This is a genomic window from Pseudomonas sp., assembly GCF_028293835.1.
Classification (GTDB): Bacteria; Pseudomonadota; Gammaproteobacteria; order Pseudomonadales; family Pseudomonadaceae; genus Aquipseudomonas.
The window spans coordinates 1-47,533 of sequence record NZ_JAQGNX010000153.1; the positions used below are offsets into that span (position 1 = coordinate 1).

At 57.5% G+C, this 47,533-nt stretch carries 42 protein-coding genes and 1 pseudogene; 19 read left to right on the plus strand and 24 right to left on the minus strand.

Annotation, left to right across the window (positions count from 1 at the left end):
- The 6 genes and pseudogenes from JWR17_RS20625 to JWR17_RS20650 all read right to left on the minus strand — a co-directional run.
- Positions 1-107: pseudogene (locus JWR17_RS20625) on the minus strand (BolA family transcriptional regulator); the annotation flags it as partial.
- 143 nt (positions 108-250) lie between these two features.
- Positions 251-559 carry an STAS domain-containing protein gene (locus tag JWR17_RS20630; RefSeq protein WP_299834297.1) on the minus strand — a complete coding sequence of 103 codons (309 nt, stop codon included), beginning with the start codon at positions 557-559 and terminating at the stop codon, positions 251-253.
- The gene (locus JWR17_RS20635) at positions 556-1,209 is read right to left on the minus strand and encodes a phospholipid-binding protein MlaC (RefSeq protein ID WP_299834299.1); all 654 of its coding nucleotides are present in this window, start codon (positions 1,207-1,209) and stop codon (positions 556-558) included. Before JWR17_RS20635 ends, JWR17_RS20630 begins: the two co-directional genes overlap by 4 nt.
- Positions 1,210-1,220: 11 nt before the next feature.
- Complete coding sequence (gene mlaD / locus JWR17_RS20640; protein ID WP_299834301.1) at positions 1,221-1,688, minus strand: outer membrane lipid asymmetry maintenance protein MlaD; 468 nt, start codon at positions 1,686-1,688, stop codon at positions 1,221-1,223.
- A complete protein-coding gene (gene mlaE, locus JWR17_RS20645) occupies positions 1,688-2,485 on the minus strand; it encodes a lipid asymmetry maintenance ABC transporter permease subunit MlaE (RefSeq protein ID WP_299834303.1) in 798 nt (265 codons plus the stop codon). Before mlaE ends, mlaD begins: the two co-directional genes overlap by 1 nt.
- Positions 2,485-3,294, minus strand: a complete 810-nt coding sequence (locus JWR17_RS20650; protein WP_299834305.1) for an ATP-binding cassette domain-containing protein — start codon at positions 3,292-3,294, stop codon at positions 2,485-2,487. Before JWR17_RS20650 ends, mlaE begins: the two co-directional genes overlap by 1 nt.
- A 296-nt stretch (positions 3,295-3,590) precedes the next feature.
- Here JWR17_RS20650 and JWR17_RS20655 point away from each other — a divergent pair, with 296 nt between their 5' ends.
- The 10 genes from JWR17_RS20655 (at position 3,591) to JWR17_RS20700 (ending at position 10,627) form a co-directional block, all read left to right on the plus strand.
- Complete coding sequence (locus JWR17_RS20655; RefSeq protein ID WP_299834307.1) at positions 3,591-4,565, plus strand: KpsF/GutQ family sugar-phosphate isomerase; 975 nt, start codon at positions 3,591-3,593, stop codon at positions 4,563-4,565.
- Positions 4,566-4,576: 11 nt separating this feature from the next.
- Positions 4,577-5,101 (plus strand): HAD family hydrolase, encoded by a 525-nt coding sequence (locus JWR17_RS20660; protein ID WP_299834364.1) that lies wholly within the window; start codon positions 4,577-4,579, stop codon positions 5,099-5,101.
- A 9-nt stretch (positions 5,102-5,110) separates the two neighbouring features.
- Entirely contained in the window at positions 5,111-5,683 is a 573-nt protein-coding gene (gene lptC / locus JWR17_RS20665) for an LPS export ABC transporter periplasmic protein LptC (RefSeq protein WP_299834309.1), read from the plus strand.
- Complete coding sequence (lptA, locus tag JWR17_RS20670; protein ID WP_299834311.1) at positions 5,670-6,212, plus strand: lipopolysaccharide transport periplasmic protein LptA; 543 nt, start codon at positions 5,670-5,672, stop codon at positions 6,210-6,212. Before lptC ends, lptA begins: the two co-directional genes overlap by 14 nt.
- The gene (lptB, locus tag JWR17_RS20675; RefSeq protein ID WP_299834312.1) at positions 6,212-6,937 is read left to right on the plus strand and encodes an LPS export ABC transporter ATP-binding protein; all 726 of its coding nucleotides are present in this window, start codon (positions 6,212-6,214) and stop codon (positions 6,935-6,937) included. The genes lptA and lptB overlap by 1 nt, the downstream gene beginning before the upstream one ends.
- Before the next feature lie 184 nt (positions 6,938-7,121).
- Positions 7,122-8,612 carry an RNA polymerase factor sigma-54 gene (locus JWR17_RS20680; protein WP_299834313.1) on the plus strand — a complete coding sequence of 497 codons (1,491 nt, stop codon included), beginning with the start codon at positions 7,122-7,124 and terminating at the stop codon, positions 8,610-8,612.
- A gap of 79 nt (positions 8,613-8,691) precedes the next feature.
- The gene (raiA, locus tag JWR17_RS20685) at positions 8,692-9,000 is read left to right on the plus strand and encodes a ribosome-associated translation inhibitor RaiA (RefSeq protein ID WP_299834314.1); all 309 of its coding nucleotides are present in this window, start codon (positions 8,692-8,694) and stop codon (positions 8,998-9,000) included.
- Positions 9,001-9,013: 13 nt separating this feature from the next.
- Entirely contained in the window at positions 9,014-9,478 is a 465-nt protein-coding gene (ptsN, locus tag JWR17_RS20690; RefSeq protein ID WP_299834315.1) for a PTS IIA-like nitrogen regulatory protein PtsN, read from the plus strand.
- Positions 9,479-9,480: 2 nt separating this feature from the next.
- Positions 9,481-10,338, plus strand: a complete 858-nt coding sequence (gene rapZ / locus JWR17_RS20695) for an RNase adapter RapZ (protein WP_299834317.1) — start codon at positions 9,481-9,483, stop codon at positions 10,336-10,338.
- 16 nt (positions 10,339-10,354) lie between these two features.
- Positions 10,355-10,627, plus strand: a complete 273-nt coding sequence (locus tag JWR17_RS20700) for an HPr family phosphocarrier protein (protein WP_299834318.1) — start codon at positions 10,355-10,357, stop codon at positions 10,625-10,627.
- Positions 10,628-10,780: 153 nt separating this feature from the next.
- Here the strand turns inward: JWR17_RS20700 and pmbA are convergent, their stop codons facing one another.
- Positions 10,781-12,127: a metalloprotease PmbA gene (pmbA, locus tag JWR17_RS20705; RefSeq protein WP_299834319.1), complete on the minus strand. Its 1,347-nt coding sequence runs from the start codon at positions 12,125-12,127 to the stop codon at positions 10,781-10,783.
- A 107-nt stretch (positions 12,128-12,234) separates the two neighbouring features.
- On the opposite strand from pmbA, the gene yjgA reads away from it, so the two are divergent.
- Positions 12,235-12,756 carry a ribosome biogenesis factor YjgA gene (yjgA, locus tag JWR17_RS20710; RefSeq protein ID WP_299834320.1) on the plus strand — a complete coding sequence of 174 codons (522 nt, stop codon included), beginning with the start codon at positions 12,235-12,237 and terminating at the stop codon, positions 12,754-12,756.
- Between the two features lie 47 nt (positions 12,757-12,803).
- On the opposite strand, the gene tldD is transcribed toward yjgA, so the two are convergent.
- The 8 genes from tldD to mreB all read right to left on the minus strand — a co-directional run bounded on the left by tldD (position 12,804) and on the right by mreB (position 24,229).
- Positions 12,804-14,243 carry a metalloprotease TldD gene (gene tldD / locus JWR17_RS20715; RefSeq protein WP_299834321.1) on the minus strand — a complete coding sequence of 480 codons (1,440 nt, stop codon included), beginning with the start codon at positions 14,241-14,243 and terminating at the stop codon, positions 12,804-12,806.
- A gap of 2 nt (positions 14,244-14,245) precedes the next feature.
- Positions 14,246-15,097, minus strand: coding sequence for a carbon-nitrogen hydrolase family protein (locus JWR17_RS20720; RefSeq protein WP_299834324.1), 852 nt, complete (start codon positions 15,095-15,097; stop codon positions 14,246-14,248).
- A gap of 58 nt (positions 15,098-15,155) precedes the next feature.
- Positions 15,156-18,953, minus strand: a complete 3,798-nt coding sequence (locus tag JWR17_RS20725) for a YhdP family protein (RefSeq protein WP_299834326.1) — start codon at positions 18,951-18,953, stop codon at positions 15,156-15,158.
- A gap of 145 nt (positions 18,954-19,098) precedes the next feature.
- Complete coding sequence (rng, locus tag JWR17_RS20730; protein WP_299834328.1) at positions 19,099-20,556, minus strand: ribonuclease G; 1,458 nt, start codon at positions 20,554-20,556, stop codon at positions 19,099-19,101.
- Between the two features lie 6 nt (positions 20,557-20,562).
- On the minus strand, positions 20,563-21,165 hold the full coding sequence (locus JWR17_RS20735) for a nucleoside triphosphate pyrophosphatase (protein WP_299834330.1): 603 nt from the start codon (positions 21,163-21,165) through the stop codon (positions 20,563-20,565).
- A gap of 113 nt (positions 21,166-21,278) precedes the next feature.
- Positions 21,279-21,770: a rod shape-determining protein MreD gene (gene mreD, locus JWR17_RS20740; protein WP_299834331.1), complete on the minus strand. Its 492-nt coding sequence runs from the start codon at positions 21,768-21,770 to the stop codon at positions 21,279-21,281.
- The gene (gene mreC, locus JWR17_RS20745; RefSeq protein WP_299834365.1) at positions 21,770-22,993 is read right to left on the minus strand and encodes a rod shape-determining protein MreC; all 1,224 of its coding nucleotides are present in this window, start codon (positions 22,991-22,993) and stop codon (positions 21,770-21,772) included. The genes mreD and mreC overlap by 1 nt, the downstream gene beginning before the upstream one ends.
- A 198-nt stretch (positions 22,994-23,191) precedes the next feature.
- On the minus strand, positions 23,192-24,229 hold the full coding sequence (gene mreB / locus JWR17_RS20750; RefSeq protein WP_020292894.1) for a rod shape-determining protein MreB: 1,038 nt from the start codon (positions 24,227-24,229) through the stop codon (positions 23,192-23,194).
- A gap of 209 nt (positions 24,230-24,438) precedes the next feature.
- Here mreB and gatC point away from each other — a divergent pair, with 209 nt between their 5' ends.
- The 5 genes from gatC (at position 24,439) to JWR17_RS20775 (ending at position 29,388) form a co-directional block, all read left to right on the plus strand.
- Complete coding sequence (gatC, locus tag JWR17_RS20755; protein ID WP_299834334.1) at positions 24,439-24,726, plus strand: Asp-tRNA(Asn)/Glu-tRNA(Gln) amidotransferase subunit GatC; 288 nt, start codon at positions 24,439-24,441, stop codon at positions 24,724-24,726.
- 14 nt (positions 24,727-24,740) lie between these two features.
- Positions 24,741-26,192: an Asp-tRNA(Asn)/Glu-tRNA(Gln) amidotransferase subunit GatA gene (gene gatA / locus JWR17_RS20760; RefSeq protein WP_299834336.1), complete on the plus strand. Its 1,452-nt coding sequence runs from the start codon at positions 24,741-24,743 to the stop codon at positions 26,190-26,192.
- Between the two features lie 149 nt (positions 26,193-26,341).
- A complete protein-coding gene (gene gatB, locus JWR17_RS20765; protein ID WP_299834338.1) occupies positions 26,342-27,787 on the plus strand; it encodes an Asp-tRNA(Asn)/Glu-tRNA(Gln) amidotransferase subunit GatB in 1,446 nt (481 codons plus the stop codon).
- Between the two features lie 137 nt (positions 27,788-27,924).
- Positions 27,925-28,296, plus strand: coding sequence for a septal ring lytic transglycosylase RlpA family protein (locus JWR17_RS20770; protein WP_299834340.1), 372 nt, complete (start codon positions 27,925-27,927; stop codon positions 28,294-28,296).
- Positions 28,297-28,341: 45 nt separating this feature from the next.
- Complete coding sequence (locus JWR17_RS20775; protein ID WP_299834367.1) at positions 28,342-29,388, plus strand: calcium/sodium antiporter; 1,047 nt, start codon at positions 28,342-28,344, stop codon at positions 29,386-29,388.
- A 2-nt stretch (positions 29,389-29,390) separates the two neighbouring features.
- Here JWR17_RS20775 and JWR17_RS20780 read toward each other — a convergent pair whose 3' ends face one another.
- The 4 genes from JWR17_RS20780 to ptsP all read right to left on the minus strand — a co-directional run bounded on the left by JWR17_RS20780 (position 29,391) and on the right by ptsP (position 36,211).
- Complete coding sequence (locus tag JWR17_RS20780) at positions 29,391-30,332, minus strand: AEC family transporter (protein ID WP_299834343.1); 942 nt, start codon at positions 30,330-30,332, stop codon at positions 29,391-29,393.
- 198 nt (positions 30,333-30,530) lie between these two features.
- The gene (locus JWR17_RS20785) at positions 30,531-32,264 is read right to left on the minus strand and encodes a PTS fructose-like transporter subunit IIB (RefSeq protein ID WP_299834344.1); all 1,734 of its coding nucleotides are present in this window, start codon (positions 32,262-32,264) and stop codon (positions 30,531-30,533) included.
- Between the two features lie 102 nt (positions 32,265-32,366).
- Entirely contained in the window at positions 32,367-33,308 is a 942-nt protein-coding gene (gene pfkB, locus JWR17_RS20790) for a 1-phosphofructokinase (protein WP_299834346.1), read from the minus strand.
- On the minus strand, positions 33,308-36,211 hold the full coding sequence (ptsP, locus tag JWR17_RS20795) for a phosphoenolpyruvate--protein phosphotransferase (RefSeq protein ID WP_299834348.1): 2,904 nt from the start codon (positions 36,209-36,211) through the stop codon (positions 33,308-33,310). Before ptsP ends, pfkB begins: the two co-directional genes overlap by 1 nt.
- 362 nt (positions 36,212-36,573) lie before the next feature.
- Between ptsP and cra the strand changes: the two genes are divergently transcribed.
- Positions 36,574-37,569: a catabolite repressor/activator gene (gene cra / locus JWR17_RS20800; RefSeq protein ID WP_299834350.1), complete on the plus strand. Its 996-nt coding sequence runs from the start codon at positions 36,574-36,576 to the stop codon at positions 37,567-37,569.
- Positions 37,566-38,351, plus strand: a complete 786-nt coding sequence (locus JWR17_RS20805) for a TatD family hydrolase (RefSeq protein WP_299834369.1) — start codon at positions 37,566-37,568, stop codon at positions 38,349-38,351. Before cra ends, JWR17_RS20805 begins: the two co-directional genes overlap by 4 nt.
- Positions 38,352-38,411: 60 nt before the next feature.
- Here JWR17_RS20805 and JWR17_RS20810 read toward each other — a convergent pair whose 3' ends face one another.
- The 4 genes from JWR17_RS20810 to JWR17_RS20825 all read right to left on the minus strand — a co-directional run bounded on the left by JWR17_RS20810 (position 38,412) and on the right by JWR17_RS20825 (position 44,519).
- Positions 38,412-40,442: a methyl-accepting chemotaxis protein gene (locus tag JWR17_RS20810; protein WP_299834352.1), complete on the minus strand. Its 2,031-nt coding sequence runs from the start codon at positions 40,440-40,442 to the stop codon at positions 38,412-38,414.
- 269 nt (positions 40,443-40,711) lie between these two features.
- A complete protein-coding gene (gene ampE, locus JWR17_RS20815; protein WP_299834354.1) occupies positions 40,712-41,548 on the minus strand; it encodes a regulatory signaling modulator protein AmpE in 837 nt (278 codons plus the stop codon).
- Between the two features lie 15 nt (positions 41,549-41,563).
- Positions 41,564-42,112, minus strand: coding sequence for a 1,6-anhydro-N-acetylmuramyl-L-alanine amidase AmpD (ampD, locus tag JWR17_RS20820; protein ID WP_299834356.1), 549 nt, complete (start codon positions 42,110-42,112; stop codon positions 41,564-41,566).
- 160 nt (positions 42,113-42,272) lie between these two features.
- The gene (locus JWR17_RS20825) at positions 42,273-44,519 is read right to left on the minus strand and encodes a DUF1631 domain-containing protein (RefSeq protein WP_299834358.1); all 2,247 of its coding nucleotides are present in this window, start codon (positions 44,517-44,519) and stop codon (positions 42,273-42,275) included.
- 331 nt (positions 44,520-44,850) lie between these two features.
- Here JWR17_RS20825 and nadC point away from each other — a divergent pair, with 331 nt between their 5' ends.
- Positions 44,851-45,699, plus strand: a complete 849-nt coding sequence (nadC, locus tag JWR17_RS20830; RefSeq protein WP_299834360.1) for a carboxylating nicotinate-nucleotide diphosphorylase — start codon at positions 44,851-44,853, stop codon at positions 45,697-45,699.
- Between the two features lie 640 nt (positions 45,700-46,339).
- Here the strand turns inward: nadC and JWR17_RS20835 are convergent.
- Positions 46,340-47,158 (minus strand): hypothetical protein, encoded by an 819-nt coding sequence (locus JWR17_RS20835; protein ID WP_299834362.1) that lies wholly within the window; start codon positions 47,156-47,158, stop codon positions 46,340-46,342.
- Between the last annotated feature and the right edge of the window lie 375 nt (positions 47,159-47,533).

Sequence of the window (47,533 nt, forward strand, 5' to 3'; positions counted from 1 at the left end):
TCGTCACTGATCACGTTCAGCTGAAAATTGCAGCCTTCGCCTTCAACTTCTACCTGGGTTTCTGGCAGCTTTCCTTCAAGGAAGCTTTTAACTTCTACGGCCTGCATGCTTAACCTCAATCGGCGCCCTACGCGCGCGGGTCGGCCATCATACAAAAAAGCCTGCCCGCTGCGAACCCCGGATTAATAGACTCGGACGGAAAGCGCTTCGGGAACGCGGGTGAAAGCTGCTTCACCCGGCTCGCTGATGGCTATTGATGTTGATCGAATAACTCGGTCAAACCGGAAACCTGCGCAATTTCACGCATGTCATCGGGCAATCCCTGAACGCTGACCACCTTGCCGGCGGCCTTGGCGTCACGCATGAACGCTAGCAGCAACGCTAAACCGACGCTGCTGGACTTCTCCACTTCGGAGCAGTCCAGAACCAATGCCGACGCATCGCTGGCCTTGATCAGCGCCTGACCTTGCTTGCGCAAGGTCGGGCCGGTGCGGTAGTCAAGTACGCCGCTCAGGTGTAATTCACCCGCAGCGCCAAGACGAACGGCTGTTTCAATCATTGTGCAGGCTTCTCGGCGGCTTGATCGACCGTGCTTTTGGCCTTGGCCACTTCACCAGCCCAGTTGTTGATGGTCGTGTCGAGGTTGTTGCCGTTCTGGCGCATGGCGTCAGCGAACTGATCACGGAACAGCTTGCCGATGTTGATGCCGTTAACGATGACGTTGCGGACTTTCCACTCGCCATTGACCTTCTCAAGCGTGTAGCTCACTGGGTAAACCGCACCGCCGTTGCCTTTGACGGACATGTCGACGCTGGTACGGTCGCCACTTTCGTCTTTGGCAGGAGAAACGGTAATCCCCTGGTTGTTGTATTCAAGCAGTGCGTTGCCATAGAACTGGAACAGGCTGCGCTTGAAGTTTTCAGTGAAGGTTGCTATCTGCGCAGGCGTTGCCCGGCCTGAATACTTCACGGTCATGACGCTTTTCGAGATGCCCTCGGCATCCACCACGGGCCCTACAATTGTGTTCAAAGCGTCATAAAAAGCGCTCGGATTGGTTTTGTATTGGTCTTTATGGGCGGCCAGGTCTGCCAACAACTGCTTGGTCGTACCATCGACCAAATCATGCGCTGACTGACCCGGCGCCGCATTGGCGAACAACGGAAGAGCAGTCAGCAAAATCAGCAGACTACGGCGCAAGGTTGAGAACATTGAGAAATTCCTCATTTGGCGTCTTTACTCACAGTGTTGAGCATGAATTTGCCGATCAAGTCTTCGAGCACCAATGCCGATTGAGTGTCATGGATAACACTGCCGTCTTTGAGCAGTGCTGTTTCGCCTCCGACGCTGATGCCGACGTATTTCTCGCCCAGCAAACCAGCGGTCAGAATCGAAGCGGTGGAGTCTGTAGGCAGATTATTCACCCGCTTTTCGACTTCCATGGTCACCCGACCCATAAAGGTGTCACGGTCCAGATCGATTGCCGTGACCTTGCCGATGGTCACACCGGCCATGGTCACCTTGGCTCTGACAGTCAAACCGGCAATATTGTCGAAGTTTGCATAAAGTTTATAACTGTCGTGGTTCGCGCTTGCGCTCAGACCACTGACACGCAAGGCCAATAAGATCAAAGCAAGGATCCCGGCCAGCAGGAAAAGGCCAACGCCGGTTTCCAAGGTGCGGTTTTGCATCAGAAATCTCCAAACATCAAGGCGGTCAAAATAAAGTCGAGGCCTAATATGGCCAATGAGGCGTACACCACGGTTTTAGTGGTGGCACGGCTGATCCCTTCCGACGTGGGCTCACAGTCATACCCCTGGAACACGGCGATCCAGGTCACTACAAAAGCAAAAATCATGCTTTTGATTACACCGTTGAGCACGTCGCTTTGAAAATTCACGCTGCTTTGCATGTTCGCCCAGAATGATCCCTGGTACACGCCGAGCCAATCGATGGCGACCCAGGATCCGCACCAGATACCCACGACGCTGAAGATCATCGCCAGCAGTGGCAGGGAAATAAACCCAGCCCACAAACGCGGCGCGACGATATATTTCAGCGGATCGACGCCGATCATTTCCAGACTGGACAGTTGCTCGGTGGATTTCATGTTGCCGATTTCAGCAGTCAATGCCGAGCCTGCACGACCTGCGAAGAGCAAACCGGCTACCACCGGCCCCAACTCTCGCAGCAAGGTCAAGGCGACCATCTGCCCGACCGCCTGCTCGGATCCGTATTTCTGAAGGATACTGAAACCTTGCAGCGCCAGGACCATACCGATGAAACCGCCGGAAACGACAATTATCAGCAGCGACATGACGCCTATAGAATGCAGTTGCCGAACCAATAATTGAAAACTGCCGCCGATACCGCCACGACCGAACAACGCATGAGCCAAAAACAGCCCAGAGCGGCCCAGCACCGTCACCATATCGATGGACGCACGGCCGAACAGACTGACTCGGTCCATTAATGAATGTCTGCGCATCAGCGCTTCCCCAAAAGATCTTCGCGATAATCCGGTGCCGGATAATGAAATGGAACAGGACCGTCCGGGTCGCCCGTCATGAATTGACGAATGCGCGGATTATCCGAGCTCGCCAGTTCCTGCGGAGTTCCCTGCCCCAGCACTTGACCATCGCCTACGACATATAAGTAGTCAGCGATGCTCGCGGTTTCAGCCAGATCGTGGGAAACCACGATGCTGGTAATGCCCAACGCGTCATTCAGCAGACGAATCAGCCGAACCAATACACCCATTGCAATCGGGTCCTGGCCAACGAAAGGTTCGTCATACATGAGAATTTGCGGGTCCAGAGCAATCGCCCGGGCCAAGGCTACACGCCGCTTCATGCCACCGGACAATTCGTCAGGCATCAATTCGACGGCACCGCGCAGACCTACCGCCTGCAATTTCAGCAGGACAATGTCGCGGATCATTTCTTCAGGCAGTTCGGTATGAACACGCAGCGGGAACGCTACGTTTTCAAACACATCAAGGTCGGTGAACAAGGCACCGCTCTGGAACAACACGCCCATGTGCTTGCGAGCATCGAACAGATCGCTGCGCGACAATTTAGGCAAGTTTTGTCCATTGACCCACACTTCCCCGCTGCTGGGACGCAATTGTGCCCCCATCAAACGCAGCAATGTGGTCTTGCCACTGCCAGAAGGCCCCATGATGCCGGTGACTTTGCCCCGGGGAACACGGATATCAATATTATTGAAGATGCTGCGCGAACCGCGCTTGAAGGACACTCCCTTCAGCTCGACCGCGTAGGCGTTATCGACGCTCATCTAAACTCCTCAAGATGCAGCCCCACTCTCAGCGACCAAAATACATGACGCTTGGCATGTACTGACTGGATGGGCCGAACAGGCGGCGAACTATACCACTGCGAGCGCGCGCGTCCCACGCAAGAAGCCTCTTTCGTTCAAGAGCCGGACAGATAATTCGAACAATTGCGAACCATTGTCGAAGAGCGTATGCATCGGGCAACACAGGAACTGCACACGGACACAAGATCAAGGGTGAGGGAATTGACCATTACGGCTATAATCGCCGCCTTTTCATCAGCCTGACCGTTTCCGACATGAGCCAATCCAGCGACCTGATTCAAACAGCACAACGCACCATCCGCCTCGAAATAGAAGCCGTAGAGGGTTTACTGGCACATATTGACGCTGATTTCGTGCGCGCTTGCGAACTGATTCTGGCCGGCAAAGGCCGCGTTGTCGTGGTCGGCATGGGTAAATCCGGGCACATTGGCAAGAAGATCGCCGCCACCCTGGCCAGCACCGGCACTACCGCATTTTTTGTCCACCCGGCAGAAGCAAGCCATGGCGACATGGGCATGATCACCGGCGACGACATCATCCTGGCCATTTCGAACTCGGGAACGACCAGTGAAATTGTTACACTTTTGCCGCTGATCAAACGCCTGGGCATCAAAATGATCAGCCTGACCGGCAATCCGGACTCAACGATGGCCAAGGCGGCAGAAGTCAATTTGAATGTTCATGTCGAACATGAAGCCTGCCCGCTGAACCTCGCACCGACGTCTTCGACCACGGCGGCCCTGGTCATGGGCGACGCGCTGGCCGTTGCGCTGCTCGAAGCGCGCGACTTCACCGCAGAAGACTTCGCGTTCTCGCACCCAGGCGGCGCATTGGGACGACGCTTGCTGCTCAAAGTCGAACACGTCATGCACGTCGGCGAAAGCCTGCCTCACGTCCAGCGCGGCACGCTGTTGCGTGACTCGTTGATGGAAATGACCCGCAAGGGCCTGGGGATGACCGCCGTACTGGAGGCCGACGGCCGCTTGGCCGGGATCTTCACCGACGGCGATTTACGTCGAACGCTTGATCGGGACATCGACATCCGCCAGGCGACCATCGATGACGTGATGACTGTCCACGGCAAAACCGCTCGCCCCGACATGCTGGCGGCTGAAGCACTGAAAATAATGGAAGATCACAAGATCGGCGCCCTGATCGTTGTCGATGAGAACGACCACCCTATCGGCGCTTTCAATCTGCAAGATCTGCTGCGTGCGGGGGTTATGTAGTGACTGATGCAATTGCAAAAAACTTGCTGCAGCGCGGCAAAAATATCAAATTGGCGATTTTCGACGTCGACGGCGTGCTGACCGATGGCCGCCTGTACTTCCTCGAAGACGGCAGCGAATTCAAGACATTCAATACCCTCGACGGCCAGGGCATCAAGATGCTGATCGCGTCGGGCGTAGTCACCGCTATCATCAGTGGTCGCAAAACCCCTGTAGTAGAGCGGCGGGCGAAGAACCTGGGCATTCAGCATCTGTATCAGGGCCGTGAAGATAAATTGGTCGTGCTCGACGAATTATTGGCTCAACTCAGCCTAAGCTACGAACAAGTCGCCTATTTAGGCGATGATCTGCCAGACTTGCCGGTCATTCGGCGCGTCGGCCTGGGCATGGCAGTTGCCAATGCCGCCAGCTTTGTCCGACAACATGCTCACGGTATTACCCAGGCTCGCGGTGGCGAGGGTGCAGCGCGCGAGTTTTGCGAACTGATCCTCAGTGCCCAGGGCAGCCTCGAAGCGGCCCATGCCGCCTACTTATAGAAGTTATTTATGTTGAGTAAAAAAATTCGCCGGTTTTTGATTCTGGGTGTAATTGCCCTGCTGGTTGCAGCGGCAGGCTATTGGAACATCAGCCCGGAAACCTTCCTCGAGCAGAAAACGGCTGTTGTAGATCCAGGCACAATCGATTTCTATGCCACCAAGGCACACAGCCTGCAGTTTTTGCCAGACGGCAAACTTCAGTACGACATGACGTCCGATAAGGTCGAACATCTTCAGGTCTCAGACGTAACGCTGCTGACCAATCCCGATTTGCAACTGTTTCGCGGCGCCCAATATCCTTGGCACGTCCAGAGCCTGAAGGGCGAAGTCTCGCCTGGAGGCACTCAAGTCGAGCTGATTGACTCGGTCCGCGTTGCAAGAACTGATGAAAAGAACCGGACAACGATTATTACCAGCAGTCGAATGACGGTATTCCCACAGAAGCAATATGCGCAGACCGAGCAAGCCGTTAGAATCGACGGCTTCGGCGGTGTCACTACCGGCACGGGTATGAAAGCGTATTTGAACGACGGCAGGATGAACCTGCTGTCCAACGTAAGAGGACAGTATGAGGCTCGTTAAAACCCTCCCTTTTTTGCTCGGCCTGGGCACAGTACTGGGAAGCGTGAGCGCTTGGGCTCTGCCGACGGACCGCGATCAGCCTATTCATATCCAGTCTGACGACGCGCAACTCGATGACAAGCAAGGCATCGCCACGTACAAAGGCAATGTGATCATCACCCAAGGCACGATGAAGATCACGGGCAACACCGTGACCATCACCCGCACCTCCACCGGTGAAATCAACGTCTTCACCTCCGTGGGCAACCTTGCGTACTACGAACAGAAACCCGAGTTGAACAAGCCTATTGTTCAAGCGTACGGCGTGACTATTCAATACTTTGCACTGGATAACAAAATCGTCCTGATCGACAAGGCCAAGGTGATCAACGACGGCAACACCTCCGAAGGTGAGAAAATCATCTACGACACGGTGAGGCAGGTTGTTAACGCTGGTCGCGCCAATGGCACAAAATTGACCGCTCCGCGGCCACGGATCGACATGGTCATCCAGCCAAAAAGCAAACCAGACGCGCAGAAGGCTCCTTAATGGCAACGCTGAAAGCCCAACACTTGGCGAAAGCCTATAAGGGCCGGCAGGTCGTTCGCGATGTCAGCTTGTCTATCGACAGCGGGCAAATCGTCGGGCTGCTCGGTCCTAACGGTGCAGGCAAGACTACGTGTTTCTACATGATCGTTGGCTTGGTGCAAGCCGACCAGGGTCGTGTATTGATAGATGACCTGGACGTCAGTCATCAACCCATGCATGGCCGCGCACGCGCCGGCATTGGCTATCTGCCGCAAGAAGCGTCGATCTTTCGCAAGCTGTCGGTTGCCGATAACATTATGGCGATTCTTGAGACCCGCAAAGAACTTGACCGCGCGGCACGTCGCAAAGAGCTGGAAAGCCTGTTGCAGGAATTTCACATTAGCCACATTCGCGACAACCTGGGCATGAGCCTGTCCGGTGGCGAGCGTCGCCGGGTAGAAATCGCCCGAGCCCTGGCCACTTCACCCAAGTTCATCTTGCTGGATGAGCCGTTTGCAGGTGTCGACCCGATTTCCGTGGGCGATATCAAGCAGATCATCTATCACTTGAAAGCCAAGGGAATTGGCGTTCTGATCACCGATCACAACGTTCGTGAAACCCTGGATATTTGTGAAACGGCCTACATCGTCAACGATGGGCAACTGATCGCGGAAGGTAATTCAGAAACTATTCTGGCTAACCAATTGGTTAAAGAGGTTTACCTCGGCCACGAATTCCGCCTGTAAGGTCTGCGGTGTTTCGCTGTTCAAAAAGCGACGGGCACTAGAATCTCGCGCTGGCAAGCTTTTTAATTGTCAGCGCGCTCTAGGCAAACACTTAGGTTTCAGGCATATAATTTGCTTAAGTTGGCGCTTCGGCGCCCTGTAGATGGCGCATGCGCGCCGGCGAATAAGGTGTTAAGCCCAAGCCATGAAACCATCGCTAGTCCTGAGAATGGGCCAGCAGCTGACGATGACACCTCAGCTGCAACAGGCCATCCGCCTCCTCCAACTGTCGACCCTGGACCTTCAACAAGAGATCCAGGAAGCGTTGGAGTCCAATCCTATGCTGGAACGCCAGGAAGAAGGCGACGACTTCGACAACGCCGATCCGTTGGCCGACAACGTAGAGAAACCCAACCCTGACGTCCAGGAACCGACTTACCAGGAAGCCGCCCCAACGGTGGACAACCTGGAAGAAGGCGACTGGAGCGAGCGCACCTCCAACGAATTGCCCGTCGACACCGCCTGGGAAGATGTTTATCAGACCAGCGCCAGCAGCTTGCCCAGCAACGACGATGACGAGTGGGACTTTACCACTCGCACCTCAGTGGGCGAGAGCCTGCAGAGCCACTTGCTTTGGCAACTGAACCTGGCGCCAATGTCCGACATTGATCGCCTGATCGCCGTCACCCTGATCGACTGCATTAACAATCAGGGTTACCTCGACGAGTCGCTCGAGGAAATCCTGGACGCTTTCGATCCGGAAATGGATGTCGAGCTGGACGAGATCGAAGCGGTACTGCATCGCATCCAGCAGTTCGAACCTGCGGGAATCGGCGCTCGCAACCTCAGCGAATGCCTGTCACTGCAACTTCGTCAGTTGCCGGCAAAAACCCGCTGGCTGGCGGAAGCGCAACGGCTGGTATGTGACTATATCGACCTGCTCGGCAGCCGTGATTACGGGCAACTGATGCGCCGCATGAAGCTCAAGGAAGACGAACTGCGCCAGGTCATCGAATTGGTACAGAGCCTTAATCCGCGCCCAGGCTCCCAAATCGAATCCGCTGAAGCCGAATACGTCGTGCCCGACGTCATCGTGCGTAAGGACAATGAACGCTGGCTGGTGGAGCTCAATCAGGAATCCGTACCGCGCCTGCGGGTCAATCCCCAGTACGCGGGCTTCGTTCGTCGAGCCGATACCAGTGCTGACAACACCTTCATGCGCAATCAGTTGCAGGAGGCCCGCTGGTTCATCAAGAGCCTGCAAAGCCGCAATGAAACGCTGATGAAAGTCGCCACGCAGATTGTCGAGCACCAGCGCGGCTTCCTTGAATATGGCGACGAGGCCATGAAGCCGTTGGTTCTGCATGACATCGCCGAAGCGGTCGGCATGCACGAATCGACAATTTCCCGCGTTACTACGCAAAAATTCATGCATACCCCCCGTGGCATTTACGAACTGAAATATTTCTTTTCCAGTCACGTAAGCACCTCAGAGGGCGGTGAATGTTCGTCCACAGCCATCCGCGCGATCATCAAAAAACTGGTTGCCGCTGAAAATCAGAAAAAGCCGTTGAGTGACAGCAAGATCGCTGGTTTACTGGAGGCACAAGGCATTCAGGTAGCCCGTCGCACAGTTGCCAAATACCGCGAATCACTGGGTATAGCGCCTTCGAGCGAGCGCAAGCGACTAATGTGATGAGGGCGTGAAGCCAAAGCGTTCCAGTGGCAGGTATCTAGCCTGCCTCTTTATGCACTGGCAACGAAGGAGAAGCTGTATGCAAGTCAACATCAGTGGACACCAGCTAGAAGTGACAAAGCCCCTGCGTGAGTACATTGAGCTCAAACTCAGAAAGCTTGAAGGGCACTTTGACAAGATTACAAATGTGCAGGTAACGATGGCGGTCGAGAAACTGAAACAGAAGATCGAAGCCACCTTGCACATCCACGGTGGGGAGGTAGTCGCTAACGCCGAACATGACGATATGTACGCGGCGATCGATCTACTTACTGACAAGCTCGACAGACAATTGCTCAAGCATAAGGAAAAGCAGCAGAACATCCTTAAAGGTGCGACGGCTCGCTAAACACTGCCAACTCATGATCCGACTTGAAAATATCCTGACCCCCGGCCGTTCCATTGTGAACGTGCCGGGCGGCAGCAAAACAAAAGCACTCGAGCAAGTTGCCCATCTGATCGGCCGTGAAGTGCCCGATCTGAATTCGGGTGAAATCTACGAGAAACTGATTGCCCGTGAAAAACTTGGCTCGACAGGTTTCGGCAATGGCATTGCCATTCCTCATTGTCGCCTTACCGGCTGCAACGACCCCATCAGCGCCCTGATACACCTGGACGCTCCGATCGACTACGACGCCATTGATGGCGCGCCTGTCGATCTGTTGTTCGTGCTGCTGGTGCCGGAAGCCGCTACAGACGCACACCTGGCATTGTTGCGACAGATTGCCAGCATGCTTGATCGTAAAGAGGTGCGAGACAGGCTGCGTGGCGCGAAAAGCAATGAAGCGCTCTATCAAGTAGTTCTGGACGTGCAGAGCGGGCATTAGTCATGCGAATGATCATCGTCAGCGGTCGATCCGGCTCGGGTAAGAGCACGGCACTTAACGTGCTGGAAGACAGTGGCTTCTACTGCATCGACAATTTGCCGGCCGGCCTGCTTCCCGAGCTGGCTGATCGCGCGCTGATTCATACCGAACTGGCGGAACCGCTGATCGCCGTGTCCATTGACGCACGCAACCTGCCAAGCCATCTGTTTCGCTTCCCGCAATTACTTGAAGAGCTTCGCAACCTTCACATCCAATGCGATGTGTTGTACCTGGACGCAGACGAAGAAACCTTATTAAAACGCTTCTCTGAAACCCGTCGACGCCACCCGCTGAGCAGTGCCAACCGCTCGCTGGCTGAAGCGATACGTGACGAAACCACCCTGCTCGGCCCGATCATCGACCTGGCCGACCTGAAGATTAATACGACGCATCTGAACCTGTACCAGCTGCGAGACACGATCAAGCTGCGCCTGCTGAACAAGCCGGAACCCGGTACGGCGTTTCTGGTGGAATCGTTTGGTTTCAAGCGCGGAATGCCGGTGGATGCCGATCTGGTATTCGACGTGCGCTGCTTGCCGAATCCATACTGGAAACCAGACCTTCGCGAGCAGTCAGGCCTCGATCAGCCGGTGATCGACTATTTGGCCGCCCAGCCGGATGTCGAAGAAATGTTTCAGGACATCTACACCTATTTGAACAAATGGTTGCCGCGCTTTGCCGCCAGCAACCGTGCTTACGTCACTATTGCCATTGGCTGCACCGGCGGACACCACCGCTCTGTCTACCTGACCGAGCGCTTGGGCCAGATGCTGCAGCAATCCCTCAAGAACGTTCAGGTTCGCCACCGCGACCTCAACTGAAAGGACTTCCATCGCGATGCCCGTTCATCAAATCACCATCATCAACAAGCTTGGCCTGCACGCTCGTGCCGCCGCGAAATTCGTCGGCGTCGCGGGCAGATTTCCCTGCAAGATACGAGTCGGTCGCGACGCTGAAAGCATGGTCGACGGCAAAAGCATCATGGCAGTCATGATGCTGGCCGCTGGCAAAGGCACTGATATCCATCTGCACACCGAAGGCGATGATGAACAAGCTGCTTTGGATGGTTTGATCGAGCTGATCAATAACCGGTTTGACGAAGGCGAGTGAACTCCGCAGGCAATACCAAGGGATACCGGTGGGACCGGGGAACTGTGGATTACCCCACGACCCCTGTAGGAGCCAACTGGTTGGCGAGGCTTCATAACTGATACACCGCTCGGGCATTTCGCCAACCAGTTGGCTCCTACAGGGAAGCGGTGATTAGCTACCCGCCACCATCATCCGTTCAATCAATATCGAGCCAGTGCGAATGTTGCTGCGCAGTTCAAGATCGCTGCCGATGGCGACGATTTGCTTGAACATGTCGCGCAAATTGCCAGCGATGGTCACTTCCTGAACCGGGAACTGTATCTCCCCGTTCTCGACCCAGAACCCGGCCGCTCCACGGGAGTAATCGCCGGTTACCATGTTCAACCCGCTGCCCATCAACTCTGTCACCAACAAACCGCGCCCCATGCGACGCAACAACGCCGCCTGATCTTCAATGCCGTGGGTCACAAACAGGTTGTGCACGCCGCCCGAGTTGGCGGTGCTCGGCAAGCCCAACTTGCGCCCGGAATACGTACCCAACACGTAGGACACCAGATCGCCATTTTCGACGAACGGTTTTGCATAAGTCGCCAGGCCGTCGCCATCGAACGCTGAACTGCCCATGCCGCGCATCAAATGCGGCCGTTCGTCCAGAGTCAGCCATTCAGGGAACAACCGTTGACCCATGGCACCTTCAAGGAATGAAGACTTGCGATACAAGTTGCCGCCGGAAATCGCCGACAAGAAATGTCCCAACAGTCCACCCGCCAGTTCCGCCGAAAACAATACCGGGACTTCGCACGTAGGCACCGGACGCGCGCCCAACCGGCTGGCCGCGCGCTCGGCAGCGCGACGGCCGATGCTTTGAGCGTCCGCCAACAGCTCACCCTGGCGGCTCACGTCATACCAGTAATCGCGCTGCATCTGGCCATCGCCTTCAGCGATCATTACGCAACTCAGGCTGTGGCGAGTCGACGCTGATCCGCCGATAAAACCATGACTGTTGCCATACACGCGGCAGCCTTGGTGGGTATTCAGCGTGGTGCCGTCGGCGTTCTTGATCCGGCTGTCGGCGTCAAACGCTGCGGCTTCACAGATCAAAGCGCGTTCGATGGCCTGTTCTGGCGTGATGTCCCACGCATGAAACAGATCGAAATCCTGCAGATCCCTGGCCATCAGTGCCGCGTCGGCCAAGCCCGAGCTTTCATCTTCAGACGTGTGCTTAGCGATGGCCAACGCAGCAGCGACGGTCTCACGAATGGCATCGGCACCGCTGGCCGAGGTGCTGGCCGAGCCTTTGCGCTGCCCTACATATAAGGTGATACCGAACCCTTGGTCGCGATTGAACTCGACGGTTTCCACTTCGCGCTGCCGAACCGACGTCGACAATCCTTGTTCCAGCGACACCGCCACTTCGCAGGCACTGGCGCCTTGACGCTTGGCTTCGGCGAGGATTTGCTCGACCTGGTCCTGCAGTGCCGGCAAGGCCTGTGGGCCGACGCTTTGAGATTCACTCATGACTTTCTCCATCAAATTCTGCTTTCGGCACATGCCGAGTACCGACCGGGCCGGACAAGTGGCCCCTGACTGGTTATCATGGCGGCGATTATTAGCGGACTGCCCCCATGGTTGATTCTTACGACGACTCCCTCGACGAGGGTAAAAGCAAAACTCAGGTCAAACGCGAGCTACATGCTCTGGTTGACATGGGCGAGCGCCTGACCACACTCAAGCCTGACCTGCTGGCGAAGCTGCCCCTGACCGACGCCTTGCGCCGGGCCTTGGCTGAAGCGCCCAAGCACACGGCAAACATTGCGCGTAAGCGGCATATTCTGTTCATCGGCAAACTGATGCGCGATCAAGACCTTGACGCCATTCTGGTATTGCTCGACCAACTGGATGCCTCCACTCGCCAATATAACGAACGCTTTCACGGCCTTGAACGCTGGCGTGATCGCTTGCTTGTCGGCACCGACGACGTGATTGAAAAGTTTGTCGGTGACTATCCGGATGCGGATCGTCAGCAACTGCGCTCGTTTATTCGCCAGGCTCAGCATGAGCTGGCGCAGAACAAGCCACCGGCTGCCAGCCGCAAACTGTTCAAGTACATCCGCGAGCTGGACGAGACACAACGCGGCCTGCGTTAGTCGTCGACCCGGGGCGGGCGTTTTCATGCCCCAACCCCGGCTCACGTTCAACCGCCGGTACCGCCTACGGTGATTGCATCGATCTTCAAAGTCGGCTGGCCTACGCCTACCGGTAATGACTGACCGTCTTTGCCACAGGTGCCCACACCGCTGTCCAGTGACAGGTCGTTACCCACCATCGACACGCGACTCATGGCTTCCGGCCCGTTGCCAATCAAAGTAGCGCCTTTGACCGGTGCGGTGATTTTGCCGTCTTCGATCAAATACGCTTCGCTGGTGGAAAACACGAACTTGCCGCTGGTGATGTCCACTTGTCCACCGCCCAGGTTGGCGCAGTAGATGCCGCGCTTCACCGAGGCGATGATTTCCGCAGGATCGCTCTGCCCAGCCAGCATGTAAGTGTTGGTCATGCGCGGCATCGGCAGGTGTGCATAGGACTCACGGCGACCATTGCCGGTGCGGGCGACACCCATCAGCCGCGCATTCAACTTGTCTTGCATGTAGCCCTTGAGCACGCCATTTTCGATCAGCGTCGTGCATTGGGTCGGAGTGCCCTCATCGTCCACGGACAACGAACCACGACGACCGGCCAATGTGCCGTCATCGACGATGGTGCACAGACTGGACGCAACCATTTCACCCATGCGTCCGCTGTAAGCGGAGCTGCCTTTACGATTGAAATCGCCTTCCAGACCATGGCCGACCGCTTCGTGCAACAGCACGCCAGACCATCCAGGCCCGAGAACCACAGGCAATGTGCCAGCCGGCGCCGGAATCGCTTCGAGGTTAACCAATGCCTGACGCAGCGCTTCACGGGCGTAGCCCATGGCCCGGTCGTCGCTGAGGAAATAACGGTAATCGGTACGCCCGCCGCCGCCATGGCCGCCGCGCTCACGTCGTCCATTCTGTTCGACGATGACGCTAACGTTAAAGCGCACCAGCGGACGCACGTCGGCCGCCAGGCTGCCGTCGGTGGAAGCCACCAGAATTCGTTCCCAGACGCCGGCCATGCTGACCGTCACTTGCTGGATGCGTGAGTCCAGCGCTCGGGTTGCGACGTCGATCCGCTTGAGCAGTTCGACCTTCTCGGCGCGGGTCATGACTTCCAGCGGGTTATCCGGCGCGTATAGCTGCGCCACGTCTTGGGTGGTGAACGCCTTGACCGTGCCTTCTTGCCCGGCACGGGAAATCGAGCGAGCAGCACGCGCGGCCAGGCTCAGCGCTTCATGGGTAATGGTGTTGCTGTAGGCAAAACCGGTTTTCTCGCCCGACTGCGCTCGCACGCCGACGCCTTGATCGAGGTTAAAACTGCCTTCCTTGACGATGCCGTCTTCCAATGCCCAGGATTCGGAGATCTGCCCTTGAAAATACAGGTCAGCCGCATCGATCCCGGGTCCGGCCAGCTCGCCGAGCACCGACTGCAAGCTGTCGAGGCTAAGGCCGCCGGGCGCTAAAAGGTGTTCGCTGACAGAGGACAAATCGCTCATATTCACTCCGAAGTGTGCACAGGCCGCACGGCGTCCTGCGAAAAAAATCGCCGGTGACTGGACACCGGCATCCGCGCCCTGATGGACGTCTGTTCATCGCTATTGCGCTCGGCCAGCAGCACCGCTTCACCCTGGGCTCGTTCGGCCAACACCCGGCCCCAAGGGTCGATGATTGCCGCATGCCCGTAAGTTTCCCGAGGTCCAGGGTGTACGCCGCCCTGTGCCGCTGCCAGCACATAACACTGGGTTTCTATGGCTCGTGCCCGGATCAAAATGTCCCAATGCGCAGCACCGGTCACGGCGGTGAACGCCGACGGCGCAGTAATCAATTCGGCACCCGCTTCACGCAGTGCGGTGTACAGCTCTGGAAAACGCAGGTCGTAACACACGCTCAGACCCAGGCGCCCTACCGGTGTGTCCGCCACCACCACGCTATGACCGTGAGCGTAGTCATCGGATTCACGGTATCGGCCACGGCTATCGGCAACGTCCACATCGAACAGGTGCAGCTTGTCATACCGTGCCACCTGCTCGCCGTGTTCATCCACCAGCAATGAGCACGCCGTTACTTTGCCCTGCGGCCGATCATTCGGTGGCAGCGGCAATGTACCGGCAACTATCCATAACTTGAGGTCGCGAGCGGCCAGTTTCAACCATGGGAGAATAGGGCCTTCGCCTTGAGCCTCGGCGCGACCGATATCGGCGACGTCTCGACGGCCCATTGCCGCGAAGTTTTCTGGCAGCACCGCAAGGCGCGCGCCAGAGGCGGCGGCCTGTTCAAGCAGACGACGGGCTTGGGCAAGATTGGCCAGCACATCGCTCTGACTGACCATTTGAATCACCGCAAAAGACATGGCTCGCTCCAGACTAGACATGCGGCCACTGTACTCCAACCCGTGCTATTGGTGTTTTTCAAGGTTTAAGGAATGTGATTTTCGGCTCTTTGACCGGCCCCTGAACGCTGTATTGAACGCTGGCAAACCGGGCGACCCGGTCACCTAACAGCTTGTCGACGATAAACAGAGCGCCCCCAATGGCTGGCGCACCGATGAGCAATGCGGCAATGGGCAGGTTATTGGTAACCGGCAACGCCACGAGCAACGTCGCATCGACTCGGTCCTTGACCATGTCCAGGGTGCCATCGAGTTCAATGTTGCTTGACGGCCCTTTCATGGTGATCGGATCACGCGTCACGTACACGCCGTCACTGGCTACCAGCAGGCCTTTAACCTGATCGTAGCTCAGGCCTTTGCCAAGCAAATCGGAGAAATCCAGGCGCAGCCGCCGACCGATGGAATTGAAGTTCAGCAGACCAAAGATTCTGAGCGCCTGGGCACTGCCTTCCACTTCGACGAGCTGCCCACGGCGCAACGTAGCGTCCAGGCTTCCCGAATAGGTCTTGACCCCAATCCAGGCGGGCGAACCCGGCCAGCGGCCATCCACATTGAGCTCAAACGATTCGCTGGTCACCGAGGGCGCAAAACCCCAGCCCTTCAAGACATCTGCCAGGTTTTTACCGTCGACCACGCCTTTGTACCAACTGCTGGTCGATCCCGGTGTCCCTTCCCAAGCGCCCTCACCCTGCAACAACATGCCTTTGAGGCCCAGGCTTAAATCAGACAGTCGCGTCCCGGTCGGGGTTGGGCGCGCTTTCAACGACCAACCGCCAATCAATTGATCGCCCTGATACAACTGAGTGATCTTGATGTCCATCGCCGGGATCAATTTCGGGTCCACGCTTGCCAGCGGGTCAGGAGCGTTTTCCACGACCGCGGCAGCAGGATCGGCCGCAGGCAATTTAACGTACAGCAGGTCAATATTCATCGGCGTGGTCTTGGCGTCGGGCAGGTTAGCCGTGCCTTTGAGCAACGAACTGTCAATCGCCAGCGCCCATGCGGACTCTTTACGATCCAGTTGCACACTGACGTTGTCCAGAGTCGAGCCCATGACGCTCAGCTTTGCGATCTGCAAGTCTGCATTACTTAGCAACTGCTTGGCACTGCCGCCAGGATCATCGCCGGCATAGCGATCAACCATGTTTTTCCAAGGCGTAACGTCGAGTTCCGACAACACCCCTCGCACTCTCAACCCCTTGGCCTCCGGAACAACCGCGCCACCTTTGCCGAGAAACAGTTCTCCCCGTCCGTCCGCGATCTTTCCGGCAGGCGAAGCGAATGCAAGGTTGGCTAGGTCGCCATACGTCAGCCAAAGGCGCCGCTCCGGCCCCTGCAAGGTCATGCGGAATTGGCTGTCGCGCAGCACCTCCGGGCCCTTGCCAAACGGCGCAGGCAAGTCGATGGTCAATCCTTTGAGGTTTGAGTCAACCTTTAGCTGGCTGTCGGCTCCGCCGAGGGTGAGCTGTAATTGGTAAGGCATCTCACCCGAGACCGGCATGGGTTGAGTATCGCCCAGCCACTCCGCAAGACGCTTTTGGCCGACGTTGCCACTGGCGGCGATTCGACTAACGATCGCCCCTGGCTTGCCTTCGGCGAAAATCTGCGCAGTTATCGGACGCTCAAATGCCTGGGCCCGAATGTCGTTACCGCTGAGGCCCTTGGCGTTGTCAAAGCGAAACGAGCCCTTGAGCTGAGTCAAATCCAGTGACGGATTGGCCAATCGCAAACGTGCAGCATCGGTGGCGAAATCCACGAGAATTTTAGGTTCTTCGCCCTTTCCCAAAGGTATGTCCAATGCGAGCTTGCCTTGCAACGGACCGTCGCCCTGCCACCCTGCAAAGGTATCTGCGGTGCCAATCGGCGCCTCTTGGAGAATTTTAACGCCGTCACCGAGAGCGCCGGCAAAATCACCGTTGACCAGCAAGTGGCTGTTCTTTCCCGGTTGCGCATGGGGGATATTGACCAGGACGTTGCTGACCTGGGTGTTGAGCAAACTGCCTTTACTGGCCTTGACGCGAACACCCGCGTTATCGACAAATACCTTGCCCGTCACGCCGGTCAGCGTTGGCCAACCTGGTTGAAACGCCAATGACGCGTCGTGGACGTTGAAAAACAGGCTGATGCTACGCGCCGCGTCAACGGCATCGTGCTCCAGGGAGCCTTGATACTGGAAGTAGCCTTGATCGACCGCACCGCCGAGAATGGCTGTGCGCAACCATTCGTCCAGTGCAGGGCTGAGCACTGCCGGTAAATATTTCCCGGTGTAACGACCATCGCCATCGACCAGCCCGACCCGCAGGTCCATGTAGTCTTCCAGGGGCGAGTTGAAGTGCAGGCGGATCAGGAAATCGCTTGCGATCTTCCCTTCGTCACCCAGCACCTTGATGTACGGGGCAATCAGGGTGAAGCCTTGCTGGTCGAGCTTCCAGGTCAGGCGGGCGTTGGCCTTCTGGTATTTCCACGGGTGGGCGAAAATCGGGTACAGGTGAAGCATGAAGTCATCGGTATCCAGGCGCAGTTCGCCCTGGCCCAGATCACCGCTGATGCTGCCGCTGACATTTCCGGCGGCGGGTGCGCCGTGATAGGCGTTGAAGCCGATTTTGTCGAGGTTTGCCGCAAAACTGAAACGTTTATCGCCCTCGGCCTGTGGCCGGTAATCGAGCAGAACATTGCGCAGTCCGCCGGTCACTTTCAGGTTATCCAGCACCACCATCAGTTGATCCGGCAGCGGTGCCAAGGCATCAAGAATAGGCGTGACAGGCGTCAAGTCGAGACGATCAGCCTGAATATGCCAAAGCTCGTCATCTTTACCCGTACCTGACTGCCGCAGCTGGATCCGGCTCTCCCAACGTTGCTCACCCAGGTTCATGGCCAGGGATTCAAGCGACACGGTAAAGCCATCGTCACCACGCTGGAGCCACGCGTTGAGCGCCAGATTGCTGATTTTGGCTGGCTTGCGGTCGGCGTAAGCACCGGTGATCTGCGGCGCGTTGAGCCGGGCGACGGCACTTTGCAGTGTGCCTTTGCCCCAACTCAGCCAAAACTCTCCGCCCGCCTTGAGCGTGGACAGTTTCCAGTTGTGCATCAGGCTGGCTGGCAACCAGTGTGCCCAATCGCTTTGCGGCAGGCTCAAGTAAGCATCGGCTTCGCCTTCACGCCAATTTTGCGGCTGCACCCGCGAACGCAGGTTCAGCGCCATTGGCTGACCATCCGGCAAGGTCAAGCGGGCGTCCAATCGTTGGTTATCGCCGGCCGTTTCGAGGGTGAAGCTGACGTAAGTAAGCGTGAGCGGCGCCTGACCATAAGGCTGCAACGTGACTTGGCTGTCGAGCAGCGACAAACGCGTCACAGCCTTGATTTGCGTCAGCAACTGCTCTGGATCGAACGGTTTATCGTCTTTGACCGGCAAGCCCTGCATCGCCCAATGACCGCTCGGGTCTTCTTTCAGGCTGAGTTGCAGGCCATCCAATTCAAGGTGGGCAATACGCACTTCATGGGCCACAAGGCTGGCCCACAGATCGGGAACTGCCGTTACATGGTCCAGGCGCAGCGCGTTGGCGCCTTCTCCCACGATCACATCGTGGGCCAACAGTATCGGTGCGAAACCGCTCCATCGGCCTTCAAGGCTGCCGATGCTCAAGGGCATATCCAGCGCAGTGCGGGCTTTGGTTTGTATTTCAGAGCGATATTCAGCGACCAGCGGCACCAATTGACGCCCAACACTCACGTAAAGGGCCGTCAGCACCAAAAACAAGGCGCAGGAACCCAGACCCAAACGAATCAAAATACTCAGAGTCCGTGTCAGCCGGCCCATTTCAGCGGACCTTCCAGGCTAAAAATTGCACGTTTGCCGGGCGCATCCGCGCTGTCATCGGGGGAGTCGGGGATTGCTCATTCGCCACGCATAAATCTCATTAGAAGGCTTCCTGCCATTTGTTCTGAACATGACGCGTCGCTTATTAAAGCAACACCACATCATATTGTTCCTGGGAGTACATGGTCTCGACCTGAAAACGAATAGTCCGGCCGATAAAACCTTCCAACTCAGCGACATTGCCCGACTCTTCATCAAGCAAACGGTCCACGACTTTCTGATTGGCCAGTACACGATAGCCTTCCGCTTGATAAGCGCGGGCTTCGCGAAGGATTTCCCGGAAAATTTCGTAGCACACCGTTTCCGGGGTCTTCAATTTGCCACGGCCCTGGCAACTGCTGCACGGCTCGCACAGTACTTGTTCAAGGCTTTCGCGGGTGCGCTTGCGCGTCATCTGCACCAGGCCCAACTCGGTAATGCCGATAATGTTGGTCTTGGCGTGATCACGCTCCAGCTGTTTTTCCAACGTACGCAGAACCTGACGCTGGTGTTCGCCGTCCTCCATGTCAATGAAGTCGATAATGATGATCCCGCCGAGATTGCGCAGGCGTAGCTGACGGGCAATCGCGGTCGCGGCTTCAAGATTGGTCTTGAAGATGGTTTCTTCCAGGTTGCGGTGGCCGACGAACGCCCCCGTATTGACGTCGATAGTGCTCATCGCTTCAGCCGGGTCGATCACCAGATACCCGCCCGATTTCAGCGGCACCTTGCGTTCAAGGGCTTTCTGGATTTCGTCTTCGACGCCGTACAGGTCGAAAATCGGCCGTTCACCTGGGTAATGCTCAAGGCGATCAGCAATTTCCGGCATCAGTTCGGCGACAAACTGGGTGGTTTTCTGAAAGGTTTCCCTGGAATCAATACGGATTTTTTCGATTCGCGGGCTGACCAGATCGCGCAGAGTGCGCAGGGCCAGGCCCAAGTCTTCGTAAATCACGCTGGGCGCGCTGACGGTCTGGATCTGCACACCGATTTGATCCCACAACCGACGCAAATAACGAATATCCATGAGGATTTCATCGGCGCCTGCGCCTTCAGCCGCGGTGCGCAGAATAAAGCCGCCCGCCTCCTTGATGCCCTCTTGCGCAACGCAGTCGGTAACGACTTTCTTCAGGCGATCACGCTCGGCTTCGTCTTCGATTCTCAGGGAGATGCCAACGTGAGCCGTCCGGGGCATGTACACCAGATAGCGCGACGGGATCGACAACTGAGTGGTAAGGCGCGCGCCCTTGCTGCCGATTGGGTCCTTGGTGACTTGCACCACCAGGCCCTGACCTTCGTGAACCAACGCGCTGATACTTTCGACCGTAGGGCCTTCCCGCATGGAAATTTCCGAGGCGTGAATAAACGCCGCACGGTCCAGACCAATGTCAATGAACGCCGCTTGCATGCCGGGCAATACCCGCACAACCTTGCCTTTGTAAATATTGCCAACGATACCGCGACGCTGGGTCCTTTCAACATGGACTTCTTGCAGCACGCCGTTCTCAACCACTGCCACACGCGATTCCATGGGCGTGATGTTGATCAGAATTTCTTCACTCATGGCTCATTAACCTTCTAGGCGTTGCCAACAGGGTATGCCGAAACGGCCAAGCAGTTCTGCGGTTTCGCACAATGGCAAACCGACGACTGCCGAATAACTTCCTTGCAGGCCATCAACGAAGATCGCTGCCAGTCCTTGAATCGCGTAGCCACCGGCTTTGTCCTGAGGTTCGCCGCTGTCCCAATACGTTTGAGCCTGAGCAGCCTGGATCGACCTGAAGTGCACGATACTGCGCACTACTCGGGATTCACAGCGGTGCTGATCACGTATCGCGACGGCCGTCAGCACCTCATGCTCCCGACCGGATAACGCACTTAGCATGGCCCATGCATCCGCTTGATCGATGGGCTTGCCGAGAATACTGCCATCCAGCACCACCGCGGTGTCAGCCCCCAGCACGCATGCATTTAGCGCGTTACCGTTGGCTATCAGCGTTGCCATGCCCGCCCCGGCCTTGTGACGGGCCAGCCGCTCAACGTAGGCCAAGGGGGATTCATCGGGCAAAGGGGTTTCGTCAATGTCTGCGCCGATGGCAGTGAATGGCACGCCGATCTGGGTTAGCAACTCACGACGACGTGGTGAGCCAGAGGCCAGGTAAAGCGAGGGCATAAGGACGTCTCCTTGTCGTTGATGGGGCATCTCCGCGTTGCACGCAGCTGCCTATGCAATGCGTGCGCGGGGAAATGCCATCGTGAAAAATCGCAACCACCTTGGCTGGCGGCTCAATAAATATTCAAGCGCTTGCTCAAGCCTCTCATGGCATAACTCACCCACGGCCACAGCAGTGCGCTGACCAGCGCTGGCAGTACCAACGCGAGGGTTGGTTGACGATTACCTGTCAACGCGCTGAGCCACAGTTGTGCCAACTGAGCCAGGCCGAGAATCACCAGGATGACCATGCTTTGCTGCCACATGGGAAAGGTGCGCATGCGTTGCTGCAAGGACATCACCAAAAACGTGATCAGTGTCAGGATCATTGCGTTCTGTCCCAACAACGTGCCGTAAAGCACATCCTCTGCCAACCCTAGCATCCAGGCCGTGGTCATACCGATCCTGTGAGGCAGCGCCAATGCCCAAAACGCCAATAGCAAGGCGAGCCAGAGCGGACGAAAAATTTCCATGAACTGCGGCAGCGGCGAAACGCTCAACAGCAGGCCAACGGCAAAGCTGAACCACACCACCCAGCCGTTTCTGGCCCGCGCAAGACTTACCATTATTCTTCCCTCGCTTTAGGAGCAGCGGGTGCTGTAACCGGTGGTTTGGTCGCGGCAGGTTTAGCGGGTGGCTTGGCGGGCGGTTTGGTCGCTGGGCTCGCTGGGGTAGCTGCTGGCGCATGAGTCCCGGGGGCTGCGGCAGCGGACGCGGCAGGGGCAGCAGGATGCGCGGGGCCCGGCGACGTACGAGCCGGCGCGGCAGTCGAGGCTGGCGTCGCGGCGTGGGAAGCGCCGGCCGGTGTTGCTGGCGCATGCCCCGCGCCCGTGGCGGGCACAGCGTGGGTTCCCGGAGGAATCACGGCGCTGGGCACGGAAGGATTGGTGGTGGTCGCCGCATCGGCTGGCGGGTGATCGATGGCTTCCTGGGCTTGAGCAGCATCGGCAGCGCGTTGCTCAGGCGAACGCCCGTCGCTGAACACCAGCAACAAGTAGCGGCTGCGATTCAATGCGGCGGTCGGCACCGCGCGAACAATCGCGAACGGCTGGCCAGGATCATGAATCACTTCCTTGACCGTCGCGACCGGGTAACCCGCTGGAAAGCGCTGACCAAGGCCGGAACTCACCAGCAAATCCCCTTCCTTGATATCGGCGGTGTCTGCGACATGGCGCAGTTCGAGGCGCTCGGGATTACCGGTGCCACTGGCGATAGCCCGCAAGCCATTACGGTTGACCTGCACCGGAATGCTGTGAGTCGTGTCCGTCAGCAACAATACCCGGGAGGTGTAAGGCATCAGTTCCACCACCTGCCCCATCAATCCCCGCGCATCGAGGACCGGCTGACCGAGCACTACACCGTCGCGCTCACCTTTGTTGATGATGATGCGGTGGGTAAACGGATTGGGGTCCATACCAATCAACTCAGCCACTTCGACCTTCTCGTTGACCAGTGCGGAAGAGTTGAGCAATTCGCGAAGTCGGACGTTTTGCTCCGTCAAGGCCGCCAGTTTTTGCAGGCGTCCTTGCAGCAACAAGCCTTCGGTTCTGAGCTTTTCGTTTTCTGCGATCAGTTCGGTACGGCTACCGAACTGGCTCGCGACCCCTTGATAAAGGCGTTGCGGCAGGTCGGCAATCCAGTATGACTGCATCAATACCAGTGACATCTGGCTGCGAACGGGCTTTAACACCGTGAAACGGGCATCCACCACCATCAGCGCAACCGATAAGACGACCAGCACCAGCAGGCGCACGCCTAGCGAGGGGCCTTTTGTGAAAAGCGGTTTAATAGGCCGCTCCTCCCGGGCATGATCGATCGAGCCTGGACGGGTTGAGCTTAATTGGGATGTGCTTATTCATGCGGCATTGAACCGGCCTGGACAGATTGACAGAAGATAACGCCTTATTCGGCGTCAGCCTAACGCATACAGGCAGCAATAGCTGCGACCTGTACACGGGGGCTGGCTGGACAAGTGCGCTCCGCGAACTTATTCGCTGGAGAGCAGATCCATGGTGTGCTTATCCATCATTTCCAGCGCACGGCCACCGCCGCGTGCAACGCAGGTCAGCGGGTCTTCGGCAACGATTACCGGCAGACCGGTTTCCTGAGCCAGCAACTTGTCGAGGTCACGCAGCAAAGCGCCACCGCCTGTAAGCACCAGACCGCGCTCGGCGATGTCCGATGCCAATTCCGGAGGCGACTGCTCAAGCGCGCTTTTAACCGCCTGGACGATAGTCGCCAGGGATTCTTGCAGCGCTTCGAGCACTTCGTTGGAGTTCAGGGTGAAAGCGCGTGGAACGCCTTCAGCCAGGTTACGGCCGCGTACGTCGACCTCACGTACTTCGCCGCCTGGGTAAGCGGTGCCGATTTCCTGCTTGATGCGCTCTGCGGTGGATTCACCGATCAGGCTGCCGTAGTTACGGCGCACATAAGTAATGATCGCTTCGTCGAAACGGTCGCCGCCTACACGCACGGATTCGGCATACACCACACCGTTGAGGGAGATCAGTGCGATTTCGGTAGTACCACCACCGATGTCGACAACCATGGAACCGCGCGCTTCTTCAACCGGCAAACCTGCACCGATTGCCGCAGCCATGGGTTCTTCGATCAGGAACACTTCACGAGCGCCGGCACCAAGGGCCGACTCCCGAATTGCCCGACGCTCCACCTGAGTGGATTTGCACGGCACGCAGATCAATACCCGAGGGCTTGGCTGCAGAAAACTGTTTTCGTGAACTTTGTTGATGAAATACTGCAGCATCTTCTCGCATACGCTGAAATCGGCAATAACGCCGTCTTTCATCGGGCGAATGGCTGCGATGTTGCCGGGCGTACGGCCGAGCATACGCTTGGCTTCCATTCCGACAGCAACGACGCTTTTCTGATTACCGTGGGTGCGAATGGCCACAACCGATGGTTCATTCAGTACGATACCGCGCTCGCGCACGTAAATAAGTGTGTTGGCAGTACCCAAGTCGATCGAGAGATCGCTGGAGAACATGCCACGCAGTTTCTTGAACATGGGAAAGGGACCCTGGGCAACGCGTGGGTAAAAAAGTGCGGCAAACTCTAACAACGACAGGGATTTTGGGCAAGGAGCCAATATGTTAAATTGGCTGTTTTTCCAAGCACGACCCAAGACGTTCGCGGCCATACGACCGCGGAAATGCGGTAGTGTTCGCACAATCTAACACACGGATCCCGTCCGTCTGCTTTCCACTGGAGATTCCCATGGCGCTTAATCGCTCCGACGTGGAAAAAATCGCTCATCTGGCCCGACTTGGGCTGAATGACGCCGATATTCTACGTACTACCGATGCACTTAATAATATTCTTGGGCTGGTTGATCAGATGCAAGCCGTCGACACCAGCGGTATCGAGCCACTGGCACACCCGCTCGAAGCCTCGCAACGGCTGCGTGCGGACATCGTGACCGAGCGAAATCAGCGCGACACTTACCAAGCCATCGCACCAGCGGTCCAAAACGGGCTTTATCTGGTTCCGAAAGTCATCGAGTAAGGAAAGAGCCTGCAATGCACCATATGACTCTGGCCGAGATCGCCCGCGGACTCGCCGAAAAAACGTTTTCTTCCGAAGAACTGACTCAGGTTTTGCTGGCGCGTATTGCCCGGCTTGATCCGCAGATCAACAGCTTCATTACGCTCACTGAAGACCTGGCGACCGCTCAGGCTCGCGCTGCCGACACCCGCCGCGCCGCTGGCGAAAACGGCGCGCTGCTGGGGGTTCCGCTGGCGCACAAGGACTTGTTCTGCACCCAGGGTATCCGCACCAGCTGCGGCTCGAAGATGCTCGACAACTTTAAAGCGCCGTATGACGCAACGGTCGTCGCCAAGCTGGCCGCAGCGGGCACGGTGACGTTGGGCAAGACCAACATGGATGAATTCGCCATGGGGTCCGCCAATGAGTCGAGCTACTACGGCGCGGTGAAAAACCCGTGGAACCTTGAGCACGTGCCAGGCGGCTCGTCCGGTGGTTCGGCGGCTGCGGTGGCCGCCCGCCTGTTGCCTGCCGCCACGGGCACCGACACGGGCGGCTCTATTCGCCAGCCCGCTGCCTTGACCAACCTCACCGGACTAAAACCGACGTATGGTCGTGTTTCCCGCTGGGGCATGATCGCTTACGCCTCCAGCCTCGATCAGGCCGGTCCGATGGCACGCACCGCCGAAGACTGCGCCCTGCTGTTACAAGGCATGGCCGGCTTCGACCCGCAGGATTCCACCAGCATCGACGAGCCAGTGCCAGACTACTCCGCCAGCCTCAACAGCTCGCTGCAGGGGCTGCGCATCGGTATTCCAAAAGAATACTTCGGCGCTGGTCTCGATCCGCGCATTGCTGAGTTGGTGCTTAAAAGCGTCAAAGAACTGGAAAAGCTCGGTGCGGTGGTCAAGGAAGTCAGCCTGCCGAACCTGCAACACGCGATTCCGGCTTACTACGTCATCGCCCCCGCTGAAGCCTCGTCCAACCTGTCGCGCTTCGACGGCGTACGCTTTGGTCATCGTTGCGAAGACCCGAAAAACCTTGAAGACCTGTACAAGCGTTCCCGTGCGGAAGGTTTCGGTCCTGAAGTACAGCGACGAATCCTGGTGGGTGCCTACGCGCTATCAGCCGGTTATTACGACGCGTATTACCTGCAAGCGCAGAAAATTCGTCGCCTGATCAAGAATGACTTCATGAGCGCATTTGCCGAAGTCGACGTGATCCTGGGACCAACCACGCCCAACCCGGCATGGAAGATCGGCGCCAAGAATGACGACCCGATTTCTGCGTATCTGGAAGATTTCTACACCATCACCGCCAACCTCGCGGGCTTGCCAGGCTTGTCCATGCCTGCCGGTTTCGTCGAAGGCCTGCCGGTGGGCGTGCAATTGCTTGCTCCCTACTTTCAGGAAGGCCGCCTGCTTAACGTCGCGCATCAGTACCAACGAGTAACTGATTGGCACACGCGCACCCCCCAGGGATTTTGAAAGCAGCTGCGCTAGGTAATACTGCGTTGGAAACTGACTCGCAATGCTCATTGACTAAAGTCAACTCCGCTTGCTCGCCAGTTTCCGCCTTGCCTTACCGTCGCTCGCTACACTTTCAAATCTCCCTGGCATTTTTTTGAGGAAAGCACATGCAATGGGAAGTTGTGATCGGGCTTGAGATTCATACTCAGCTCTCGACCCAATCGAAGATTTTCTCCGGCAGCAGCACCACGTTCGGCTCTGAGCCGAACACCCAGGCCAGCCTCGTCGACCTCGGCATGCCTGGCGTATTGCCGGTGCTGAACCAGGAAGCAGTGCGGATGGCGGTCAAGCTGGGTCTGGCGATTGACGCCGAGATCGGCCAACACAACGTGTTCGCGCGCAAAAACTATTTCTATCCGGACCTGCCGAAGGGCTACCAGATCAGCCAAATGGAATTGCCGATTGTTGGCAAAGGCCACTTGGACATCACGCTGGAAGACGGCACGGTCAAACGCATCGGCGTAACCCGCGCGCATCTGGAAGAAGACGCAGGCAAAAGCCTGCACGAAGACTTCAGCGGCATGACCGGGATTGACCTGAACCGTGCCGGCACACCGCTGCTGGAAATCGTTTCCGAGCCAGACATGCGCTCCGCCAAAGAGGCCGTGGCCTACGTCAAAGCAATGCACGCCCTGGTGCGTTACCTGGACATTTGCGACGGCAACATGGCCGAAGGGTCGTTGCGCTGCGACTGCAACGTGTCGATCCGTCCGTTCGGCCAGGCTGAATTTGGTACCCGCTGCGAGATCAAGAACGTCAACTCGTTCCGCTTCATCGAGAAGGCGATCAACTCCGAAGTTCGCCGTCAGATCGAGCTGATCGAAGACGGTGGCCGGGTTATCCAGCAAACACGTCTGTATGATCCAGGCAAAGACGAAACCCGCGCCATGCGCAGCAAAGAGGAAGCCAACGACTACCGTTACTTCCCCGATCCAGACTTGCTGCCGGTGGTTATCGAGAGTTCTTTCCTCGATGAAATCCGCGCCACGCTGCCTGAATTGCCGCCACAAAAACGCGAACGTTTCCAGGCGCAGTTCGGTTTGTCTGCCTACGACGCCAGCGTATTGGCATCGAGCCGCGAGCAAGCCGACTACTTCGAAAAAGTCGTAAGTATCGCTGGCGATGCTAAATTGGCCGCCAACTGGGTGATGGTTGAACTCGGCAGCTTGTTGAACAAATTGGGCGTGGAAATCGATCAATCGCCGGTCAGCGCTGAGCAATTGGGCGGCATGCTGCTGCGGATCACCGACAATACTATCTCCGGCAAGATCGCCAAGATGGTGTTTGAAGGCATGGCCAACGGCGAAGGCAATGCTGACCAAGTGATTGAGCAGCGCGGCCTGAAACAAGTCACTGACAGCGGCGCCATCGAGTCGATGCTTGACGAAATGCTTGCCGCCAACGCGCAACAGGTCGCTGACTACCGCGGGGCAGACGAAGCCAAACGCGGCAAGATGTTCGGCTTCTTCGTCGGCCAAGCCATGAAAGCGTCCAAAGGCAAAGCCAACCCGCAACAAGTGAATGAACTGCTGAAAAGCAAGCTCGAAGGGTAAAGACGAAGTCTTGGAGACACCTCTTCTGTAGGAGCCAACTGATTGGCGAGCAGCCTGAAAGGCCGGATCAAAACCTCGCCAACACGTTGGCTCCTACGGATTCAAACCAGATTCGAGCCAACTTGAAGGACCAAACCATGTGGCGGCTGTTCAGCGCTTGCGCATTGCTTACGCTACTGGCCGGTTGTGCTGGCCATGACATTGATCCACGGGGCTACAACGAAACCGGTAGCGCGTCCTATTACGGGGCCAGACATCAGGGCAAACGTACCGCCAGCGGTGAACGTTTCGACCAAAACTCAATGACCGCTGCGCACCGCCATCTACCCTTTGGTACGCGGCTGCTGATCACCAACCTGGGCAACGCCAAAAGCGTCGAAGTTCGGGTCAATGATCGCGGCCCACACACTCGAGGGCGCCTGATCGATGTGTCACGCAAAGCAGCGGAACAACTCGGTATGCTGGGCTCCGGCGTGGCGCAGGTACGCGTGCAGGCCTTGGATAATTAGCAGGTGATTTGAATTCTCGGGCTTTCCACGCTTTCACTGCCGAACCTGCTGCAACTGGTCGGTGGCTTATTTCTACTGGTGATCGGCGCTGAGTTTTCAGTGCGCGCGGCCGTGCGCCTGGCCGCCAGTTTAAAAGTGCGCCCGCTGATCATTGGTTTAACCGTGGTCGCCATGGGCAGCAGCGCGCCGCAAATGGCGGTGAGCGTGCAGGCAGCCTTTTCCTCCAGCCCTGACATCTCCGTGGGCAGCGTCGTGGGCAGTAACATCTTCAATGTGCTGGTCACCCTCGGGCTGTGCGCACTGATCATTCCTTTACGCGTTGCACGGCAACTGGTCCGCGTGGACATCCCGCTGATGATTGGCGCCAGCCTGCTGGTTTTTGCCCTCTCGTACAACGGTGAACTCAGCGCGTTCGACGGTGCCATCCTGCTGCTGGCGCTATTGGCATATCTGCTGATCCTGGCGCGACGGTCACGCAAACAACTGCCGACAAACCCGCCGATCAACTTACTCACTTCCAGGTCGCAGCAATTCATCAGCCTGGCTACCATGGTTTTCGGTCTGGTTTTATTGGTGATGGGCGGACGGTTAATGGTCGATGCAGCGGTGATCATCGCTCAGGACCTTGGGTTGTCGGAACGAGTGATCGGCCTTACGGTGATCGCGGGCAGCACCTCGTTACCCGCGCTGAGTACCTCATTGATTGCCGCGTCGCGTGGCGAACGGGACATCGCTGTCGGTAACGTCATCGGCAGCAACCTGTTCAATTTGCTCGGTGTACTCGGCCTGACCGCGTTGATTGCGCCGACCCCGCTGTCGATATCACCTAACGCGCTGGATTTCGACTTGCCGGTGATGCTGGCTGTCGCTGCGCTGTGCTTGCCGGTATTTTATTCAGGCTATCGCGTGACACGCAGCGAGGGTCTGCTGCTGTTGGCGCTGTATCTCGCCTATGGCCTGCACATTGTTTCGTTCACTACCGGCATGCCCCTGGCTGACAAGCTGGAAAGGGTGATGAACTACGCCGTGTTGCCGGTGCTGACTGGGCTGATCGTCTTCAGCACGGTGCGCGCCTGGCGCCGGCAACATTAGTTTTAGATCCAGCCGCCCCACTGCAAAAGGAAAATACCGATGTTGGTGGTGATCGCCGCAGCCAAGGTGGTGATGACGATAATCGCTGCCGCGAGTTCATGATTGCCGTTGGCCGCCCGCGCCATCACGAAGCTGACCGAGGCCGTTGGGCTGCCGAAGTACAGAAACAAAATCCCCAGTTCCGCTCCGCGAAAGCCGCACAACCAGGCGCCCAAAGTGCTCAGCACCGGCAGCCAGACCATTTTCACCATGCTTGCGCTGATGGCCATGTCGCCGCTTTTTCGCAGCGCCACCAGGGACAATGTGCCGCCAATGCAGATCAGGGCCAACGGTAACGACATCTGCGCCAAGTATTCGCCGGACGTTTGCAGCCAGCCGGGCAAGCCGATCTTGAAGTAGGCAAACGGTGCCGCCGCCAAAATACTGATGATCAACGGGTTGCACAAAATGCTTTTGAACACGCTCCACGGGTCAGATTTGATCACCGGGCTGTAGACCGCCAACACGATGGTCGACAAAGTGTTGTAGAACAGAATCACCAGCGCCGCGAGAATCGCCCCGAGGGAAATTCCGTAGCTGCCGTACATGCTGCCAGCCAGCGCGAGGCCGATGACGCCGTTGTTTCCACGAAACGCACCTTGGGTAAAAATCCCCCGGTCTTCATACGGGCAACGCCAGATCGCCCAACCCCAGGCGAAGGCAAAACTGACCACGGTCGCGACGAAAAAATACCCCAGCAGCGCCGGTTGCAGCGCCGCACTCAGGTCCGCATGGATGATGCCGAGAAACAGCAGCGCCGGCATGGTGACGTTGAACACCAGCGCCGACGCCGTGTGGATGAAGCTGTCGTTGATCCAACCTACTCGCTTTAACACCACACCGAGAAACAGCATGGCGAAGACCGGCGCGGTGATGTTTAGGGTTTCTAGAAATATACCCAGCATGCGTTCAAAACCTGGCCTGTCGTTAGGGGACTAATGATATGTCACGAGAATGTGTCCGGTATATGCAGTTCACTCTGTGGGAACGAATTCACTCATCGGAAGCGGGCGGCGCGGTTTGTCTGATACACCGCCTCGCCAATGAGTTGGCTCCTACAGAAATTTCGGCGAGATTATCTACTTCTACTTCTACTTCTACAGCTACATCACCGGCACGCCTTCCAGCTCCACCGCCTCCGGACGCTTCAACAGCGCGTACGCCACGCCAGTCACCAGGCTGCCGGCGACAATTGCCAGCAGGTAGAGCATTGCGTGGTTGATGGCGTTGGGGATTAGCAAGACGAACAGTCCACCATGGGGCGCCATGAGTTTGCAGCCAAAGAACATTGATAACGCACCCGTCAGCGCGCCGCCGGCGATGCTGGCCGGGATGACCCGCAACGGGTCTTTCGCGGCGAACGGAATCGCGCCTTCAGAGATAAAGCACAAGCCCAGCACCAGCGCAGCCTTGCCCGCCTCGCGCTCGCTTTGTGCAAACTTGTGCCGAGCAATCAAACTGGCGATACCCATGCCAATCGGCGGTACCATGCCGGCCGCCATCGCTGCCGCCATGGGCGCGTAACTTTGCGAGGCCAACAGCCCCACCGAAAACGCATAGGACGCTTTGTTGATCGGACCGCCCAGGTCGACGCACATCATTGCGCCGAGCACCACGCCCAGCAGCACGGCATTGGTGGTCCCCATGCTGTCGAGGAAGTGTGTCAGGCCCAGCAGCATGGCCGACACCGGCGTCCCCACCACATAAATCATCACCAAACCGGTGAACAGACTCGCCAACAACGGAATGATCAAAATGGGTTTAAGGGCTTCCAGACTGGCCGGCAAACGCGCGTACCGATTGATCGCCCACGCGCTGTAGCCAGCCAGAAAACCAGCGATGATTCCGCCGATAAAACCGGCGCCCAAGGTGCTGGCCAACAGACCACCAATCATCCCCGGCGCAAGGCCAGGCCGGTCGGCAATGGAATAGGCGATGTAGCCCGCAAGCAGCGGCACCATCAACTTGAACGCGCTATCGCCACCGATCTGCATCAGTGCAGCGGCCAGGGTGCCTGGCTCTTTAAACGCGGTGATGCCGAACACGAACGACAACGCGATCAACAACCCGCCCGCCACCACCATGGGCAACATGAACGACACGCCGGTCAGCAGGTGTTTGTAGACCCCGGTTTTTTCTTTTTTGCGCGGCGCGACGGGTGCGCCCGGTGCCGACTCCACGGCACCCTCGGCCAGGGCGCTTTTCAGCGTGGCTTCGGCTTGCTTAAGCGCGATGCCAGTGCCGCACCGGTATATTCGTTTCCCGGCGAAACGTTCGGTGTTGACCTCGATGTCTGCGGCCAGCAACACCACATCGGCCTGAGCGATGGCGTCAGGGGTAAGCGGATTGCGCGCGCCTACCGAGCCTTGGGTCTCGACTTGCAGCTCATAACCAAGACGTTTGGCTGCCTGGGTAATAGCTTCCGCAGCCATGAAAGTGTGGGCAACGCCAGTCGGGCAGGCAGTCACCGCCACCAGGCGCGGCGGCGCAGCGCTGGGTGCTGACGGTGTTTGTTCAGCAGCCGGAACATGCACCGCCGCCTGCTCAGCAGCGTTAAGCAAAAAGCTTTTAACATCATCCAGCGCTTGGGCTGGGGTCGACTGGAACAGACGTTTGCCGACAAAACGGTTTAAATCCAACGGCCCGGTATTGACCACTAACACCCAGTCAGCGGCAGCGATGGTTTCCGGCGACAGCTGGTTATCCGGCTGACGCGGATCATAGACCTCGACACTGGTGTGCCAGCCTTGGCGCTGCGCTGCGGCTTCCAGCAAGCGCGCGCTGAGCACGCTGCTGACCTTGCCGTTCGGGCAGGCCGTGATAATGGCTAACTTCATGAATAACAAAACCTCTTATCGAACAGCGCATAACTTATTGAATATCAAATGTAGGAGCGGGCTTGCTCCAACAGGCGTCAGGCGTCGAGAACATGCGCAACCTTATTGCTCGGCGCATGTGCGCACGCTCACACCTTTTTCAAGCAGTTTCAGCTGCGCCGCATCGCTGATGCCGAAACCAATCTGGGTCACCGCCATCGCAGCAATCGCCGTGGCGGTTCGCAAGGTTTGTTGCGCCGAATGACCACAAAGCAAGCCATGGACCATGCCCGCCAATAGCGAATCCCCCGCCCCCACCGTGCTGGCAACCGTTACTTTGGGCGGCAATGCTTGCAGCGCAACACCGACACTAAACCAATGCACGCCTTCCGAGCCTTGGGAAATCACTACATGCTCGATGCCTTGAGCACGTAAACGAGCGGCGACCTCTGCCTGGGCTTCAATAGAAATTATCGGCGCATCCAGCGCTTCGGCCAGCTCCTCAGTATTGGGCTTGATCAGCCAGGGGCTTGCCGATAATGCCGCGCGCAGCGCCATCCCGCTGGTGTCCAGGGCGACCTTCAAGCCCAAAGCCTTCAACCGCAGCAACAAAGCCTGTAACCATTCAGGACTGACACCGCGGGGCAAACTGCCTGCCACCACCACGGCGTCGAAGCCGGGGGCGATTATTTCCAGCCGCGCCAGCAGCGCCTGCTGTGCACCTTCACTGACATACGGGCCGGGCCCATTCAGGTCGGTAATCCGCCCGCTGCTCTCTGCCAGTTTGATATTGCTGCGGGTTTCACCGGGCACCCGCACAAACTCGTCGACGAACTGCCGATGGGCGAACAGTGTTTCAAACGGCTGTTGATTGTCGATGCCAAGAAAGCCGCCCACGGTCAACTCATGCCCCAGATCAGCCAGCACTTGTGCGACGTTAAGGCCCTTGCCAGCGGCATGACTGAGCATGGCGTTGCTGCGATTGACCTGCCCCACTTGCAATGGGCCCATTTGTACCGTCAGGTCCAATGCAGGGTTCAGCGTCAGGGTTAAAATCTTCGCCATTACAACGCCTCCAATAATCGAGCATCCACGGACTGGGCCTCAACAAGTGCACGCACTTCGGCAGACGTCCCCAGTGTCAACGCGCGCTGCGCCAGGCGTTGCGCGTCCATCAGGTTTAACTCGCGGACGCAGGCCTTGACCTCGCCAATGCTGCGCGCGGCCACACTTAACTCGTCGACACCCAGACCGACCAGCACCGGCACCGCCAGCGGATCAGCCGCCAATTCGCCACACACGCCAACCCATTTACCTTGGGCATGGGCCGCACGCACGGTGATGTCGATCAGTTGCAAGACAGCCGGATGTAGACCATCAGCCTGACCGGACAAGGTTGGATGCCCACGATCAATGGCCAAGGTGTATTGGGTCAGGTCGTTAGTACCCACGCTGAAAAAGTCTACTTCCCGCGCCAATACCGGCGCCAACAACGCTGCCGACGGCACTTCGATCATGATCCCCAGTTGCAGTTCCGCGACGGGAATTTCCCCACGCAGCCGCAAGGTCATGTCCCGCGCCTGACGCCATTCTTCAAGCGTGCCGACCATGGGAAACATGATCCGCAGCGGACGGTTATCGGCAGCGCGCAACAGCGCACGAAGCTGGCTCTCCATGATCTGCGGCTGCTGCAACGCCAGACGAATTCCACGCACGCCCAAGAATGGGTTTTCTTCCTTATCCATTGGCCAGTACGGCAACGGCTTGTCGCCGCCCACGTCCAGCGTACGCACTACCAATGGCCGTCCACTGAGCGCATCCAGTACGCGGCGGTATTCGGCTTCTTGGGTGGCTTCATCGGGCGCCTGAGTGTGGGCCATGAAAATCAGTTCGGTGCGCAACAGGCCGATACCTTCTGCGCCTTGCTCCACCGCCAGGGCAGTGCTCGCGCTGTCACCAATATTGGCAAACACCTCGACTGCGTGGCCATCGCGGGTTAGCGCAGGCTCGAAGCGTAAAGCGGCAGCGGCACTCAAGCGCTCGGTGCGGGTGTCATGTTCGTGGGTGGCGCGCTGCAAAGTGGTCGCGTCCGGCGTAACGGTCAATCGCCCACGCTGACCATCCAGCAGTAGCAGGGTCCCCGGTTTGATCAGCAACACGGCGTTGCCAGCGCCGACTAATGCTGGAATCCCCAACGCTCGAGCGACGATTGCACTGTGGGCCGTTGCGCCGCCACGGGCAGTCAAAATACCCGCCACACGCTTAGGGTCAAGCCGGGCAACGTCGGACGGACCGACCTCTTCCATGACCAGAATGTACGGCTGCTCGGGCTCGATAACGGTGTCGACGCCGCACAATTGCGCCAACACCCGACGGCCAATGTCGCGCAGATCGGCGGCGCGTTCGGCCAGCAAGGCGTCATGCACTTGCTCCTGCTGACGGACAGCGGCGTCGATGACACCGAGCCAGGCGGCCGGAGCGCTTGCGCCGCGATCCAACCGTGCGCTGACCTCATCGGTCAGGCCGGGATCGTCAAGCAGCTCCAGGTGAGCAACGAAAATCTCGCGGATCGCCGGGGCGTCGGTACGCTGGATCAGCCGCTCAAGATCCTCGCGGACCGCAAACAATGCCAACTGCAAGCGTTGATGCTCGGCAGCACTGGATTCGCCCATTGGCGAAAAATCAAAGGTCTGTGGCACCTGAATGTGCGCCGGCCCCACGGCAATACCAGGTGCCGCCGCGATGGCTTGAAGCTCGCTGCCATCGGCTGGCGCCACCAGGCTCGGCGCGATGGTCTCGACCTGCGCCAACGGGACAGCCATGGCGCTGGTTTGACGGGGCAGGGTTTCGACTACTTCGCCCAAGCCTTCTTCTACCGCTGCAATCAGCGCAGGCAGGGCTTGAGCGGCAATTCCCGGTTCAACGGTGAATTCAAGCACCTGCCCGCGCCGGGCGCCGAGGCTGAGCAGCTTGGTCAGGCTTTTGGCCGACACCGCCTCTTCGCCACTCTCGACGATCCGTACGCGAATCTCCCCTTCAAAGCCTTTGGCTAATTGCGCAAGTATTTTCGCTGGCCGCGCGTGCAGCCCGTGCGCGTTGGCCAGCGTCACTTGCTGGCTCGGCCAATCATTGGGCAACGCACCGCCCAGCACCGCCAACACCGCACGCCGGCTGGTGGCATGGCCCAATTCACTGCCTCGGCCTTCAATCAACAACGCGCATAAACGCTCAAGCAATGCCTGATGCGCTTCACCCATGCTGGCGAGGCAAAACAAACCAGTGAGCGGTTTACCCAGGAAACGAATCGGTTTGTCAGGCGTGACGAACGCCAGGCCGGGACGCTTGACCGTTTGTTCGCTGTGCAACCACCACAGGCCATCGCCCAACGGTAGGGCTTCCACCTGTTGCAGCACGGCGGCAAAGCCGTTACTCACGCAGTCAGCCTTGCGCAGCAAACGTGCGCCGCGCCAGACCAGTTCTTCAAAGTCATCCGCCGACACGCCAAGGCTGATTAACTGTGCGTCCAATGCCAATTCCTGGGGGGCGCCTTGCAACAAGTCCAGCAGCGCTTCAGGGGATTTCGCCCGCCGCACCGCTTCGCCCAGGTCGGTTTCGCCAAGGGCGCGGGTCAGTAATTGCAGTAACCGCAAGTGCTCGTCGGTTTTGGCAGCTATACCAATGGCCAGGTACACGATCTGCCCATCCCCCCAATCTACCCCGTCAGGAAACTGCAACAGGCGCACGCCGGTGGCGAATACCTGATGGCGGGTTTCCGGGGTTCCGTGGGGAATGGCGATGCCTTGACCGAGAAAAGTGGACCCTTGCGCTTCCCGGCCTAAAAGACCTTGGAGATAACCGTCTGCGACCAAACCATCGGCAACCAGTTTATCGGCCAACAGTCGCAACGCGGCGGACTTATCCACAGCCGTTTGGCCCATGGATATCTGCTCAATGGTGAGTTCGAGCATGCCTTTCTCCTTTTTTGTTTTAGGGACCGCAATTCGTACAAGACCTACTCGACACGCCATAGCTTAGGCGAGCGAGAGATATCTATCTGACAGCCTTAATCGTGTAAGCGGCAGAAAATATTTATACTGCTGAATCGTTTAATCCGGTAAGTGCGGCACGTTACTCGATAATCTGCTGCCGTTGAAGCCCAACCGTCAGATGATGTGGGACGTTTGCGTAGGAAAATGCGAAATAGCTGAGAGCTTCGAGATCCACGAAGGTCTTCTGTAAACGAAGCGCCTGAGATTAGAAGTCAGCGGGTTCATCCGTGATAGCGGTATTTCAGACACCCGCATCCAAACAACAAGAAGGAATACTCGGGTTGAAACTCAGTGATATTGCTCGTCTGGCCGGGGTCTCTGTCACCACGGCCAGCTATGTCATCAATGGCAAGGCCGAACAGCAACGCATCAGCAGCGCGACCGTCGAACGCGTGCGCCTGGTGGTTGATCAACACGGCTTTCGCCCAAATCCTCAAGCCGCCGGGTTGCGCAGCCGGCACACCCGCACCCTCGGCTTTATCCTGCCTGACCTGGAAAACCCGAGTTATGCACGCATTGCCAAGCTACTGGAGCAAGGCGCACGGGCCCATGGCTATCAACTGCTGATCGCCAGCTCGGACGACTCGCCGGCTAGCGAACTGCAGCTGTTGCAGCTGTTTCGCGCCCGGCGTTGCGACGCGTTGTTCGTCGCCAGTTGCTTGCCTGAAGCCGACGACAGTTACCGCGAGCTGCAAAAGGTCGGCGTGCCGATCATCGCCATGGACCGGCAGATGGACCCTGCGCGTTTCTGCTCAGTGGTGAGCGATGACCATCAAGCCAGCCTGCAATTGACCCAGAGTTTGCTCAAACCAATGCCTAGGCATATCGCGCTGATCGGTGCCCATCCGGAGTTGATCGTCAGTCAGATCCGCACTGCCGGGTTTAAAGAGGCGCTTTCGGGCTTCAGCGGCGAAGTGATTATTCAGCAAGGCGAGGCGTTCAGCCGCGAATGTGGCCGCCGTCTGGCGGGTGAACTCCTGGAGCGACTGGGCCAACTGCCCGACGCGTTGATCACTACGTCTTACGTACTGTTGCAGGGTGTTTTTGACCTATTGCAGAGTCAGTCGTTGAACCCGGCGCAACTGCGCCTGGGGACGTTCGGTGATACCCAGTTGCTGGATTTCCTGCCTCTGCCGGTCAACGCCATGGCTCAACAGCACCAGTTGCTGGCGGATAAGGCGCTGGCACTGGCACTGACGGCGGTGGAAAAGGACGACTATCAACCGGGTGTGCATGCCGTTGCACGGACCTTCAAGCAACGCATTCACGAGGCCTGAGCGTGACGCTGATCGACACCCACACCCACCTGGACTTTCCGGACTTTGATGCTGACCGCACCACGGTATTGGAGAACTGCCGAGCGGCAGGTGTGGAGCGGGTGGTGGTGCTGGGGGTGTTTCAGGCCAACTGGCAGCGCGTGTGGGATTTAGTGCAAAGCGATAAAGGACTGTTCGCCACCTTCGGCATGCATCCGCTGTATCTCGAGGAGCATCTACCGGCACACTTGCGGGAGCTGGGTGACTGGTTGACGCGGCTCAAAGGCCACCCACAGCTGTGCGCGGTGGGTGAGATCGGCCTGGACTACTTCGTCGAAACCCTGGACCGAAACCGCCAACAACAGTTGTTCGAGGCACAACTGCAGTTGGCTGCGGACTTTAATCTGCCGGCACTGATTCATGTTCGACGCAGCCACGCCGCAGTCATTGCAACCCTCAAGCGCCAAAAACTGTCCCGCGGCGGCATTATTCACGCCTTCGCCGGCAGCCGCGAAGAAGCGCGTGAGTACATCAAGTTGGGGTTCAAACTTGGCCTTGGCGGCGCCGCGACCTGGCCGCAAGCACTGCGGATGCACCGAGTCCTTCCGGGGCTACCGTTGGCAAGCGTAGTACTGGAAACCGACGCGCCGGACATGGCGCCAGCCATGCACCCGAACCGACGAAACAGCCCTGAATACTTGCCCGACATCTGCATGGCCCTGGCGCAGTTGATGGGTGTTCCCGCAGAAGAACTGGCGGCTGCCAGCACCCACAATGCTTATGAGGTGTTTGACTGGCGGTGAATGGCACTTCTGCGAAACCGAATTTGGCAAGCCGGCGCTGCGGTCCAGATTTCAGCGATGCTAGACCCGAAAGGCGCTGATCAGTTGTTTCAATTCCACCACCTGCGCTGATAACTGTCGGCTGGCGTGCTCCGTCTGATTGGCGCCTTCCGCTGTGCGCTCGCCGGCGCGGTTGATCTCAACGATGTTTCGGTCAATGTCATGGGCAACCGCGGTTTGTTGCTCAACTGCCGCCGCGATTTGTTGGTTCTGATCAACGATCATGCTCACCGCGCCCAATATATTCTCCAGTGCTTGCTGGACCTTTTCCGATTGGCCCACGGTGCCATTGGCCACTTCATGACTGACGCCCATGGCTTTCACGGCGGCGCCAACACCGCCCTGAAGCTTGGCGATCATTTGTTCAATTTCTTCGGTGGACTGCTGCGTGCGCTTGGCAAGTGTCCGGACTTCGTCGGCAACCACCGCGAAACCACGGCCCTGCTCGCCTGCCCGCGCGGCTTCGATGGCAGCGTTGAGCGCCAGCAAATTGGTTTGCTCGGCAATACTTTTGATCACATCCAGCACCCGGCTGATGGCCGAACTGTCGGTGGCCAATTGATTGATGACCAACACCGAGCGGTCAATCTCGCTGGCAAGCCGGGAAATACTGCTTTGTTGCGACGCCACCAGCCCCCGGCCACTGACAGTTTCCTGATTCACACTGTGGGCACTGCCCACTGCAGCAGCCGCACTGCGCGTCACTTCCAGCGCAGTCGCTGACATCTGGTTCATCGCAGTGGCGACCAGTTCAATCTGGCTACGCTGCCCCGCCACTGCCTGGTTACTTTCCGCCGACACTGATTCAACCTGACCGGCCTGACGCTCGACCTCACCCACGGTCTTGCCCACCAACGCGATCAGGTCATGAATTTTCTTCACGGTGCCGTTGAACACGCGGCCCAGTTCGCCTAATTCGTCACGGCTATGGGCAATGAAACTGGCGGTCATATCTCCCGCTGCAACCTTGTCCATCACCTCACCCAAGCGCCGCAGGGTAGTGCGAGTCGATGCGTAAAAACCGCTGTAGAGATAGACGATCAGCAGAAATGCACCGGCCAGCGCTACGACCAACAAGATCGTGTGCAGACGGTTTTGCACCAAGCGTTGTTGCAATTCCTGATTGAGAAACGTCAGGGTCGCGTCATTTAACTGATAAGTCTTGGCCATCAGCCCCGTGGCTTGCTCATAAAATTTTTCCCAGGGCGCATTCAAGCTGTCGGCCGACACGACCTGTTGCTCGAATAGCTCGCTGCTCTGCTTAAGCGTCGCCAGGCTGGCTTGGGCGGGACTGTCCAATGCCTGGCGCGCGGCGGAACCGTTGGCGAGGGCATCTTGCAGTTTCAAGGCGTAATCGCCCTGGATTCTTTCAAGCTGTTGCAGCAACTCATCAAAGCGGGTACTGGCCGATGAGTTGATCATGCCCTGTCCCAGCGAATAAGAACCCATGGTGCGGCCGTCGCCGATGGCTTGGGTGATCAGGGGCGTGACGCTGGTGATCAAGTCGGTGAGCTGGCGGATGTCGCTGTTGCTGTCCTGACTAAGGCCCGCCTGGCTGACTACGACCTTGCTGAACGTCTGCGCTTTACTGAGCAAGCGCGACACCATGGCGCTTTTGTTTTGCAGCGAAGACTCCGCCTGCTGCGCTTTAAGATCAGTGATCAGTTCATCGCGCTTGGTGTTAAACGCCGCGACCTGGCTCGGTTCTTCCGCTGGTGCCCGCAGGTGTTTAAGGGTCGCCAGCAGCGTGGTTTCCAGCGCTGCGATGCGTGGATTCAAGGCTTCGAATTGGCTGGACTGACCCAATACAACATTCATCTCGACCAAGCCGTCGAGCGTCTCCAGGTCACGCCGCACGTTCAAACTGGCGCCTACCAACTCAAGGCTTTGCAACTCGATCCGGGTGCCGACGAACTCGCGATAGGAGTCTCGGACCAGATAAAAGTTAGTGACCAACATGGGCAGAAAAAACAGAATGCTGATAAGTGTGAACTTCATTGCAAAGCTCAGACGGTTCATCAGCGCAATGGCCGGGTACAAAAGGCTCTTCACAAGAACGCTCCCTTTTTCTTATTTTTAGGGGGTACAGCAGGGCTTGTATACCTGATATCGGCGGGAGGATTTGTAAGGAAAGGTAAACGGGGATTTATAAGGCCAAAAAGCCGAAGAGCTTAGCTGTAGGAGCCAACGTGTTGGCGAAGGTTTTCCAGGCGCCGTGGTGTTTCAGGTCCACCGAGTCAGCTTCTTCGTGAACACGTTCCCTCCACCGAGTTCTGGGCATGGCGCCGGAGTTGGGGCAATCCGTAACCCCCGAAAAAACGTTAAACCAACAACGTCCACAGGGCGAATCCGGCGTACCAGACCAGCGCCGAACGCAGCAGCAATTCCCACAGCGAGTCGAGGTTTGCAATGCCATCTGCACCCACCACTGGCGCTGGAATCTCGCTGGCCGCCTTGCCTGTGTTGGTCACCAGCTCAGCCGCGCTGACGTTCCAGTTGAGCAGCTCAAGCAGCATCATCCGACCAACCGCAACGAAATTTCCGACCAAAGCAAAACTGGCTGCCAGCAAACGCACCGGCACCCAGTCGAACGCATGGCGCATCTGCGCGGCGCGCTCGATCAAGGCGGGCGTCTTGCCGTGTGCAACGGCCAAGGCCAGCAATCGATAACTCAACGCCGCCACTGGACCCAGCAGGAAATACCAAAAAATCACCGCAAAGAAACTCTGGTAGGCCTGCCACAATAAATAGCGCTGAACACCTTCTAGTAACTGCGTGCCGTCCTCTGCAAGTACGCCCATGTCGCGCTCGGCAACCAGACTGGCGGCCTCCTCGTCGCCTCGGCGCCACGCATCGCGAAACGGCCCCAGGGTGGCCAACAGATCGCCGCGACCCAAACTGTAGATCAGGACCAAAATGTGCACTGGCAAGCCTAGCCATCCGTAAGCCACCGATTGCAGCACCACCAACGACAGTGCCAATAAGATCGCCGGCAGCAACACTAACAGCGCCAACACCAGCCACGGTCGAGCGCTCATGCGTGGGCTGGCTTCAAGCTTCGCCAACTCACTTAGCCACGGCCCGTCTCGTTGGACACGTTGGCGCAAGGCTGAAAACTTCTCGATCCAGACAGCCAACAGCAACACCAGAAAGCTCATTCCTTGTTCCTCACTTCAATCCTGCAATGCAGCTCGAAAACGCGCCCAATCAAAACATGGACCCGGATCTGTCTTACGCCCCGGAGCGACATCGCTATGGCCGCAAATTCGTTGCGTGATAATGGCGGAATAGCTCGACTGCAGCTGGCGGGTCAACTCAATCAAAGCATCGTACTGGTCATCGGTGAAGGGCAAGTCGTCGGTACCTTCCAGCTCGATGCCAATGGAGTAGTCGTTACAGCTATCGCGCCCTTCGAAACTGGAGACGCCCGCGTGCCAGGCACGGTCAAGGCATGATACGAATTGAGTCAGCACACCGTCGCGCTCGATCAGAAAATGCGCCGACACGCGCAACTCAGCGATGCTTTCAAAATAAGGGTGTTGGGAGACATCCAACTGATTTTGAAAGAATGCCTGGACGCAGCCGGTTTTGAACTCAGCGGGGGGCAAGCTGATGTTGTGAATCACCAGCAGCGAAATCTCGGCCTCAGGCCGCGAATTGAAGTTGGGCGACGGGCAGTGGTGCGCGCCATGGCACCAACCGCTATCGGGGTCCAGCTGCATGAAGGGTTCCTTGAACGGCAAGTCGATAGCGCAAGTATGCCCGCGACGGGGAATCACCGGGCAGCAATATTTACCTCACCGGCAAAACAGGATGTGTCGTTGCCCTGTCTCTGAGGTTAACTAGCTGCGCGATTAAATCGCAGCAGGTCGACTGCAACGATCAGGCCCCGCCCTTGAGCCGCCGCAAATTGCCGATGACTGCCTCTAGCGCTCGGTCAAACAACAACGCATCGTCGAGCAAGCGAACTGCGCCGCGACGAAACTCAACCGCGAGGCCCATGCGGGTCTTCTCCAGCACTTTCATGCCGGTGCGGTTAACAAATACAAAGCGGCCAGTGGGCTCGATGATCGCTGCCAGCTTGCAGCGCAGCTTATGCTCCTCGTCTTCCTGTATTTCTACCCAGCAACCGACCCGCAGCTTATCGACTTCAAGGACGGCTTCATCATCGTCGGCCAAGCGTACGCCTTGATCACCCTGGGGTTGTTCTCCAGGAGCAATCAGCACGATCTCTTCGACGACAGCGACCATTTCCGCAGCAGGCACGGGCACCGTAGGGTGTTCGCTGTTGTCATCCTGCTGGCGCGCAAAATATTGAAACGCCTGGAGGTGCAGGCCTTCCAATTGACTAAAGAAGTCGCCGGTAGCGAACGGGTCGAAAGCCGCGCTGGTCAGGCCATCGCGCAAGGATTTAAGTAAACCGGGTACAAGGTCCAACAGACGCTGCCGAGCTTCGGGTTCTTCATGCAGCTCGACGCTCCAGATCAAATCATCCATGGCGCCCAGACCCGCGCGCCATTCGGCTGATTGGTCGCCATGCTTCAAACAGGTCAGCAGCAGCACTTTGCTCCAGGCTTCCTGAAGCAAACGAACCACTACCTCGGGCAAGGTTTTGCCCAGCAGGCGTTGATTCAGCTCCTGCTGTACCCGCTGCCGGGCCAATTCGGCTCTGGAGCGGCCTTCTTCGGCGTCTCGAGTACGTTGTTCAAGCAACTCGCTGCGACGACGCTCATCGCCGGTGAAGGCGAGGAAGTCCACCAGCAGTTCAGAGAAAATTGCCGGATCGTCGACGAAGTCATTCAGCAGACGCTGCACAATCTGCTCGATGCGCAGGTAAAGCGTATCGCGCTGGTAGTCATCGCGACCGCCCCAGCCCAACGCCGCCGAAGCAATTTCGTTGAGCAAGCGTCGCGCCGGGTGGCTGCCACGGCTGAAGAAACTTTTGTCCAGCACCGCGACTTTCAACATCGGAATTTGCAGCCGCCCGATCAGCGCTTTGAGCGAATCAGGCAAGTTGCGGTCGTCAAGGATGAACTCAAAGAGCATCGCGATCAGGTTGATCACGTCTTCGTCGACACCCCCGACCACGCGAAACTTGCCGCTCTTCATGCTGACCCGGGCCAGCAACTGCTCCAGTTGATCGCGCAGGTTGAACTCGTCATGAGCCTCAGGGGCTGAAACGTGCTGCTGCAAGTGCGAGAGCAGACGCAGCAAATCATGGCTGCTAATCGGCTTGGCTTCAGCGTTAGGCTCGGGCGGCGGTACGACACTGCGTACCAACACAAGTAATTCCTGCAATGCCGCGAACACTTCGTGAACGTCTTTGTCGAGTTGCCGACTGGCGTTCGCCGCGGCCACTGCATCGGCGACATCTGCCCCCTGCGGCGAACGCGCGCTGGCTGTCGTCCCACGGTCAGAAACCCGACGCGTAGGCCCGGCCTTCAAATCGGGCAGCACACCGCTGGCGATCAACAATTGATTGGCTTCGTCATACAGCTGATCGGCGTCCGTTAGCACGTACTTTTCGAACAGCTTGAGAATGATCAGCTTGACCTTGATTTCCACCCCGAGGCTGCGCCCGGCTTGCAGGAAGAAATCACACAGCGCAGTCGGCCCCATTGGATTAGAGGTATCGGTCAGGCGCTGAGGAATAAGGGTGTTCAAGCGAGTGGTCAGTTGCGCCAAGGCGAAACCATCGCGGCTCAAGACCTTGGAAACCATCGCATCCACGGCCACGGTTCGCTCCAGGTCATCGTTATGCACCAGCGCCAACTTGTCGAACGTCATCGGCGGGGCAATTTCCGGAACACTCACCTCGTATTGGCCGAGGCGCAAAAAGGCTTCGTAGAATTTGTCGAGAAAACCGCGCTCGATGCTTTTACGTTTAAGGCGCAGGTCACGCATGGCCTCAAAGAAAATATTCTGTTCGACGTTGTTGTGCGCCCGATCCGCCATCTCGAACAGCGTGTCATCGGCGTTATCAAACAGGGCCTGCAACGCTTCTTTGAGCTGTTGCGCAGCCTTGTCACGGACTTGCAGCAAAACGACCGGCAACCGGACAAGCGGCGAGGAAGGTGCCTGGTCTGGCGTGCCCTTGTTCAGCGGAACAACTTTGCCGTCGTTTTGCATCCAGATCTCCATTTGAGAACATCCAGCGAACCTTCTACAGACAAGGCATAAAACACGCATCTGTAAAGCGCAATGCTGTAATTGATAAGCGCCAAAGTCATGACGTCAATTGTCCGACAGAGTATCTGGCAAAAGACGACCAATGCGCCAGCGGTGATTTACGACTTTTCCCCCGTAGAACGCTGGATAGACCGCCAATCGTGCAATCCGTCACGATCCCGGACGCAAAACCGACGAACTGCACGCGCAGGCTCTGCCATGAGGCGTTGCGCGGGGTGGGTTGCCGGGGTGCCGTACCTTATACTCGAGCGAATTGTCAGTGGAGCCCGCTATGCCAAACCTACGCCTCGCCCCCCTAACGGCGGAAATTGAAGCTAACGTACGCCGCGCGTTGATTGAGGACGTGGGCAGTGGCGACATCACGGCGCAACTGATTCCCGCAGAACGCCTGGCCAAAGCAACGATCATCACCCGCGACGACGCGGTGATCAGCGGCACGGCGTGGGTGGACACGGTCTTTCGCCAACTGGACCCACGTGTGGCCGTGCATTGGCAGGTCGTCGACGGTGAGCGGGTCAAACCCAACCAACCGCTGTTCCACCTCGAAGGCCCTGCCCGCTCATTACTGACCGGCGAACGCAGCGCGCTGAATTTTTTGCAGATGCTCTCGGCCGTCGCTACCCGCGCCCAGTACTACGCAGACAAAGTCGCCGACACCCAGGTCAGACTGCTCGACACCCGCAAAACCCTGCCCGGCTTGCGCATGGCACAAAAATACGCCGTCACCTGCGGCGGCTGCCATAACCACCGCATCGGCCTGTTCGACGCGTTTTTAATTAAGGAAAACCACATCGCAGCCTGCGGCGGCATCGCCGAAGCAATCACCGCCGCCCGCAAAATCGCCCCCGGCAAACCGGTTGAAATCGAAGTCGAAAGTCTCAATGAGTTGAACCAGGCCCTGGCGGCCGGTGCCGACATCATCATGCTCGATGAACTGAGCCTGGATGAGATGCGCGAGGCCGTGCGAATTACCGGTGGCAGAGCAAAGCTGGAGGCCAGCGGCGGGATTAATGACACAACCCTGGTGCCAATTGCCGAGACGGGAGTGGATTACATTTCGATAGGGGCATTAACCAAAGATATAAAGGCCGTGGACTTGTCGATGCGGTTGAGTTTGTGAGGGCTGTATACAGTAACCACTTGTATGAGCGGGCTTACTCGCGATGGGCAGCGAAGCGGTTCTAAAGGGCTGGCGCGGTTCTGACTGGAGGAGTTGAGTTGCGGGCGGCCAGTGAAGGAGCTGTATGGTATACAACCACAGAATGTAAAAAAGCCCCGAATCGTTAGAAACGGGGCTTTGGTCTTGGTGCCGAAAATAGGAATAGAATCTGAAGCCAGAAGCCCAAGTGGATAGAGGGAAAGAAAAGGTTAACTTCTCAAAAAGGTACTCATTTAGGTACTCACCCATTATCCAGCAAGATCAGGGGTTGGCAGCTAGGCGGCTGCTTGAGTTCAGTGAAGCAGCACCTCGCGACCATCCGGCACCTGTTCGATTGGCTGGTGGTAGGCCAAGTCGTGCCGCATAACCCGGTGGTTTCGGTGCGAGCGTTGAGCCAGACGTCCAGAACGGTGAAAATCCGGTGTTGGTGCCCAGCGCAGCGCGACTGCTAGTGGACAGCATCTATATAAATATGCCGGCTGGGCTGCGCACCTGCGCCTTGATCGCGCTCATTGTGCTTTCATCTGTGCTGACGCGCTTACCGACGCACCGGCGAGGCTCTTGGGCATTCGCCGAACAGAGGGCTGTGGCTGTCAGGATGTCACGGGGTACCGGCCATCTCACGAGCGTACTGACGGTCACCGAGATCCTTCTTATGATCAGCCTTGGCCCAGCGCTCCGCTTTCTCACAGTCCATGCAGGTCAGTACATTTTTGTCAGCGCTGATGGTGTATAGGTGGGAGTTAGAGCCATCGCCGATCCTCAAGCCGGCGTCTGCTACTTCAAACCTTGGAATTTCCTGCCCTAGGCGATCCATGTTCTCAAACTCGAACGACCAGCTTTTGATCTGGCTTTGGCGCCAGATGGTCATTATGGTCAAACGGTCTTGTTTCGTAGTGCGTTGATAGACCCAATCGCCCTCATAAGGCGTAAGCTTCTGAGCTTCTAAATCACGTCGACCTTGCTCCAAGGCTTTCTGCTGCGTTTTTTCCAGCTCCGTATTTAGCGCTTCCTCGTTCTTGCGGGCTTGCTCTTTAAGCATCTGATCTACGTCATACGGCCCTTTTGGATCATATTCCCAAACCTGATCGTCCTGCCTCAGGCCAATTACCTTGCAGTTAAGGCAATCAAGGCTGCGCTCATCGACGTTACGCTTCATGGCCAGGCGCAAAGAACCCTTTACTGCATCAAGAAGAATTTTTTCATCTTTTACCGACACCTTCATTTTACCGAGAGGTTTGATACCGTCTTTTCCAAAATCCCCAAAAATCTCTGCTTCATCACCGTGGATATTGAGAACCATTGCCCCCTTCATACCTGAGTCTTTAAATCGGTAAGCTCCAGTAAAGTCTTTACCACCACAAGCAGCAAGAAGTGAACCGGCAACAGCAATTGAAACCAAGTTGAAAAGAATACGCATAACATCCTTCCTTGATATCTATGACGCTTGTTTCCTAGCGTCCTGTGAGGGGGCTGAGTAGCGATAGCCCAAAGCGACACGCCAAAATAAAGACATCATTGTGCCATCATCACCTTTGAGCGGCCATTAAGCTGCGCAACGAACAATTCAGCGAGAAATGGATCCACCCGCAGCAGCACTGTCATCCAATACAGCCGCAGCACCGTTCCATCACTCGCCACGATCACAGGCCGCGTGGAGGATGCCGACCAGACCAATTCCGGGCAGAGACAACGACGAGCATGAGCTCATCTAGATCAGCGCTCATCATGGTCTGCCTCCTCCCGACGCTCCAGCCACGCCGCCCAGGCCCACAAAACGGCGCCCAACACCGCC

What these genes read in the sequence shown, in the direction of transcription:
- JWR17_RS20630 (WP_299834297.1), bottom strand. Translation starts at nt 559, where the DNA reads ATGATTGAAACAGCCGTTCGTCTTGGCGCTGCGGGTGAATTACACCTG.
- JWR17_RS20635 (WP_299834299.1), bottom strand. Translation starts at nt 1,209, where the DNA reads ATGTTCTCAACCTTGCGCCGTAGTCTGCTGATTTTGCTGACTGCTCTT.
- mlaD (WP_299834301.1), bottom strand. Translation starts at nt 1,688, where the DNA reads ATGCAAAACCGCACCTTGGAAACCGGCGTTGGCCTTTTCCTGCTGGCC.
- mlaE (WP_299834303.1), bottom strand. Translation starts at nt 2,485, where the DNA reads ATGCGCAGACATTCATTAATGGACCGAGTCAGTCTGTTCGGCCGTGCG.
- JWR17_RS20650 (WP_299834305.1), bottom strand. Translation starts at nt 3,294, where the DNA reads ATGAGCGTCGATAACGCCTACGCGGTCGAGCTGAAGGGAGTGTCCTTC.
- JWR17_RS20655 (WP_299834307.1), top strand. Translation starts at nt 3,591, where the DNA reads ATGAGCCAATCCAGCGACCTGATTCAAACAGCACAACGCACCATCCGC.
- lptC (WP_299834309.1), top strand. Translation starts at nt 5,111, where the DNA reads ATGTTGAGTAAAAAAATTCGCCGGTTTTTGATTCTGGGTGTAATTGCC.
- lptA (WP_299834311.1), top strand. Translation starts at nt 5,670, where the DNA reads ATGAGGCTCGTTAAAACCCTCCCTTTTTTGCTCGGCCTGGGCACAGTA.
- lptB (WP_299834312.1), top strand. Translation starts at nt 6,212, where the DNA reads ATGGCAACGCTGAAAGCCCAACACTTGGCGAAAGCCTATAAGGGCCGG.
- JWR17_RS20680 (WP_299834313.1), top strand. Translation starts at nt 7,122, where the DNA reads ATGAAACCATCGCTAGTCCTGAGAATGGGCCAGCAGCTGACGATGACA.
- raiA (WP_299834314.1), top strand. Translation starts at nt 8,692, where the DNA reads ATGCAAGTCAACATCAGTGGACACCAGCTAGAAGTGACAAAGCCCCTG.
- ptsN (WP_299834315.1), top strand. Translation starts at nt 9,014, where the DNA reads ATGATCCGACTTGAAAATATCCTGACCCCCGGCCGTTCCATTGTGAAC.
- rapZ (WP_299834317.1), top strand. Translation starts at nt 9,481, where the DNA reads ATGCGAATGATCATCGTCAGCGGTCGATCCGGCTCGGGTAAGAGCACG.
- JWR17_RS20700 (WP_299834318.1), top strand. Translation starts at nt 10,355, where the DNA reads ATGCCCGTTCATCAAATCACCATCATCAACAAGCTTGGCCTGCACGCT.
- pmbA (WP_299834319.1), bottom strand. Translation starts at nt 12,127, where the DNA reads ATGAGTGAATCTCAAAGCGTCGGCCCACAGGCCTTGCCGGCACTGCAG.
- yjgA (WP_299834320.1), top strand. Translation starts at nt 12,235, where the DNA reads ATGGTTGATTCTTACGACGACTCCCTCGACGAGGGTAAAAGCAAAACT.
- tldD (WP_299834321.1), bottom strand. Translation starts at nt 14,243, where the DNA reads ATGAGCGATTTGTCCTCTGTCAGCGAACACCTTTTAGCGCCCGGCGGC.
- JWR17_RS20720 (WP_299834324.1), bottom strand. Translation starts at nt 15,097, where the DNA reads ATGTCTTTTGCGGTGATTCAAATGGTCAGTCAGAGCGATGTGCTGGCC.
- JWR17_RS20725 (WP_299834326.1), bottom strand. Translation starts at nt 18,953, where the DNA reads ATGGGCCGGCTGACACGGACTCTGAGTATTTTGATTCGTTTGGGTCTG.
- rng (WP_299834328.1), bottom strand. Translation starts at nt 20,556, where the DNA reads ATGAGTGAAGAAATTCTGATCAACATCACGCCCATGGAATCGCGTGTG.
- JWR17_RS20735 (WP_299834330.1), bottom strand. Translation starts at nt 21,165, where the DNA reads ATGCCCTCGCTTTACCTGGCCTCTGGCTCACCACGTCGTCGTGAGTTG.
- mreD (WP_299834331.1), bottom strand. Translation starts at nt 21,770, where the DNA reads ATGGTAAGTCTTGCGCGGGCCAGAAACGGCTGGGTGGTGTGGTTCAGC.
- mreB (WP_020292894.1), bottom strand. Translation starts at nt 24,229, where the DNA reads ATGTTCAAGAAACTGCGTGGCATGTTCTCCAGCGATCTCTCGATCGAC.
- gatC (WP_299834334.1), top strand. Translation starts at nt 24,439, where the DNA reads ATGGCGCTTAATCGCTCCGACGTGGAAAAAATCGCTCATCTGGCCCGA.
- gatA (WP_299834336.1), top strand. Translation starts at nt 24,741, where the DNA reads ATGCACCATATGACTCTGGCCGAGATCGCCCGCGGACTCGCCGAAAAA.
- gatB (WP_299834338.1), top strand. Translation starts at nt 26,342, where the DNA reads ATGCAATGGGAAGTTGTGATCGGGCTTGAGATTCATACTCAGCTCTCG.
- JWR17_RS20770 (WP_299834340.1), top strand. Translation starts at nt 27,925, where the DNA reads ATGTGGCGGCTGTTCAGCGCTTGCGCATTGCTTACGCTACTGGCCGGT.
- JWR17_RS20780 (WP_299834343.1), bottom strand. Translation starts at nt 30,332, where the DNA reads ATGCTGGGTATATTTCTAGAAACCCTAAACATCACCGCGCCGGTCTTC.
- JWR17_RS20785 (WP_299834344.1), bottom strand. Translation starts at nt 32,264, where the DNA reads ATGAAGTTAGCCATTATCACGGCCTGCCCGAACGGCAAGGTCAGCAGC.
- pfkB (WP_299834346.1), bottom strand. Translation starts at nt 33,308, where the DNA reads ATGGCGAAGATTTTAACCCTGACGCTGAACCCTGCATTGGACCTGACG.
- ptsP (WP_299834348.1), bottom strand. Translation starts at nt 36,211, where the DNA reads ATGCTCGAACTCACCATTGAGCAGATATCCATGGGCCAAACGGCTGTG.
- ampE (WP_299834354.1), bottom strand. Translation starts at nt 41,548, where the DNA reads ATGAGCTTTCTGGTGTTGCTGTTGGCTGTCTGGATCGAGAAGTTTTCA.
- ampD (WP_299834356.1), bottom strand. Translation starts at nt 42,112, where the DNA reads ATGCAGCTGGACCCCGATAGCGGTTGGTGCCATGGCGCGCACCACTGC.
- JWR17_RS20825 (WP_299834358.1), bottom strand. Translation starts at nt 44,519, where the DNA reads ATGCAAAACGACGGCAAAGTTGTTCCGCTGAACAAGGGCACGCCAGAC.
- nadC (WP_299834360.1), top strand. Translation starts at nt 44,851, where the DNA reads ATGCCAAACCTACGCCTCGCCCCCCTAACGGCGGAAATTGAAGCTAAC.
- JWR17_RS20835 (WP_299834362.1), bottom strand. Translation starts at nt 47,158, where the DNA reads ATGCGTATTCTTTTCAACTTGGTTTCAATTGCTGTTGCCGGTTCACTT.